At 74.1% G+C, this 57,671-nt stretch carries 40 protein-coding genes, 1 tRNA gene and 1 other RNA gene (2 of these 42 cut by a window edge); 9 read left to right on the plus strand and 33 right to left on the minus strand.

Translation table 11 applies throughout. From position 1 onward, the window contains the following. Both ACIPRD_RS27805 and ACIPRD_RS27810 read right to left on the minus strand, forming a co-directional pair. Positions 1–600: the 5' portion of an RDD family protein gene (locus tag ACIPRD_RS27805; RefSeq protein WP_401566912.1), read on the minus strand. It extends 195 nt beyond the left edge of the window; 600 of the gene's 795 nt are visible here — the first part of the coding sequence; its start codon is at positions 598–600; its stop codon lies beyond the left edge, outside the window. A 93-nt stretch (positions 601–693) separates the two neighbouring features. Continuing rightward, positions 694–2,214, minus strand: coding sequence for an RDD family protein (locus ACIPRD_RS27810; protein WP_401566914.1), 1,521 nt, complete (start codon positions 2,212–2,214; stop codon positions 694–696). Between the two features lie 355 nt (positions 2,215–2,569). Here ACIPRD_RS27810 and ACIPRD_RS27815 point away from each other — a divergent pair, with 355 nt between their 5' ends. Continuing rightward, positions 2,570–2,983 carry an SsgA family sporulation/cell division regulator gene (locus ACIPRD_RS27815; protein WP_356396687.1) on the plus strand — a complete coding sequence of 138 codons (414 nt, stop codon included), beginning with the start codon at positions 2,570–2,572 and terminating at the stop codon, positions 2,981–2,983. A 106-nt stretch (positions 2,984–3,089) separates the two neighbouring features. On the opposite strand, the gene ACIPRD_RS27820 is transcribed toward ACIPRD_RS27815, so the two are convergent. Further along, the gene (locus ACIPRD_RS27820) at positions 3,090–4,496 is read right to left on the minus strand and encodes an FAD-binding oxidoreductase (protein ID WP_401566917.1); all 1,407 of its coding nucleotides are present in this window, start codon (positions 4,494–4,496) and stop codon (positions 3,090–3,092) included. Between the two features lie 92 nt (positions 4,497–4,588). On the opposite strand from ACIPRD_RS27820, the gene ACIPRD_RS27825 reads away from it, so the two are divergent. After that, on the plus strand, positions 4,589–6,088 hold the full coding sequence (locus ACIPRD_RS27825; protein ID WP_401566919.1) for a tetratricopeptide repeat protein: 1,500 nt from the start codon (positions 4,589–4,591) through the stop codon (positions 6,086–6,088). Positions 6,089–6,221: 133 nt separating this feature from the next. On the opposite strand, the gene hppD is transcribed toward ACIPRD_RS27825, so the two are convergent. Next, positions 6,222–7,370 carry a 4-hydroxyphenylpyruvate dioxygenase gene (hppD, locus tag ACIPRD_RS27830; RefSeq protein ID WP_356396678.1) on the minus strand — a complete coding sequence of 383 codons (1,149 nt, stop codon included), beginning with the start codon at positions 7,368–7,370 and terminating at the stop codon, positions 6,222–6,224. A 149-nt stretch (positions 7,371–7,519) separates the two neighbouring features. Between hppD and ACIPRD_RS27835 the strand changes: the two genes are divergently transcribed. Beyond that, positions 7,520–8,011, plus strand: a complete 492-nt coding sequence (locus ACIPRD_RS27835) for an Lrp/AsnC family transcriptional regulator (protein WP_356396675.1) — start codon at positions 7,520–7,522, stop codon at positions 8,009–8,011. A gap of 117 nt (positions 8,012–8,128) precedes the next feature. On the opposite strand, the gene ACIPRD_RS27840 is transcribed toward ACIPRD_RS27835, so the two are convergent. The 3 genes from ACIPRD_RS27840 to ACIPRD_RS27850 all read right to left on the minus strand — a co-directional run bounded on the left by ACIPRD_RS27840 (position 8,129) and on the right by ACIPRD_RS27850 (position 11,971). After that, a complete protein-coding gene (locus tag ACIPRD_RS27840) occupies positions 8,129–8,920 on the minus strand; it encodes a S16 family serine protease (RefSeq protein ID WP_356396672.1) in 792 nt (263 codons plus the stop codon). A 69-nt stretch (positions 8,921–8,989) separates the two neighbouring features. After that, positions 8,990–9,631: a helix-turn-helix domain-containing protein gene (locus ACIPRD_RS27845; RefSeq protein ID WP_356396669.1), complete on the minus strand. Its 642-nt coding sequence runs from the start codon at positions 9,629–9,631 to the stop codon at positions 8,990–8,992. Positions 9,632–10,177: 546 nt separating this feature from the next. Further along, positions 10,178–11,971, minus strand: a complete 1,794-nt coding sequence (locus tag ACIPRD_RS27850) for a DEAD/DEAH box helicase (protein WP_356396666.1) — start codon at positions 11,969–11,971, stop codon at positions 10,178–10,180. Positions 11,972–12,539: 568 nt separating this feature from the next. Between ACIPRD_RS27850 and ACIPRD_RS27855 the strand changes: the two genes are divergently transcribed. After that, a tRNA-Cys gene (locus ACIPRD_RS27855) sits at positions 12,540–12,614 on the plus strand. 70 nt (positions 12,615–12,684) lie between these two features. Here ACIPRD_RS27855 and ACIPRD_RS27860 read toward each other — a convergent pair. The 7 genes from ACIPRD_RS27860 to ACIPRD_RS27890 form a co-directional block, all read right to left on the minus strand. Then, positions 12,685–13,848, minus strand: a complete 1,164-nt coding sequence (locus ACIPRD_RS27860) for an SUKH-4 family immunity protein (RefSeq protein WP_401566924.1) — start codon at positions 13,846–13,848, stop codon at positions 12,685–12,687. A gap of 502 nt (positions 13,849–14,350) precedes the next feature. Next, the gene (locus ACIPRD_RS27865) at positions 14,351–16,669 is read right to left on the minus strand and encodes a molybdopterin cofactor-binding domain-containing protein (RefSeq protein ID WP_356396661.1); all 2,319 of its coding nucleotides are present in this window, start codon (positions 16,667–16,669) and stop codon (positions 14,351–14,353) included. Continuing rightward, positions 16,666–18,702 carry a 2Fe-2S iron-sulfur cluster-binding protein gene (locus tag ACIPRD_RS27870; RefSeq protein WP_401566927.1) on the minus strand — a complete coding sequence of 679 codons (2,037 nt, stop codon included), beginning with the start codon at positions 18,700–18,702 and terminating at the stop codon, positions 16,666–16,668. Before ACIPRD_RS27870 ends, ACIPRD_RS27865 begins: the two co-directional genes overlap by 4 nt. Beyond that, the gene (locus ACIPRD_RS27875) at positions 18,699–19,592 is read right to left on the minus strand and encodes an FAD binding domain-containing protein (protein ID WP_356396655.1); all 894 of its coding nucleotides are present in this window, start codon (positions 19,590–19,592) and stop codon (positions 18,699–18,701) included. The genes ACIPRD_RS27870 and ACIPRD_RS27875 overlap by 4 nt, the downstream gene beginning before the upstream one ends. Positions 19,593–19,825: 233 nt before the next feature. Continuing rightward, positions 19,826–21,445, minus strand: coding sequence for a beta-N-acetylhexosaminidase (locus ACIPRD_RS27880; RefSeq protein WP_401566929.1), 1,620 nt, complete (start codon positions 21,443–21,445; stop codon positions 19,826–19,828). A gap of 252 nt (positions 21,446–21,697) precedes the next feature. Beyond that, entirely contained in the window at positions 21,698–21,979 is a 282-nt protein-coding gene (locus tag ACIPRD_RS27885) for a DUF3039 domain-containing protein (RefSeq protein ID WP_018549697.1), read from the minus strand. A 29-nt stretch (positions 21,980–22,008) separates the two neighbouring features. Further along, positions 22,009–22,581: a YqgE/AlgH family protein gene (locus ACIPRD_RS27890; RefSeq protein ID WP_356398994.1), complete on the minus strand. Its 573-nt coding sequence runs from the start codon at positions 22,579–22,581 to the stop codon at positions 22,009–22,011. Positions 22,582–22,924: 343 nt separating this feature from the next. Here ACIPRD_RS27890 and murA point away from each other — a divergent pair, with 343 nt between their 5' ends. Further along, the gene (murA, locus tag ACIPRD_RS27895) at positions 22,925–24,271 is read left to right on the plus strand and encodes a UDP-N-acetylglucosamine 1-carboxyvinyltransferase (RefSeq protein WP_356396650.1); all 1,347 of its coding nucleotides are present in this window, start codon (positions 22,925–22,927) and stop codon (positions 24,269–24,271) included. A gap of 221 nt (positions 24,272–24,492) precedes the next feature. Here the strand turns inward: murA and ACIPRD_RS27900 are convergent, their stop codons facing one another. The 15 genes from ACIPRD_RS27900 to ftsE form a co-directional block, all read right to left on the minus strand. Then, positions 24,493–24,774, minus strand: coding sequence for an HU family DNA-binding protein (locus ACIPRD_RS27900; protein ID WP_018549700.1), 282 nt, complete (start codon positions 24,772–24,774; stop codon positions 24,493–24,495). A 397-nt stretch (positions 24,775–25,171) separates the two neighbouring features. Continuing rightward, positions 25,172–26,596 (minus strand): NAD-dependent malic enzyme, encoded by a 1,425-nt coding sequence (locus ACIPRD_RS27905; RefSeq protein ID WP_356396646.1) that lies wholly within the window; start codon positions 26,594–26,596, stop codon positions 25,172–25,174. Between the two features lie 525 nt (positions 26,597–27,121). Further along, positions 27,122–29,500: a HelD family protein gene (locus tag ACIPRD_RS27910; RefSeq protein WP_401566931.1), complete on the minus strand. Its 2,379-nt coding sequence runs from the start codon at positions 29,498–29,500 to the stop codon at positions 27,122–27,124. A 69-nt stretch (positions 29,501–29,569) separates the two neighbouring features. Continuing rightward, the gene (locus ACIPRD_RS27915; protein ID WP_356396642.1) at positions 29,570–30,334 is read right to left on the minus strand and encodes a zf-HC2 domain-containing protein; all 765 of its coding nucleotides are present in this window, start codon (positions 30,332–30,334) and stop codon (positions 29,570–29,572) included. A 59-nt stretch (positions 30,335–30,393) separates the two neighbouring features. Beyond that, on the minus strand, positions 30,394–30,978 hold the full coding sequence (locus ACIPRD_RS27920; protein ID WP_037932079.1) for a sigma-70 family RNA polymerase sigma factor: 585 nt from the start codon (positions 30,976–30,978) through the stop codon (positions 30,394–30,396). Positions 30,979–31,357: 379 nt separating this feature from the next. Beyond that, positions 31,358–31,951, minus strand: coding sequence for a CGNR zinc finger domain-containing protein (locus tag ACIPRD_RS27925; RefSeq protein ID WP_401566934.1), 594 nt, complete (start codon positions 31,949–31,951; stop codon positions 31,358–31,360). A gap of 580 nt (positions 31,952–32,531) precedes the next feature. Beyond that, entirely contained in the window at positions 32,532–33,677 is a 1,146-nt protein-coding gene (locus ACIPRD_RS27930) for a uroporphyrinogen-III synthase (protein WP_401567062.1), read from the minus strand. A gap of 472 nt (positions 33,678–34,149) precedes the next feature. Further along, positions 34,150–35,478, minus strand: a complete 1,329-nt coding sequence (locus tag ACIPRD_RS27935) for an acyltransferase family protein (protein ID WP_401566937.1) — start codon at positions 35,476–35,478, stop codon at positions 34,150–34,152. Positions 35,479–35,564: 86 nt separating this feature from the next. Next, a complete protein-coding gene (locus ACIPRD_RS27940) occupies positions 35,565–37,757 on the minus strand; it encodes a glycosyltransferase (protein WP_401566939.1) in 2,193 nt (730 codons plus the stop codon). Positions 37,758–38,432: 675 nt separating this feature from the next. Then, positions 38,433–39,107: a hypothetical protein gene (locus tag ACIPRD_RS27945; RefSeq protein WP_401566941.1), complete on the minus strand. Its 675-nt coding sequence runs from the start codon at positions 39,105–39,107 to the stop codon at positions 38,433–38,435. A 1,149-nt stretch (positions 39,108–40,256) separates the two neighbouring features. Then, positions 40,257–40,625, minus strand: a transfer-messenger RNA (tmRNA) gene (ssrA, locus tag ACIPRD_RS27950). A gap of 116 nt (positions 40,626–40,741) precedes the next feature. Further along, the gene (gene smpB / locus ACIPRD_RS27955) at positions 40,742–41,284 is read right to left on the minus strand and encodes an SsrA-binding protein SmpB (RefSeq protein WP_356398992.1); all 543 of its coding nucleotides are present in this window, start codon (positions 41,282–41,284) and stop codon (positions 40,742–40,744) included. 67 nt (positions 41,285–41,351) lie between these two features. Beyond that, positions 41,352–42,542 (minus strand): S41 family peptidase, encoded by a 1,191-nt coding sequence (locus ACIPRD_RS27960; RefSeq protein WP_401566943.1) that lies wholly within the window; start codon positions 42,540–42,542, stop codon positions 41,352–41,354. 67 nt (positions 42,543–42,609) lie between these two features. Next, on the minus strand, positions 42,610–43,530 hold the full coding sequence (gene ftsX, locus ACIPRD_RS27965; protein ID WP_356396621.1) for a permease-like cell division protein FtsX: 921 nt from the start codon (positions 43,528–43,530) through the stop codon (positions 42,610–42,612). Positions 43,531–43,562: 32 nt separating this feature from the next. Continuing rightward, positions 43,563–44,252 carry a cell division ATP-binding protein FtsE gene (gene ftsE, locus ACIPRD_RS27970; RefSeq protein WP_356396618.1) on the minus strand — a complete coding sequence of 230 codons (690 nt, stop codon included), beginning with the start codon at positions 44,250–44,252 and terminating at the stop codon, positions 43,563–43,565. A gap of 232 nt (positions 44,253–44,484) precedes the next feature. Here ftsE and ACIPRD_RS27975 point away from each other — a divergent pair, with 232 nt between their 5' ends. Next, on the plus strand, positions 44,485–44,676 hold the full coding sequence (locus ACIPRD_RS27975; protein WP_356396615.1) for a hypothetical protein: 192 nt from the start codon (positions 44,485–44,487) through the stop codon (positions 44,674–44,676). Positions 44,677–44,800: 124 nt separating this feature from the next. Here the strand turns inward: ACIPRD_RS27975 and ACIPRD_RS27980 are convergent, their stop codons facing one another. The 4 genes from ACIPRD_RS27980 to ACIPRD_RS27995 all read right to left on the minus strand — a co-directional run bounded on the left by ACIPRD_RS27980 (position 44,801) and on the right by ACIPRD_RS27995 (position 50,641). After that, positions 44,801–45,685, minus strand: coding sequence for a hypothetical protein (locus ACIPRD_RS27980; RefSeq protein WP_401566945.1), 885 nt, complete (start codon positions 45,683–45,685; stop codon positions 44,801–44,803). Positions 45,686–45,977: 292 nt separating this feature from the next. Next, entirely contained in the window at positions 45,978–47,084 is a 1,107-nt protein-coding gene (gene prfB / locus ACIPRD_RS27985; RefSeq protein WP_356396610.1) for a peptide chain release factor 2, read from the minus strand. Between the two features lie 421 nt (positions 47,085–47,505). Further along, positions 47,506–48,732, minus strand: coding sequence for a serine/threonine-protein kinase (locus tag ACIPRD_RS27990; protein WP_356396607.1), 1,227 nt, complete (start codon positions 48,730–48,732; stop codon positions 47,506–47,508). 202 nt (positions 48,733–48,934) lie between these two features. Next, entirely contained in the window at positions 48,935–50,641 is a 1,707-nt protein-coding gene (locus ACIPRD_RS27995) for a serine/threonine-protein kinase (RefSeq protein ID WP_401566948.1), read from the minus strand. A 362-nt stretch (positions 50,642–51,003) separates the two neighbouring features. Between ACIPRD_RS27995 and ACIPRD_RS28000 the strand changes: the two genes are divergently transcribed. The 3 genes from ACIPRD_RS28000 to ACIPRD_RS28010 form a co-directional block, all read left to right on the plus strand. Further along, entirely contained in the window at positions 51,004–54,939 is a 3,936-nt protein-coding gene (locus ACIPRD_RS28000; protein WP_401567064.1) for an FHA domain-containing protein, read from the plus strand. A 167-nt stretch (positions 54,940–55,106) separates the two neighbouring features. Further along, positions 55,107–56,483 carry an ABC transporter substrate-binding protein gene (locus ACIPRD_RS28005; RefSeq protein ID WP_401566950.1) on the plus strand — a complete coding sequence of 459 codons (1,377 nt, stop codon included), beginning with the start codon at positions 55,107–55,109 and terminating at the stop codon, positions 56,481–56,483. Positions 56,484–56,490: 7 nt separating this feature from the next. Then, on the plus strand, positions 56,491–57,671 hold the 5' portion of the coding sequence (locus tag ACIPRD_RS28010) for a carbohydrate ABC transporter permease (RefSeq protein ID WP_401566953.1). Its footprint extends 166 nt past the window's final position; 1,181 of the gene's 1,347 nt are visible here — the first part of the coding sequence; it begins with the start codon at positions 56,491–56,493; the stop codon falls past the right edge of the window.

Genomic DNA, 57,671 nt, shown 5'->3' on the forward strand with positions numbered 1-57,671 from the left:
CACCCGCATGTGGAACCACTTCTTGCCGAGGGTCTGCCCGTGCCGGGCCGTCAGGATCGTGTCGTAGGCGACGTAGAGCACGGCCGCGACGACGGACTGCCCGAGGGACTTGCCGGCGTCGATCGTGTCGCCGTTCACGTCGTACTCGCGGACCCCGAACGCCCAGGTGAGCAGGTAGACGACGATGCCGACGATGATCATGTCGACGATGCGCGCGAGGGTGCGCTTGCCGCTGTCGGCGAGCGGGGGCATGCCGGCGAGCGGGTCGGTGGGGTAACCGCCGCTGTCGTAGGGCCCGCCGCCCCCGTGCGGACCGCCGCCCCCGTAGGGGTTGCCCCCGCCGTGAGGGCCTCCGCCGTAGGGGTCGCCCCCGCCGCTTCCGCCGCCGTAGGGGCCGTTCCCGTACGGGTCGCCGCCGCTTCCGTAGGGGTTGCCGCCGTCGTGCGGGGGTGGCTGCGACCCGCCGGGAGGCGGCGGGGTCCCGCCCTCCGGCGGCGGGTCGTACGGCGAGCCCGCCCCCTGGTCCGACGGTGGCCGCTTCCTCAGCGGGTCGTCGTCCGGGGGGTGCGGTCCGGAGCCGGGGGGCGGTTCGCTGCTCATGGCCCGAGTGGACCGCGAACGCCGGGGTCCCGCATCCGGCGCGCGGCCGTACGGGGGACGGCCGGTGCCGGTCGGCCCGTGGTCGGTCCGCGGTCAGTCCGCGACGAAGGTGTGGGCCGCCTTGTCGTGCCAGCACTGGTGCCAGGGGCGGTCGAACAGGCACCACAGCACGCCGACGGCGCCGATGCCGAGCAGGCCGGGAACGCTGTAGACCAGCCAGCGGCGCAGAGCCGCGCCGAACGCCGGGGGCTCGTGTCCCTCGATGTCCCGCACCTGCAGACCGCACAGCTTCTTGCCCAGGGTGCGGCCCCACCTGGCGGTCGGCAACACCTCGTAGACGACGCCGAAGACGAGGAGGACGGCGAGGACGATGCCGAGGGAGGTGCCCGTCGTACCGTCGAGCAGCCACACCGTGACCGTACGGCCGGACAGCCTGGCCCGGTCGATCTTGTGCTGGATGTGGTCGACGGCCTGAACGCCGAGCGGCACGGCGGCGACGCCCGTCACGGCGCCGATGACCAGGTTGTCGATCAGCCGGGCGATCAGGCGCTTGCCGAGGCCGGCGGGGCGGGCCGCGGCCTGCCGGCGCGCGGCCGCCTGGAACACGTCCTCGACCGGCGGCTTCCACGGGGCGACCGGCTGCTCGTCCGCCCCGCCGGCCAGTTGGTGCACCTGCTGCGCCCAGGACGCCTGTCCGCCGCCGATGCCCGGCGCCATCGGGGCGCCTTGGGCCCCCTGGTGCGGCACCGGGGGGACCACGGCGGTGGGAGCCTGAGGTGCCTGCGCGGCCTGCGGCGCCTGGGCGGCCTGTGGCGCCGCGGGCTGGGGTGCCTGCGCGGCCGCGCGGGCGGCGGCGTCCTTGCCGACCGCGAAACCGGGGCCCGCGGGCGGGGCGGGCCGGGAGGCGGCGGGCGACTGACCGGCGGGCGGCGCCTGGTGGCCCTGCGGTGCCGGGTGCGCCTGTGCGGCGGGGGTCCCGGCGGGGCCCTGGGCGAAACCGCCGGCCGCCGCGGCCGGGTGCTCACCGGCGCCGGGCGCCGCGCCCGCGCCGGAGCCGTGCGGCCCGAAGCCGGGCGTGCCCGCGCCGTCCCGCCCCGGCACCTGACGGAAGGTCATCGTGCCGTCGTCCTGGCGGGGCGTCGCCGCGGGGCCGGGCGTGGGGCGGCGGAAGAGGAACGTGCCGCCGGAGTCGGCGGTGGCGCCCTCCTCCGCCCCCGGGGCCTCGGTGCGGGGGGCCTGCTGGGCCGGGATGTCCGCCGGGATCCGCGGATCGGCGCCCTGCGGGGCGGAGCCGCCCGCGTCGCCTGACGCCCCCGGGTCCCGGCCGGGCCAGGCGGCGTGGCCCGGACCCTCACCGGCACCGGTCCCCCAGGCGGACGGCTGCGGCCGCGGGTCCTCGTCGAAGAAGTGCGGGCCCGTCTCCTCCACCGCGGGCGCCGCGGGCCGGCCTCCCGCGGGCGGGATGAGCGGCTCGCCGTCCCTCGGGGCCGGGCGGCTGGTGCCCGGCACCCATGAGGCGCCGTTCCAGTACCGGACGTAGCCGGGGATGGACGGGTCCGGGTAGTAGCCCTCGCGGGGCCTGTCGTCGCCGGGTGCCGGGGTGGGGGCGCTCATGTCCGTCGTCCCGTATCTGCTCGGGGGTGGGATAGGGGGCTCCACATCTACCAGACCCGGGCACCCCCCACGGCCACTCCCGCCGTACCCACCCCTTTCCGGGCTACCCCGTGCACGGTTCCCGCGCGTACGGCCCTCGGCGCGCCCCGCCGCTCGCGGCCGCGTCCGGCGGCCGTATCCGGCGCCGCGCCACCGCCGCGCCGCCACCACGTCGCTGTCACGACGGCAGCCGTGGCGGCCTCACGGGTGCCGGAAAAAAACTTTCCCGAACCCGCGTAATGCTCCGGCCCCATCCCCCTCTCCTCCCGTGCGGGCCCATTCGCGGCGGCCCCGGTGAGAGAAGGAGACGCAGGTCATGGAGCACACGGTGGTGGAGCGGGAGCTGGAACTGAAGCTCATCCTGTCGCCCGAGCGCAGCGTGCCCGTCCCGGCGAGGCTCATGTACCGCTCGGACGACCCCTACGCGGTCCACGTCACGTTCCACATCAACTCCGAGTCGCCCGTCAACTGGACGTTCGCCCGCGAGCTGCTGGTGGAGGGGGTGTTCCGGCCGTGCGGGCAGGGGGACGTGCGGGTCTGGCCGACCAAGTCCGAGGGGCGCAGCGTGGTGCTGATGGCGCTGAGTTCGCCGGACGGCGACGCCTTGCTGGAGGCCCCGACCCCGCAGGTCTCGGCGTGGCTGGAGCGCACGCTGCGGGTGGTGCCGCCGGGGACGGAGGGCGGGCAGCTGGGCCTCGACGACGCGCTCGACCAGCTGCTCGCCCGGTGAGCCCCGGGCGCGGGACGGGAACCGGGCGCGGGACGGGAACCGGGACCGGGACCGGGACGGGAACCGGGACCGGGCGCGGGACCGGACACGCGACCGGGCGCCGGGTTCAGAACAGCTTGCCGGGGTTGAGGATGCCGAGCGGGTCGAAGACCTGCTTCACGGCCCGCTGCATCTCCAGCCCGACCGGTCCGATCTCCCTGGCCAGCCACTCCTTCTTCAGCACGCCCACCCCGTGCTCGCCGGTGATGGTGCCGCCGAGTTCGAGCCCGAGGGCCATGATCTCGTCGAAGGACTCGCGGGCCCGGCGGGCCTCGTCGGGGTCGAGGGCGTCGAAGCAGACGGTGGGGTGCGTGTTGCCGTCGCCGGCGTGCGCGCACAGGCCGATGGTGAGGTCGTACTTCCCGGCGATCCGCTCGACGCCCTCCAGCATCGCGCCGAGCTTCGAGCGGGGCACGCACACGTCGTCGATCATCGTGGTGCCCTTGACCGCCTCCAGCGCGGTCAGCGACATGCGCCGCGCCTGGAGGAGGAGTTCGGACTCGGCGGCGTCGTCGGCGGGGACCACCTGGGTGGCGCCGGCGGCCTCGCACAGGACGCCGACGGCCGCGAGGTCCGCGCGGGGGTCGGGGGTGTCGAAGGCGGCGAGCAGCAGCGCCTCGGTGGTCTCGGGCAGTCCCATCCGGGCGAGGTCGTTGACCGCCTTGACGGTCGTACGGTCCATCAGTTCGAGGAGGGAGGGCACATGACCGCCCTCCATGATCCGGCAGACGGCGTCGCAGGCGGCGGCCGCGGAGGCGAACTCGGCGGCGAGGACGAGCTGCTGCGGCGGTTTCGGCCGCAGCGCGAGCACGGCCCGCACGACGACGCCGAGCGAGCCCTCGGAGCCGACGAAGAGACGGGTGAGGTCGTAGCCGGCCACGCCCTTCGCGGTGCGGCGGCCGGTGGACATCAGGCGGCCGTCGGCGAGGACGACGTCGAGGCCGAGGACGTACTCGGCGGTCACGCCGTACTTCACGCAGCACAGCCCGCCGGAGGCGGTGCCGATGTTGCCGCCGATGGTGCACGTCTCCCAGCTGGAGGGGTCCGGCGGGTAGTACAGGCCGTGTTCGCCGACCGCGCGGGACAGGACGGCGTTGACGACGCCCGGTTCGACGACGGCGATACGGTCGACGGGGCTGATCTCGAGGATGCGGTCCATCTTCGTCAGGGACAGCACGACGCAGCCGTCGGTGGCGTTGGCGCCGCCGGACAGGCCGGTGCGGGCGCCCTGCGGGACGACGGGCACGCGCAGTTCGGTGGCGGTGCGCATGACGTGCTGGACCTGCTCGACCGTGCGCGGCAGGACGACCACGGCCGGGGCGCCGGCCGGGCAGAAGCTCGCCATGTCGTTGGCGTAGGAGGCGGTGACGTCGGGGTCGGTCAGGACGGCCTCGGCGGGCAGACCCGCCAGGAGCCGGTCGGTGAGGTTGCCGGTCACTTCGTCGCGGGGCGCTTCGATGCGGCTCATGATCACAGCGTCGCACCCGGGGCCATCGGTGTGAACCCCGTCCGTGCCTTCCCTGGGCCACCCGGATGTGTTCCCCGTGCTGGAGCACAGTGAGCGGTATGGAGAACCGACAGTATGACCACCGCTCCCCCGGTACGTCCCTGGTGGCCGAACCGCCGCCGGGCCGTTCCCGGCGCCGGCTGCGGCGGGTGCTGATCGCGACGCTGGTGACGGGTGCCGCGGCGGGCGCGGTGCTGGTGCTGCTGCCGCTGGAAGGGACCCCCGGCGGGCCGCACCCGCGCCGGCCGGCGGCCGGGGCGGGGTCCGCGGCCCCCGCGGCCGGTCCTCCCGCGCAGGTGCTGACGGCGGTGGTCTCGGGGGTGCCGGCCGCGCTGCCCGACCTGACCTCGCTCATCGGCCGCCAGGAGAGCACGGTGCGCGCGCGGCCCCGGGACGCGCGGGCCTGGGCCGTGCTGGGGGCGGCGTACGTGCAGCGGGGCCGGCTGACCGCCGACGCGGCGGACTACCCGAAGGCGGAGACGGCGCTGCGCACCTCGCTGGAGGTGCGCGGCACGGGCAACGCGGAGGCGCTGGCCGGGATGACCGCGCTGGCGAACGCCCGCCGCGACTTCCCCTCGGCCGAGCGGTACGGGGAGCAGGCGCTGAAGCTGACGCCGAAGCAGTGGGCGGCGTACCCGCCGCTGATCGACGCCTACACCGGGCTCGGCGACTACGAGAAGGCCCGGAGCACCCTGGACAAGCTGATGGGGCTGCGCACCGCGGCGGCGGACCGGCCCGCGGTGATGGCGCGCGCCTCGGCGGTGTACCGGGACCGGGGCTGGCGGGAGGACGCGGTGGCCCAGCTGACGGACGCGGCGGCCGCCGCCGGCACCCCCGCCGAGCAGGCCGCCTATCTGACCGGTCTCGGGCAGCTGGCCTGGGAGCGCGGCGACCTCGACGACGCGCTGCGGCACTTCGAGGGTGCCGTACGGCTCGATCCGGGCCGGCGGGAGGCGCTGGCCGGGAAGGGGAGGACGCTGGCCGCGCTGGGCCGCACCCCGCAGGCGCTGGACGCGTACCGGGCGGCCCTCGCCGGGCAGCCGGACGCCCGGGGCACGCTGGAGCTGGGCGAGCTGTACGAGTCACTGGGGATGACACGGGAGGCGCAGGCCCAGTACGAACTGCTCCAGACGCGGTTGCGGCAGGCCGCGGCGGGCGGGGTCGACGAGGAGCTGGTGGCCGGACGCTTCGAGGCGGACCACGGGGACCCGGGTGAGGCGGTGGCGCGCCTGGAGGAGGAGTACGAGCGCCAGCCGGGCATCGAGGTGACCGACGCGCTCGGCTGGGCGCTGCACCGCGCGGGCGACGACCAGGAGGCGCTGGCCCACGCCGTGGCGGCGACGGACAGGACGAAGGGCGGCGGGGTGCGCAGCGCGCTGTACGCCTTCCACCGCGGCGTCATCGAGCAGGAACTGGGGCTCGACGCACCGGCCCGGCGGCACCTCCAGGAGGCGCTGCGCGTCAACCCCTACTTCTCCCCGCTGTACGCGCCCGCGGCGCGGGCGGCGCTGCGGGAACTGGGGGACGTACCGGAGGAACCGCTGCCCGCCGGCGCCTAGCGGGTGTGCCGGGTGTCGCGGCCCGGGCCGGCCCAGGACGCCGGGGCCGGCCCAGGACGCCGGGTACGGACCAGGGCGCCGGGGCCGGAGGGGACCGCTCTCCCCCTCCGGCACCCTCACCGGGCCGGAGGGATCAGAGGTTGCCGCGCTTGGCCTGCTCGCGCTCGATCGCCTCGAACAGCGCCTTGAAGTTGCCCTTGCCGAAGCCCATCGAGCCGTGGCGCTCGATGAGTTCGAAGAAGACGGTCGGACGGTCCTGGACCGGCTTGGTGAAGATCTGCAGCAGATAGCCGTCCTCGTCGCGGTCGACGAGGATCTTCAGCTCGCGCAGGGTCTCGACCGGCACACGGGTGTCGCCGGCCCACTCGCCGAGGGTGTCGTAGTAGGAGTCCGGGGTGTCGAGGAACTGGACCCCGGCGGCGCGCATGGTGCGCACGGTCCGGACGATGTCGTTGGTGTTCAGCGCGATGTGCTGGACGCCGGCGCCGCCGTAGAACTCCAGGTACTCGTCGATCTGGGACTTCTTCTTGGCGATCGCGGGCTCGTTGATCGGGAACTTGACCTTGAGGGTGCCGTCCGCGACCACCTTCGACATCAGCGCGCTGTACTCGGTGGCGATGTCGTCGCCCACGAACTCCTTCATGTTCGTGAAGCCCATGACCTTGTTGTAGAAGCCGACCCACTCGTTCATCCGGCCGAGTTCGACGTTGCCGACGCAGTGGTCGACGGCCTGGAAGGTGCGGTGGGCGGGGGGCTCGACGATCGGGGCGGCGGCCTCGAACCCGGGGAGGTAGGGGCCGTCGTAGCCACTGCGGTCGACGAGGGTGTGCCGGGTCTCGCCGTAGGTGGCGATCGCGGCGAGGACGACCGTGCCGTGCTCGTCCTTGACCTCGTACGGCTCGGTCACCGGGCGGGCGCCGTGCCCGACGGCGTAGGCGAAGGCCGCGCGGGCGTCCGGGACCTCGATGGCGAGGTCGACGACACCGTCGCCGTGCTCGGCGACGTGCCGGGCGAGGAACTCGCCCCAGGGGGTGGCGGGCTTGATGACCGAGGTGAACACGAACCGTGCGGAGCCGTTCTCCAGCACGTAACTCGCGGTCTCGCGGCTGCCGTTCTCCGGTCCGGAGTACGCGACCAGCCGCATGCCGAAGGCGGTGGAGTAGTAGTGCGCCGCCTGCTTGGCGTTGCCCACGGCGAAGACGACCGCGTCCATGCCCTTGACCGGGAAGGGGTCGGCCTGCCGGGCGGTCGCGTCGGGAGCGTGGTCTGTGGTCTGCGTCATAGCGGAAGGGTGGCCCCGCTCTGCAAGGTGCGCAATAGTTCCGGTATCCACTGGACATTCTGTTCAGCCGGACGGCCGTCCGCCCGGCCTGTCTGTACAGGATGACCATCGTGTGGACGCCGGACGGACCGGAAGAAGGAGCAGGGGCTGTGGCGATCGACCGTCTCGACGGCCGGATCATCGTGCTTCTCGCACGGGAGCCGCGCATCGGAGTGCTGGAGATGTCCCGGCGGCTGGGGGTCGCGCGGGGCACCGTGCAGGCACGGCTGGACCGGCTGCAGTCCCAGGGCGTCATCCGCGGCTTCGGCCCGCAGGTGGACCCGGCCGCGCTGGGCTACCCGGTGACCGCCTTCGCCACCCTCCAGATCCGGCAGGGCCAGGGCCCCGACGTGCGGGCCCATCTGGCCACCGTGCCGGAGGTCCTGGAACTGCTCACCACCACGGGCAGCGGCGACATGCTCTGCCGGCTGGTGGCCCGCTCCAACGCCGATCTCCAGCGCGTGATCGACAAGGTGGTCGGCTACGAGGGCATCGTGCGCGCCTCGACCGCCATCGTCATGGAGAACCCGGTCCCGCTGCGGATCATCCCGCTGGTGCAGCAGGCGTCGGGCGCCGAGGGGGACGACACCCCGGCACACTGACCGCCGCCGGGGCCGCGTCCCGGCCGTGACCGCGGACCGACCCTGCCGGCGTCCCCGGCCGTGACCGCGCCCCCTGCCCTGCCGGCGTCCTCGGCCGTGACCGCGGACGCCGTCCGGCTAGCAGCTCGGCAGCGGGCCCTTGCCCTTCTCCAGCGTGCGCAGGGAGTCGACCGCGCCCGTCAGGGTGGTGACCGGGACCAGCTTCAGGCCCTTGGGCAGCTCGGCCTTCGCGTCGGCGCACTCCGCCTTCGGGACCAGGAAGACGGTCGCGCCGTCCCGGCTCGCGGCCCGCGTCTTCAGGGACACCCCGCCGACCGCGCCGACCTTGCCGGCCGCGTCGATCGTGCCCGTACCGGCGATGGTCCGGCCGCCGGTGAGGTCGCCGCCGCTGCCGTCGCCGTCCAGCTTGTCGATGATCCCCAGCGTGAACAGCAGCCCGGCGCTCGGGCCGCCCACGTCCGCGAGGCTCAGCCTGACCTTCACCTTGCCGGGGCTGAGGCGCAGGTACTTCAGCGCGGCCTCGGTCGCGGCGTCCTGGGACTGCCGCATCTGCTCCGAGTTGTGCTTCTCGATCTCCTTCACGTCACCGCCGGTCGGATAGACCGAGTCGCGGGGCATGACGGCCCGGTCGGTGCGGAACCAGCTGTCGAGCACGTCCCCGAGGCTCACCTTCGCGTCGGGGCCGGTCGCCTCGATGGTCGTCATCCGCAGCTGCCCGCCGGTCGGGCGGGTCTTCGCGCCCGAGACGGTGATCACCTGCGTGCCCTGGTACTTGCCGAGCACGTTCGCGGTCATGCCCGGCTGCGCCAGCGCGAACGGCAGCGGCGCGAACACCGCCGTGGCGATCAGGGCCACGACGGGCAGGGCACAGACGGCGACGGCCCGGGGGCGCGTGAGACGAGAGAGCACGGAATCAATCTAACGCGAGCCCCGTGCGCCCCCTGTGGCACGTACACGTCCAGCGGCGCGGCCGCCGGATCAGCGCAGGGCCTCCGCGACCTCCCGGGCCGCGTCCACCACGCGCGGGCCCACCCGCTCCGGCACGGAGTCGGCGAGCATCACCACGCCCACGCTGCCCTCGACGCCGGTGACGCCGATGAGGGGCGCTGCGGCCCCGCTCGCGCCCGCCTCCAGCTCACCGTGGGTCAGGATGTAGCCGGGGTCGGCGGCGGGTGTCCTGCGGGCGGAGAGGATGGCCTTTCCGGCCGCGCCGCGGTCCAGCGGGTGGCGGAAACCGGCCCGGTAGGCCACGTGGTAGTCGGTCCACGAGGGCTCGACGACCGCGACGGCGAGGGCCTCGGTGCCGTCGACCAGTGTCAGGTGGGCGGTGGCCCCGATGTCCTCGGCGAGCGACCGCAGCGCGGGCAGCGCCGCCTCGCGTACCAGGGGGTGCACCTGGCGGCCGAGGCGCAGCACCCCGAGGCCGACCCTGGCCCGCCCGCCCAGATCGCGCCGGACCAGCGCGTGCTGCTCCAGCGTGGCGAGCAGCCGGTACACGACGGTCCGGTTCACGCCCAGCCTCTGGGAGAGTTCGGTGACCGTCAGCCCGTGGTCCGTGTCGGCCAGCAGTTTGAGGACACGCAGTCCCCGGTCGAGCGTCTGGGATGTCTCCGCGGTCACGACGCCCACTCCTTCGGCGTGAGGCCGGCGCCCCTGATCGGCGGATGCGCGACCGAGTCCCGTCGGCGACGCGTGTCAGAGGCCGCCGGTCGGCAGAACGGCCCGGCGGCGTCCGGGCCCATGGCGCTTCACGGCTGCGCTCCGCGGCGGCGCTGCCACGGGGCGTATGCGTAGCGGGACAGTAGCGAAGCCGGTTCGCTGAGCGGAAGCCTCGGTCCAGAATCCGGTCAACACCGGTCCCGGCCTGCCACCATTGCTCCCCATATCCACCCCCACCACACGACGCCGAAACCGGACCGCGGACCGGGTCGGACGGGCCCCCTCGCGGGCGTCCGGACCGGGGCCGGGGCGGGGGTCCGGACCGCGGAGGGCCGGACCGCGGGGTCCGGACCGCGGAAGGCCGGATCGCGGAAGGCCGGATCGCGGAAGGCCGGATCGCGGAAGGCCGGATCGCAGGGGTCCGGGGCGGAGCCCCGCGACGGCCACTCTCCGGCGGACCGAGACGGGCGGGCGGGTGGGAAAAGAAATTCCCCACCCAGCAGAGCGTCACCGCATACGCGTAGCCCACTCCTGCATCTTCTCGATCCGCTGCCGCAACTGCCCCGCCGTCGCCTCCGCGCTCGGCGGCCCCCCGCACACCCGCCGCAGCTCGGTGTGGATCACCCCGTGCGGCTTCCCGCTCTGATGGACGTACGCGCTCACCATGGTGTTGAGCTTCTTGCGCAGCTCCATCATCTCCTTGTGGCTGACCACCGGCCGCCGCTCGGCGGGCAGCTCCAGCAGGTCCGCCTCGGAGTCCGGCTTCTTGCGGCTGTGCGCGATCTGCCGGGCCTGCCGCTTCTGGAGCAGCATCTGCACCTGGTCCGGCTCCAGCAGCCCGGGGATGCCGAGGTAGTCCTGCTCCTCCTCGCTGCCCGGGTGGGCCTGCATGCCGAACTCGGCGCCGTCGAACAGCACCCGGTCGAAGACGGCCTCGGACTCCAGCGCCTCGAAGGAGAACTGCTCCTGCTCGCCGGTGTCCTCGTCCTGCTCCTTGTTCGCCTCCTCCATCTCCTTCTCGGACTCGGCGTACGGGTCCTCCTCGCCCTCCTTGCGCGGCTTGTCGAGGGCGTGGTCGCGTTCCTTCTCCATCTCGTTGGCGAAGGTCAGCAGGTCGGGCACGGTCGGCAGGAAGACGGACGCGGTCTCGCCGCGCCGCCGGGACCGCACGAAACGGCCGACGGCCTGCGCGAAGAACAGCGGGGTCGAGATGGTGGTGGCGTACACGCCCACCGCGAGCCGGGGCACGTCGACGCCCTCGGACACCATGCGGACCGCGACCATCCAGCGGTCGTTGCCGCCGCTGAACTCGTCGATCCTGCTGGACGCCCCGGTGTCGTCGGACAGCACCAGCGTGGCCTTGGTGCCGGTGATCTCCCGGATGAGCTTGGCGTAGGCGCGGGCGGAGTCCTGGTCGGAGGCGATGACGAGGGCGCCGGCGTCCGGGATGGCCTTGCGGACCTCGGTGAGCCGCTGGTCGGCGGCGCGCAGCACGCTGGGCATCCACTCGCCGCGCGGGTCGAGGGCGGTGCGCCAGGCCTGGCTGACCGCGTCCTTGGTCATCGGCTCGCCGAGCCGGGCGGAGATCTCGTCGCCGGCCTTCGTGCGCCAGCGCATGTTGCCGCTGTAGGAGAGGAAGATGACGGGCCGGACGACGTGGTCGGCGAGGGCGTTGCCGTAGCCGTACGTGTAGTCGGCGGAGGACCGCCGGATCCCGTCCTGCCCCTCCTCGTACGTCACGAAGGGGATCGGGTTGGTGTCCGACCGGAACGGCGTACCGGTGAGCGCGAGCCGCCGGGTGGCCGGCTCGAACGCCTCCAGGCACGCCTCGCCCCAGGACTTGGAGTCGCCGGCGTGGTGGATCTCGTCGAGGATCACCAGTGTCTTGCGCTGCTCGGAGCGGTTGCGGTGCAGCATCGGGCGCACGCCGACACCGGCGTAGGTGACGGCGACACCGTCGTACTCGCGGCCCAGCGGACCGGCGCTGTACTCGGGGTCGAGCTTGATCCCGATCCGGGCCGCGGCCTCGGCCCACTGCTTCTTCAGGTGTTCGGTCGGTGCGACCACGGTCACCTGCTGCACGACGTGGTGGTGCAGCAGCCAGGACGCGAGGGTCAGCGCGAAGGTCGTCTTGCCGGCGCCGGGCGTGGCGACGGCGAGGAAGTCACGCGGCTGCTCCTGGATGTACTTGTCCATCGCCCCCTGCTGCCAGGCACGCAGTCTGCTGGCGGTGCCCCAGGGCGCGCGGCCCGGGAAGGCGGGGGAAAGGCTGTGGGAGGAGGAAGCGGCGGTGGTAGTCACGGTCTCCGTGGTCTTGTGGTCGAGTCGAAGGGGGCCGTGCGACCGGGGTTCCCGCCAGGCTTTCGGGCGCTGGGGGATCGTCGCTCAGCAGCGGTGACGGGCGACGGGGACGGACGGCTCGGCACGTATGACAACCGGGCCACCCTACCGGCGCGAGGCCCCCGGCAGCGCTCGGACGAGCCCGGCTCGCCCGCCGGTGGGACCCACGTCACAGCGCCCCCGGACCCCCCGCGATCACCCCGACCGGGCCCTCCTTCCCGACGGTCACCCGTGATGACCAGGCACGATGCAGCACCCTTGCCGGCGCCGACGGGGGCCACCGGGACCGGCCCCGGCCGACACGCCCCCGCGGACGCGTGGCCACCCCCACACCCGGCCCGCACCGCGCCTCCCGCGCACCCGGCCCGCGCCGCGCCGCCGCGACGCGCGACGGGAGCCCGCGGTTCATGGACGCCGGGAGCGCCGGAGGTCCGGCCCGTTCATGAACGCCGTATGGCAGTCGCGTTGCGGCACCGCGCTCTGTCTTGAGCCCGCCGCCCCGCGCCCCCTACGGTCGTTCCACGTACACGGCCGTGTGCCCGAGTGGCCCAGGGACTCGCCTGCAAAGCGAGGTACGCGGGTTCAATTCCCGCCACGGCCTCCACGCCTCACCGGGCGGAACGGGAAGGGGCGGCACCGAGGGGTGCCGCCCCTTCCTGCGTCCGCGGGGGCGCTCAGAGCGCTCCGCCCGCCTCGTCCTGGAGCAGGCGCGTCCAGTAGTGCCAGTGGGCGTCCGGGGACAGGCCCGTGGGGTCGAGGGTCGTCAGGGTGTGGAGCATGGCGGCGGCGAGCTGGTCGTAGGCCGCGGTCGTCAGCTCGTTGGCCAGGTGTTCGTCGATGGTGCGCTCGTGGTGGAGGAGCCAGAGCGTGAAAGCCAGCGTGGAGACGTCCGTGTTGAGCGGGTGGAGCGTCGCCCCGGACTCGCTGAAGGTGAGGACCGCGCCGGTCCTGCCGTCGACCACCAGGCTGGTGTCCTCGATCAGGCGGCCCAGGCGGATCAGGTGGTCCGCGTGCGCGGGGAGCTCCGGGAGCGGGCGGGTCCCGGCGCAGTCGCCGGTGACGTACTCGGTGAGGGTGGGCAGCGGCGCGTCCGCGTCCGCGTGGAAGAGGACCGCCTCCTCCGGCAGGCCGGTGTCCCGCAGGAAGCGGCGGGTCGGCTCGTGGGTGAGCGTGGCCGGGAAGTCGACGTCCTCGAAGCGGGCCACGCGGCCCTGGCCGAACTCCTGGTCCAGGAGGCGGGCCGGGACCTCCAGCGCGAGACCGCCCGACGCGGTGCCGGGGCCCGCGACGAGGGACAGCGGGCGGATGAGGGCGGCCGCCTTCCAGTACGCGGGCACGCGGCCGTCGGTGCCCTCCTCGAAGAGGGTGAGCAGCCGGCGGGAGGCCTCGGTGGCGGCCCGCGGGCCGTACTGCCCGGCGAGGGAGGCGAACCGGCCGCGCAGGCCGGTCAGCTCCTCCGTGACGGCGGCGAAGCGCAGCAGGGTGGTCAGGGAGGGGGCGAAGGGGCGCGGCGCGGCGGGGGCGGCGAGGTACGTCGTGGTGATCTCCCCCGTGGCGCCGTCGAGCAGGATCGACTCGCGCGCCATGCCGGCCGGGTTGAGCAGTTCGCCGATCACCAGGCGGTCCCGCAGTTCCTCCGCGAGGTGCAGCGGTCCGTCCGTGGCGTCGGCCAGTCTGCGCAGCCCGTAGGTGCGCAGGGTGGAGAAGGTCAGCAGTCCGGTGTCCGCGGGCAGACCGGGGCCGGTGAGCAGGCCGCGCGTCGGCGCGTGCGTGACGTACCGGCCCAGTTCGGCCTCGGTCAGCGTGATCGCCGGAATCCCGGCGTCGGTCGTGCTCATCGCTCCCCCGCGATCTTCTTCAGTTCTTCGGTTCCTCGGCTCCGCGGTCCCCGTCCCCGCGGCTGTCGGCGCTCCGCCGGTGCTCCGGGAATCACTGCTCCCGGCTCCCGGGCAGGGGTGGTCCGCCGCTCCGGGCACCCGGCGCGCGCGGCGCTCCCCCACTGATGAGGACAGTACGCCGCCCCACTGACAACGCCGGACCGGCGGCGCCCCACGGAACAAGACGCGCGGAACCCCGCGAACGTTGCCCTGCCGCACGAAACCCGTCGCATGAGAACCGTCACGCCCGACCCGCCTCACGCGGGTCACCCCACGCAAGTCACCCCACGCGGGCCGGCTCACCCGGGCCGCTCACGTGAAGCGGCCGGGCGCACGCCGGGCAGCCGGGCTCACGTGAAGTAGATGCCCCCCAGCACCACCGCCAGCGCCGCGACCACGAACAGCAGGATCCAGAAGAACAGCTTGCCCATGCTGGGCGGAGGCTCGTAGCGGGGTTCGTCGGTCACTGGGGTGTCACCACTGCTGCTTGGGGTCGGATGGGGAGGCGGTTGACCGGGCGGCCGGTCGCCGCGCGCACGGCGGAGGCGATCGCGGCCGGCGAGGTCACCACCGGGACCGCGCTGGCGGACTTGGCGCCGAACGGGGCGACCACGTCCCGCTCCTCGACGAGCTTGACGATGCGGATGTCCGGCGCGTCCAGCGCGGTCGGCAGAGCGTAACCGGTCAGGTCGGGGTGACGGACCAGACCCCGCGGCGTACGGAGGTTCTCGGTGAGCGCGATGCCCACGCCCTGGGTGACGCCCGCCTCGATCCGGGCCGCCAGCTGGGCGGGGTTGAGCACCCGGCCGACGTCCTGGGCGACCGCCAGCTCGACCACGCGGACCGCGCCGAGCTCCACGTCGACGTCCACGACCGCGCGGATCGCGCAGAAGGCGAGGCCCACGAACGCGTCGCCCTGGCCGGCGCCGTCGAGCGGCTCGGTCGGATGCGGGCGGCACTGGGCCGTGGCCCACAGCTCCTTGCCCTCCATCGTCTCCGCGACGGTCGTCGAGAGCACCCCGTCGTACGAGGTGATCTTGCCGTCGGTGATCTGGAGCAGCTCGGTGGACATGCCGAACTTGTGCGCCAGGGGCTGGAGCAGCTGGGTGCGGACCATCTTGGCCGCCCGTTCCACCGCGCCGCCGGAGACCCAGGTGTGCCGGCCGCGGCAGCCCGGGCCGGCCGGGGGCTGGTCGGTGTCGACCGGCGCCACGTGCACCTCGTCGATGCCGAGCGTCTCCTGGACGATCTGCCGGGCGAGCGTGGTGAAGCCCTGGCCGGTCTCCACCGCGGCGCACAGCACGGTCGCGATCCCGTCGTGCACCCGGACCGTCGCCGTGGACACCTCGTCCGCGCCCTCGGCGCCGAGCATGTGGACCATGCCGAGGCCGTAGCCGACGCCCCGGCGCACCGCGCCCGGCTCGCCCGCGCCCTCGGGGCCGCCCGGCAGCAGCCAGTCCTCCTCGGGGGTGTCCTTGGGCAGCGCCGGGAGCGGGAAGTCCCGCACGGCCTGGAGGAGTTCGGCGACCGGTGCCGGGCAGGTGACCGTCTGGCCGATCGGCAGGACGTCGCCGGTGGCGAGCGCGTTGCGCAGCCGCACCTCGGCCGGGTCCAGGCCGAGCTTCTTGGCCAGCTTGTCCATCTGCGCCTCGTAGGCGGCGCACACCTGCATCGCGCCCTCGCCGCGCACATGGCCGGAGGGCGGGTTGTTGGTGCGGACGGCCCAGCCCTCGATGAAGGCGTTCGGGACGACGTACGGGCCGCAGGCGAAGGAGACGGCGGCGGCGAGGGCGTCGGCGGAGGTGTCGGCGTAGGCGCCGCCGTCGAGGAGGATCTGCGCCTCGACCTTCACCAGCCGGCCCTCGGCGTCCGCGTGGTGGCGGTAGCGCAGCAGGGTCGGGTGGCGGTGCGTGTGGCCGAGGAAGGACTCCTCGCGGGTCGCGGTCAGCTTCACCGGGCAGCCGGTGCGCAGGGCGAGCAGGCCGAGCGGGAGCTGGAAGCCCTGGTCCTCGCGGTCGGCGGTGGCGCCGGGCACCCCGGTGACGACGATCTTGACCTGGTCGGGCGGCAGGCCGTAGCAGGCGGCGGCCGTGTTGCGGTCGGTGTGCGGGTCGGTGGAGGCCAGGTACAGCTCCACGCCGCCGTCGGGGCGCGGCACCGCGAGGCCGGCCTCGGCGCCGATGGGGGCCGGGTCCTGGCGGCCGATGCGGTACTGGCCCTCGACGACCACCTCGCCGGCCGCGTCCGGGTCGCCGTGGTGCAGCGGGATGTGCCGGATCAGATTGCCGTCGGGGTGCAACGGCTCGGCCTCGAAGGACAGTTCGGGGTCGGTGACGGGTTCGAGCACCTCGTACTCGACGATGACGGCGGCGGCCGCCATCCGCGCGGTGTCCGGGTGGTCGGCGGCCACGGCGGCGATGGGCTCGCCGTGGTGGCGCACGACCTCGGAGGCGAACACCGGCCGGTCGGGGGTGCCCCGGCCGTGGCGGGAGGTGCCGGGCACGTCCTCGTGGGTGATGACGGCCCGCACGCCGGGCATCTCGCGCGCGTGGGTGGTGTCGATGGACACGATGCGGGCGTGCGCGTGCGGGGAGCGCAGCACGGCCGCCCACAGCAGGCCCTCGGCCCACAGGTCGGCCGCGTACGGGAAGGTGCCCTCGGTCTTGGCGCGGGCGTCGGCGTGCGGCAGGGAGGCGCCGAGGCCGTGCGGCAGCGCCTCCGCGGCGGGTGCCGGTTCCGCCGCGAGGGGCGCGGGGGTCGCCGTGGCGGCGTCGTTGCTCACGCCTGGCCTCCGTCCTGGCCGTAGTGCGGGTCGTGCGGCCCGGGCGTGCCGTAGGTGCCGGGGCTGTCGAAGACGCCGGGCGTGTCGAACGCCGAGGCGTTGACGCCGCCGGCGCCGGGGCCCGCCTGGTGCGGGATGCGTGCCTCGTCGCCGTCCGCCTCGGCGTCGGCGGCGTGCTGCGCCTCGCGCTCGGCGACGACCTCCTGGACCGCGTCCAGGACGCCCCGGTAGCCCGAGCAGCGGCACAGGTTGCCGCACAGGGCCTGCCTGGTCTCCATCTCGGTGGGGGCGGGGTTGCCCTCCAGCAGGTCGTGCAGGGTCATCGCCATGCCGGGCACGCAGAAACCGCACTGCACGGCCCCGCACCGGGCGAGCGCCCGCTGCACGTCGGAGGGGTGCCCGTCGGTGGCCAGGCCCTCGACCGTGCGGACCTCGCTGCCGGCCGAGGTGACGGCCGGGACGAGGCAGGAGGCCACGAGGCGGCCGTCGACCTGCACGTTGCACGCCCCGCACTCGCCCTGCGAGCAGCCGTCCTTGGCGCCGGCCAGTCCGAGCCGCTCCCGCAGGACGTAGAGCAGGGACTCGCCGATCCAGGCGTCGGTGACGGGGCGGTCGGCGCCGTTGACCCGCAGGACGTAGGAGGCGAGGGGGTGGTCGTCGTGCGGGGGGACCGGGGCGGTGTCCTCGGCGGGGAGCTCCTGGGCCGCGTCCTCCGCAGCGCCCTCGGCTCCGGCGGCCTCCGGGTCCCCGGCGCCGGGCGCGTCCGCGTCCGCGTCGGAGGCCTCGGCGGCGTCCGGGGCGCCGGGGGTCTCCCCCGCGTCCGGTCCGCCGGCGGGCGCCTGGGCCGTGCCGAACGGTGCCGCCGGGGCGGCCTCTTCGCCCGGCTCGCCCGGGCCGTGGGGGCCGCTCTCCGCGGGCAGCCCGGGGGCGCCGAAGGGGTGCGGTCCGCCGTCCGGTCCGGCGGCGGCCGGCGCGCCGGCCGTGGCGGGCTCCTCCGGGGCCTGCGGGGCGGGTCCGGCCTCCGTGGCCGCGCCCTGGGCCGCGGGGCCGCCAGCGGGGCCTCCAGGGCCCTGCGCGGGAGCGTCGCCGTGCGACGCGATGTCCTCGGCGCCCTCGTCCGGCCCGGCCGCGTCGCCGGCGTACTCGTCGGCGTAGTCCGGGTATCCGAGGGCGGGTTGGGGCGGCGGGGCCTGGCCGGCCGGACCCTGGGCGTACGCCCCCTGGGGCGCGAACCCGCCGGGTGCGAATCCCTCGGCCCCGTGCGCGCCGGGCGCCGCGGCGGTGCCGTCCTGGTGGGCCTCGCCGTGCGCGCCGTGCCCGTCGTGCGCGGCGGGCTCGAAGTGCTGGGCGTGCCCGTCGTGTTCGAAGCCTCCGGGGTGCCCGTCGTGCCCGTCGTGTTCGAAGCCTCCGGGATGCCCGTCGTGCGGGCCGTCCTGGCCGTGTCCGGGCTGGACGGTGTGCTGCGGCGCCGCCTCCGGCTGTCCCCAGGGCTGCCCCGCGCCCTCGGTCGCCCAGGGCGCGGGCGCGCCGCCGGGGAGCGTGGCCGGCGGGACGCCGCCCCACTGCTCGACCAGCGCGGAGGTGGTGAACTCCCCCGACTCGTCGGGAAGATCGCCGCCCGCGACGGGGACGGACCAGTGTCCGGTGACGTCGTGCCCGGGGGCGGGCTGCGGGGCGGCCGGCTCCTCGTAGGTCCAGTGCTGGGTGGCGCCGGAGGGGTAGGTGAACCGGTCGCCCTGGGCCTGCTCCCGCGGCACGGCGTTCGGGTCGGGCCACTCCTGGCCGTCGGCGGCCGCGCCCCAGGCGTCGGCGTGGGCCGGCTCGCCCGCACCGGGGTGCGCCGTTATCGGCGGCGGCACATAGCCGTGACCGGGCGCGGCCAGCGGGCTGTCGCCGGCCAGGAGGGCCTCGATGCCGCCCTCGGGCAGCTTGACGAAGGCGGTGGCGCCGTCGTCGTAGTCGCCCTGGGGCAGCGGGTCCCAGCGGCTGCCGCCGCTCGGCGGCGCGCCCTCTCCGTACGGGTCGTCGGTCACGACAGCGCCCTCCCCAGTGCTCGTCGGGCCAGCGCGGCGACGGTGCGCCGCAGGTGCAGTACGGCGGGCGGAAGCGGGACGACGGTGCCGTCCGGCTCCGGGGCCGGGTCGGGGATGCAGGCCGCGGCGACGTACTCCCCGAAGGCGCTGAGGGCCTCGGGGACGAGCGCGCGGTCGTTGTCCCAGTCGATGAGCTGCGCGACCCACTGCTCGGCCTCCAGGGGCCGCAGCGGCATCGGCGCTATGGCGCCGACGGCGCACCGCACCCCGCGCCGGGCGGGGTCCAGGACCAGCGCGACGGAGGCCGCCGCGCGGCCGGGGCCGGTGCGGCCGGTCGCCTTCAGGAAGACCTGGGGGGCGTGCAGCAGCGGTACGCGGACGAAGCCGATGAGTTCGCCGCCGCGCAGCATCTCCACGCCGGCCAGCAGGTGCGAGACCGGGATCTCCCGGCCGGCTCCGTCCGGGCCCGCGATGATCAGGGTCGCCTCCAGGGCGGCCAGCACCGGCAGCGCGTCCCCGGTGGGGGCGGCCGAGGCGATGTTGCCGCCCAGGGTGCCGGCGTTGCGGATGTGCGGCGGGCCCGCGGCGCGCGCGGCGGCGGCGAGCGCCGGGATCAGGGCCGCGAAGTCCGGGCGGCCCATGCGCGCGTGGGTGAGGCCGGCGCCGAGCAGCGCGTGACCGTCCTGGTACTGCCAGCCGCGGATCTCGCTGATGCGGCCGAGGCCGACGAGCGCGGCGGGCCTGAGCTGGCCGGAGTTGACGGCGGCCATGAGGTCGGTGCCACCGGCCACGGGGACCGCGGTGGGCATGGCGGTCAGTGCCGCCACGGCCTCGTCCAGTGTCGTGGGCAGCGTGACGGCCTGCCCCGCCTGCGGCGCGTGCGTGGTCAAACCGGCTGCCCCTTCCCGCTGCCCCACCTGGTCCCACCTGTGTGGCCGTACGGTACGTGCTCACAGGGCGGACGTGGCAACTCTGGCACATCTTCGCAAGGCTCGAACGCGGGGGTCCGCGGTGCGGGATTCGGCCACCCCATCGGGGAGATGACCCGTTTTCGTCCGGCATGGCCGCTGCGGTCCGATTGACTCTCCCCGGTGATCCCCGGTGATCCCCTGGACGTTCGCCGTCACCTGTCCGGGGGCGGCCCCGGGAGCGGGCGGCCGGGGACACCGGGGCGCCGCTGCCAGGGCCGGGGCCCGGAGGGCGGCCGGTAGGCCACGCCGAGGGCGTCGAGCCGCCGGTAGTGGACGGCCATCCGGCGTTCGAAGCCGGCGAAGTCCCGCTCGGCCGGGGCGGGGAGCGTGCTCCAGGCGACCTCGGCGAACGCGGCGAGCCGGGGAAAGGCCTGGTAGTCCACGCGCGCGCTGTCCTCCAGCACCTCGGTCCACAGATTGGCCTGGGTGCCGAGCACGCGCCCGGCCGCCTCCCCGGTCAGCCCGGCCGGCACGGGCTCGAACCGGTAGACGTCCTCCAGCGTCCGGACGAAGCCGACCGGCACCGGCTCGTCCTCGCCGGGCGCCTGCCGGTGGTCCAGGTAGACATGCTGCTCGGGGCACATGACGACGTCGTGCCCGGCCCGCGCGGCGGCGGCGCCGCGGGCGTGGCCGCGCCAGGCGCAGACCGCGGTCCCCTCGGGCAGCGCGCCGTCCAGGATCTCGTCCCAGCCGATCGGCCTGCGTCCGCGCGCGGTGAGCCACCGGCCGAGGTGCCCGGTGAACCAGGACCGCAGCCCGTCCACGTCCGCGAGCCCGAGTTCGCGGGCGCGGGCCCGCGCGGTGGCCGACCGGCGCCACTGGTCCGTGGGGCACTCGTCGCCCCCGATGTGCACGAATTCCGACGGAAAGAGCTCCAGGACCTCCTCCAGGACCCCCTCGCAGAACCGCAGGGCCGCGTCGGTGGGGGCCAGCACGTTCGGGGAGATCCCCCAGTCGTCCCAGACGGAGACGGCCCGGGTGTCGACGGCGTCGGTGTTGCCGAGTTCCGGACGGGCGGCGACGGCCGCCTGCGCATGGCCGGGCACGTCGATTTCGGGGACGACGGTGATATGCCGTTCGGCGGCGTAGGCGACGATCTCCCGGATGTCGTCCCGGGTGTAGCAGCCGCCGTGCGGCCTCTCGTCCCACAGAGGCGAGGCGCGGTGCCCGAATTTCGTCCGCGGCCGCCAGGAAGCGATACCGGCCAGTTCCGGGTACCGCTCGATCTCGATCCGCCAGCCCTGATCATCCGTCAAGTGGAAGTGAAAGACGTTGAGTTTGTGCGCGGCCATCAGATCCAGATAGCGCAGGACGCCTTCCTTGGGCATGAAGTGCCGTGCGACATCGAGCATCAGACCGCGCCAGCGAAAACGCGGGGCGTCCTCGACGGTGATCTCCGGCACCTCCCAGACCCGGTCCGGCCGCACCGGCGCCCGGCGGAACGCGTCGGGTCCGAGCAGTTGGCGGAGGGTCTGCGCGCCCCGGAAGACGCCCGCCGCGCTGCCGCCCGCGAGGCCGACCGTCCCGCCGCCGGCGGTGAGGCGGTAGCCCTCGTCGGGAAGGCCGGACTCGATGCCCAGCTCGATACGGCACGCACCGCCGCCGCTCTCCGGGAACGGCAGCCCGGTCGCCGCGCCGACGGTGGCGCGCAGCCAGCGCGCGACGCCCTCCGTCCCCGGGCCCGCCCGCAGGACCGTGTCCCGGCCGATCTCCGTGCGGCGCCCCGCGGGGTCGCGCCGGAGCCGCGCGGGTGCCGGAATCACCTCGGTCATGCCGGTCCTTTACCCATCACGGGGCAAGAGGAGACGGAGAAGATCGGCGGGGCCGTGCGCGGGGCATCACGGAGGAGTAAAGGAACCGCCCGCGATCAGGTCCCGCGGCGCGGTCCGGACAAGAAACCGGAATCCGGAGCCGGAATCGGTGGCCCGAATCGGGAACCGGAAGAAACAAAGGCCCCCGGGACGCGTCGTCACGCGTCCGGGGACCTCCTCGCGTCCGGGCGGGCCGGGAGCCGGGAAGCTCCCTTACTTCTTGTCGCCGCCCTTGTCGTCGCCGCCGCTGCTCATGGACTCGTAGATCTCCTTGCACATGGGGCACACGGGGTACTTCTTCGGGTCACGGCCCGGCACCCACACCTTGCCGCACAGCGCCACGACGGGAGTGCCGTCGAGGGCACTCGCCATGATCTTGTCCTTCTGGACGTAGTGGGCGAAGCGCTCGTGATCGCCGTCGCCGTGGGACACCTGCGGCGTCGGCTCTACGAGGGTTCCCGTACCAGTCCCGCGCTCGGGCTCAAGAGTGCTCATACCAGCAAGGGTACTGAAACTCACCCTCGTCAGTTGAGCGACGGGTCGTCCGGATACGTGGCCACCATCGCCAGTTCGTTGCGCTGGCGGCGCAGCACCTCGCGCCACAGGCGCTGGGGCGCCGGGGAGGAGACGTCACCGGGTTCGGACTCGACGACGTACCAGGCGCCCTCGACCAGCTCGGCCTCCAGCTGGCCGGGCCCCCAGCCGGCGTACCCGGCGAAGATCCGCAGGGAGCCGAGGGCGGAGGCGAGCAGTTCGGGCGGGGCCTCCAGGTCGACCAGGCCGATGGCGCCGTGCACCCGGCGCCAGCCCAGCGGGGCGCTGTCGCCGTCGGCGTCGCCGGGGATGACCGCGACGCCGAGGGCCGAGTCCAGCGAGACGGGGCCGCCCTGGAAGACGACACCGGGCTCACCGGCGAGATCGGCCCAGGCCTCCAGGATGTCGCCCACGTCCACCGGGGTGGGACGGTTGAGGACGACACCGAGGGAGCCCTCCTCGTCGTGGTCGAGGAGGAGCACCACCGCACGGTCGAAGTTCGGGTCCGCCAGGGCGGGGGTCGCCACGAGCAGCCGCCCTGTGAGCGAGGACACCTCGGTCATGCCAGACATGATCCCGCATCTTGCCCCCGGATGGGGAGCCGATCGGGGTCCGCGTCGGCCGCGGCACGGAGTGCGGAGGCGGCCGGCGGGGCGCCCTCACCCGCGAGCGCGGGGTGCGGCGGGCGGGCGCCGGGGGCGCGCACCCGGTACCGGCCCGCCGCACCGCCGTTCCGGTGACCCCTTGTGCCCGGCAGGGAACCGTTCGTGTTGTGACAGAGCCATGACGCGGCTGGCCGACCGTTGGGCTTACTGGAGGGGGGCGATCGGCGATTACCCTGTCACTCCCGGCCTCCGCTGCAAGTGATCGGCCGGCCCCTGCCCGACTCATCGGAACGCGAGATTCATGACCGTCAACGGCTCTGACGACGTACTGCTTGTCCATGGCGGAACCCCGCTGGAGGGCGAGATCCGTGTCCGCGGCGCGAAGAACCTCGTGCCGAAGGCCATGGTCGCCGCCCTGCTGGGCAGCGAGCCGAGCCGCCTGCGCAATGTCCCGGACATCCGTGACGTGCGCGTCGTGCGCGGCCTGCTCCAGCTGCACGGCGTGACGGTCCGCCCGGGCGAGGAGCCCGGCGAGCTGGTCCTCGACCCGTCGCACGTCGAGAGCGCCAACGTCGCCGACATCGATGCCCACGCCGGATCCAGCCGCATCCCGATCCTGTTCTGCGGTCCGCTGCTGCACCGGCTGGGGCACGCGTTCATCCCGGGGCTGGGCGGCTGCGACATCGGCGGCCGGCCCATCGACTTCCACTTCGAGGTGCTGCGGCAGTTCGGCGCGGTCATCGAGAAGCGGGCCGACGGACAGTACCTGGAGGCGCCGCAGCGCCTGCGCGGCACGAAGATCCGGCTGCCCTACCCGTCCGTCGGCGCGACCGAGCAGGTCCTGCTGACGGCCGTGCTCGCCGAGGGCGTCACGGAGCTGTCCAACGCGGCCGTCGAGCCGGAGATCGAGGACCTCATCTGCGTGCTGCAGAAGATGGGCGCGATCATCGCGATGGACACCGACCGCACGATCCGCATCACCGGTGTGGACAAGCTCGGCGGCTACACCCACCGCGCCCTCTCGGACCGCCTGGAGGCCGCGTCCTGGGCGTCGGCGGCGCTGGCGACCGGCGGCAACATCTACGTCCGCGGCGCCCAGCAGCGCTCGATGATGACGTTCCTGAACACCTACCGGAAGGTGGGCGGTGCCTTCGAGATCGACGACGAGGGCATCCGTTTCTGGCACCCGGGCGGCCAGCTGAAGTCCATCGCGCTGGAGACGGACGTGCACCCCGGTTTCCAGACCGACTGGCAGCAGCCCCTGGTGGTGGCCCTGACGCAGGCCACGGGCCTGTCCATCGTCCACGAGACGGTGTACGAGTCCCGGCTCGGCTTCACCTCCGCGCTGAACCAGATGGGCGCGCACATCCAGCTCTACCGCGAGTGCCTGGGCGGCTCGGACTGCCGCTTCGGCCAGCGCAACTTCCTGCACTCGGCGGTCGTCTCCGGCCCGACCAAGCTGCAGGGCGCCGACCTGGTCATCCCCGACCTGCGCGGCGGCTTCTCGTACCTCATCGCGGCCCTGGCCGCCGAGGGCACCTCCCGGGTCCACGGCATCGACCTGATCAACCGCGGCTACGAGAACTTCATGGAGAAGCTCGTGGAACTCGGCGCCAAGGTGGAGCTCCCGGGCAAGGCCCTGGGCTAGTCACAGGAACCCGGAAGGGGCCGTCTCTCCGCCGCACGCGGAGAGACGGCCCCTTTTCGTGCGCGCGCGGCGACGGCCCCTTCTCGGCCCCGCCCGGGGGCAGACGAATGGGCGGCCCCCCTTCGCAGGAGAGCCGCCCATACGGCGTCGTCGGCCGAGCTCCGGCCCCGAGCCCGTGGTCACCCACGAGCCTCAGCGGACCGGCACCACCGGCGGAGCGCTTACTTGCCCTTGGCCGCTTCCTTGAGCTTCGAGCCCGCGGAGACCTTCACGCTGAAGCCGGCCGGGATGTTGATGGGCTCACCGGTCTGCGGGTTGCGCGCGGTACGAGCGGCACGGTGGGTGCGCTCGAAGGTCAGGAAGCCGGGGATGGTGACCTTCTCGTCGCCCTTGGAGACGATGTCGCCGACGACCTCGGCGAACGCGGCCAGAACGGCGTCGGCGTCCTTGCGGGTCACCTCGGCGCGGTCGGCCAGCGCGGCCACCAGCTCACTGCGGTTCATGTTGTTACTCCCGTGTTCTTCTTGCCATTGAGGCGTGAGGTGAGATCGATGCCGATGCGCTCGCGCCCAGGGACGCATCCTGCCCCTACCAGCGGCGGGAAAGCCAATCCGGCACCCGTAGGAGTCGTGAGAACACCCTAGGGAGTCACACGAAGAGAGCCTGCTCGGCCGTCACCCTAGAGGGCGCCCGGTGGTCGGGGGTTCCGCGACGCGCCGGTACGAAGGGCGCTGCCGCATCGATCCTCACGACCACGACACAGTACAGGGCGGCGAAATCAAGCCGTTCGGCGCTCGCCGACACGGCCGTACGGACCCACCCGTACGGGCGGTACCGGCCCCACCCGTACGGGCGGTGCCGGACCCCGGCCGGGCGGGTCCGGCGCCCGGCCGGCACGTCCTACTCGGCCGAGACGGCCGCTCCCGCGGCCCGGGCGGCGTCGCGCACCGCCCCGGCCACCGCGCCCGCGACGCGGTCGTTGAAGACGCTCGGGATGATGTAGTTCGCGTTGAGCTCGTCCTCGCTCACCACGCTGGCCAGGGCCTGCGCGGCGGCGAGCATCATGTCGGTGTTGACCGTGCGGGACTGGGCGTCGAGCAGGCCGCGGAAGACACCCGGGAAGACCAGCACGTTGTTGATCTGGTTGGGGAAGTCGGAGCGGCCGGTGGCCACAACTGCCGCCGTCTGACGGGCGATTGCCGGGTCGACCTCGGGGTCCGGGTTCGCGAGCGCGAACACGATCGCGTCGTCCGCCATGGCGGCCACGTCGTCGCCGTCGAGGACGTTCGGGGCGGAGACGCCGATGAAGACGTCGGCGCCGCGCACGGCCTCCTTGAGGGTGCCGGTCAGGCCCTCGGGGTTGGTGTTGTCGGCGATCCAGCGCAGCGGGGAGTCGGCCGGGGCGTCCACCAGGTCCCCGCGGCCGGAGTGCACGACACCCTGGATGTCGGCGACGACGGCGTTCTTCACACCGGCCGCGAGCAGCAGCTTGAGGATGGCCGTGCCGGCGGCGCCGGCGCCCGACATGACGACGCGGATGTTCTCGATCGCCTTGCCCGTGACGCGCAGCGCGTTGGTGAGGGCGGCGAGGACGACGATCGCGGTGCCGTGCTGGTCGTCGTGGAAGACCGGGATGTCGAGGGCCTCGCGCAGGCGGGCCTCGATCTCGAAGCAGCGGGGCGCGGAGATGTCCTCGAGGTTGATGCCGGCGAACCCGGGGGCGATCGCCTTGACGATCTCGACGATCGCGTCGGTGTCCTGGGTGTCCAGGCAGATCGGCCAGGCGTCGATGCCGGCGAAGCGCTTGAAGAGGGCCGCCTTGCCCTCCATGACGGGCAGCGCGGCCTTGGGGCCGATGTTGCCGAGGCCGAGCACCGCGGAGCCGTCCGTCACGACCGCAACGGAGTTGCGCTTGATGGTGAGGCGGCGGGCGTCCTCGGGGTTCTCGGCGATCGCCATGCAGACGCGGGCCACACCCGGCGTGTAGATCATGGAGAGATCGTCACGGTTGCGGATGGGGTGCTTGGACTGCATCTCGATCTTGCCGCCGAGGTGCATCAGGAAGGTGCGATCCGAGACCTTGCCGAGGGTCACGCCGTCGATGCCGCGCAGACCCTGCACGATCTCGTCGGCGTGCGCGGTGGAGGTGGCCGCGATGGTGACGTCGATGCGGAGCTTCTCGTGACCGGAGGCGGTCACGTCGAGGCCGGTCACCGAGCCTCCGGAGGACTCCACAGCGGTGGTGAGCTGCGAGACGGCCGTTCCGCTCGCGGGCACCTCCAGCCGGATCGTCATCGAGTAGGAGACGCTGGGCGCCGTTGCCATGGCCGACTTCCTCTTTCACCGTGTCGCGAGTTGTGCCGTCCGATCGTCGCACCTACCCCCGAGTACGTGTTAGTCGTCCGGGGTTGCGGACGTTTTGTTCACACCGGGCGCGTGGTTCCGGAACGGCCCTTCCACCATACGAGAGACGGCGCGCGGGCCGGCGGGCGGTGCGGACGGCACCGGCGGCGGGGCCCGCGGAGGAGGCGCACGTCACAGAGGACCGGCCGTCACAGACCGGCCGGGAGCGGCGGGGCGAGGCGGGGCGGGGCGGGGCGGCCAGGGAGAACGAAGAGGCCCACGCCACCGAAGTGACGTGGGCCTCTCGTACGTTCATGACACCGACCCGCCATGCTCGCCTCGCGGCAAGTGGTCCCTCGTAGGGACGAAGGTTGGGCCCGGGGGCTTGGATCGAGCCGGTGCCACGTCAAGGCTAACAAACGGATGCCGGCCTTCATTCCTGTTGTACGGAGTTCGGGGGAACGGGCCGTGGCGCGCGGGCGCGGTCCCACGGCCGTTCCCGGCGGCTCAGTCCCTGAGCAGGTCGGGCATCCCGGCCGCGTCGGGCTCGTCCCGTTCGCCGGAGACCACGGTCAGCTGCTGGGTGGCGCGGGTCAGCGCGACGTACAGCACGCGCAGGCCGGCCGGGGACTCGTCGGCGATCTCCGCCGGGGAGACGACCACCGTCGCGTCGTACTCCAGCCCCTTGGCCTCCAGGCTGCCGAGGGCCACCACCCGGTCGCCGAGCCCGGCCAGCCAGCGCCGGGCCTCCTCGCGCCGGTTCATGGCGACGACGACGCCGACGGTGCCGTCGACCAGGTCGAGCAGCCGCGCGGCCTCGGCGCGGACGGTCCGTTCCAGGGAGCCCTCCACGACCGCGAAGCGCGGCTGGACGCCGGTGGAGCGTACGGCGGAGGGCGACGTGGAGCCGGGCATGGCCAGGGCGAGGACCTTGGCGGCCAGCTCGGCGATCTCCGCGGGGTTGCGGTAGTTCACGGTGAGCTCGAAGCGGCGCCGGGGGCGGGTGCCGAGGGCCTCGTCGCGGGCCTCGGCGGCCTCGTCCGGGTCGGACCAGGAGGACTGGGCGGGGTCGCCGACGACCGTCCAGGTGGCGTGCCGGCCGCGGCGGCCGACCATGCGCCACTGCATGGGCGTGAGGTCCTGCGCCTCGTCGACGATGACGTGGGCGTACTCGGTGCGTTCCTGCGCGAGCCGTTCGGCCCGCTCGCGCTGGGTCTCCTCGCGCACCGGCATCAGCTCCTCCAGGCCGGTGAGCTGGTCCAGCGGGTCGAGTTCGCGCTTCCTGCGGGGGCGCGCCGGGACACCGAGGATCGCCTGGAGCTCGTCCAGCATGGCGATGTCGTGCACGGAGTGGCCCTCGCGCCGGAGCGAGCGGGCGACCTTGCGGACCTCGCCGGGGTTGAGGATCCGCCGGGCCCAGCGGCCGAGCCGCCTCTCGTCGGCCATGGCGGTGAGGACGGCCTTCGGGGTCAGTTCGGGCCACCAGGTGTCGAGGAAGCCGGTGAAGGAGTCCTCGCTGGTGACGTCCTCGTCGAAGGAGGAGCGCAGCTCGGCGGCCAGTTCCGGGTCGGAGTGCCGGCCGGAGGCGCCGGACTTCGCCCACAGGGCGTCCAGCAGCAGCTTGCGGGCACGCGGGCGCAGCAGGTTCACGGGCGCGGTGCCGCCGAGGGCGTTGCGGCGGATGCGTTCCAGCTCGTCGGCCTCGACTTCGAGGCGGCGGCCGAAGGCGACCACGCGGAGCCGGTCCGGCGGCCCCGCGGGGGTACCGGGGGCGACGGCGTCCTCGTCGTCGTCCAGGGCGAGCTGTCCGGCCGGCGCGCCGCCGCCCCGGCCCAGCTCCAGCGCGCCGCGGGCGGCCTTCCGCAGCACCTTCAGCATGCGGTACGAGCCCTTGGCGCGGGCCACCGCGGGAGAGTCGTACAGCGTGGCCTCCACGCCGTCGACGAGGGAGCCGATGGCGCGGATGGCGACCTGGCCCTCCTCGCCCAGGGAGGGCAGCACGCCCTCGGTGTAGGCGACCAGCAGCGGCGTCGGCGAGACGATCAGGATCCCGCCGGAGTACCGTCTGCGGTCCTGGTAGAGCAGGTAGGCGGCGCGGTGCAGGGCGACGGCGGTCTTGCCGGTGCCGGGGCCGCCCTCGACGTAGGTGACGGAGGCGGCGGGGGCGCGGATCACCAGGTCCTGCTCGGCCTGGATGGAGGAGACGATGTCCCGCATGGTGTGGCTGCGGGCCTGGCCGAGGGCGGCCATGAGGGCGCCGTCCCCGATGACGGCCAGTTCGCGGCCGTCGAGGGAGGCCTTCAGCTCGGGGCGCATCAGGTCGTCCTCGACGCCGAGGACCTTGCGGCCCTTGGAGCGGATGACACGGCGGCGTACGACCCGGCCGGGGTCGACCGGGGTGGAGCGGTAGAACGGCGCGGCGGCCGGGGCCCGCCAGTCGATGACCAGCGGGGAGAAGTCCTCGTCGAGGACGCCGATCCGGCCGATGTGCAGGGTCTCGGCGATGTCGGCGGTGCTGTCGGGCCGGACGGCGCCCTCCACGGGCTCGACGGCCGTGTAGGCGCCGTCGGGGCCCTTCTTGCCGTCCTTGCCGAGGAGCAGGTCGATGCGGCCGAAGAGGAAGTCCTCGAACTCGTTGTTGAGCCGGTTCAGGTGGACACCGGCGCGGAAGACCTGCGCGTCGCGCTCGGCCAGCGCGCCGGGTGTGCCCACCTGGCCGCGCTGGGCAGCGTCGTGCATCAGGAACTCGGCCTCGTGGATCTTCTCCTCGAGGCGCCGGTACACCCGGTCCAGATGTTCCTGCTCGACGCTGATCTCTCGGTCGCGCACGGAGTCCTGTGCGCCGTGTACCGAGCCGACCGCGGACTGCTGAACCTGAGCGGCCACCGGGCCCCCTTCTGACGTGCTGGGCAGCCGTCAACCGTACGCGAAGGGGACCCGGCAAAGCTACGGCGGCTACGCGTCCACCTGGACGAGCTTCTTCCCTTCGAAGGTCATCACCTCGAAGTGGTCGATCTCGCCGGGCTTCAGAGCGGTGCCGCCGCCGACGTACAGCGGGTTCTTGGCCTCCTGGGTCGGCGCGTCGGGCATGCCGTAGCCCCACTTGCCGACGGACCAGGAACCGAGCGTCTGGCGTTCGCCGTTCTTGGCGACCGCGACCAGGGAGCACTTGAGCGGTCCCTTGACGCCCTTGAGCTGGAGAACGGTGTCGGTGCCCCAGTTCTTCTCGTCCATGGCGACGGTGGCGGACACGCCGGTGGCGGTGTCCGAGCCGGAGACCTTGTCGGTCATCTTGGCGAACGTCTGCGCGGGGCCGGCCGCCAGCGGTGTGGCCGTCTGACCCGAGTCCCCGCCACTGCCGACCGCCATGACGCCGACCGGGCCGGCGATGATCAGCGCGGCAGCGGCCGCGATCATGTAGAAGCTCTTGCGCCGCTTCTGCGCCCGGCGCTCGGAGACGTCGTCGACCAGCCGCTCCACCAGCCGCGGGCTGGGCCGCGCGGACAGCGACTCGCCTAGCGCGGGCGTGCTCCCGGTCTCCGGGAGGTCCGCGAGGGCGGCGAGCATCGGTTCCATCCCGGCCAGCTCGTCGAGCTGCTGGGCGCACCACTCGCAGCCGGCGAGGTGGGCCTCGAAGGCGGTCGCCTCGGCATCGTCGAGGATCCCGAGCGCGTAGGCGCCGACGGTCTCGTGTTCGTTCGGCGCTGGAGATCCCTGCATGCGGCCAGACATACCCGTACCACCCGTGCCGAATCCTTGCATTCCCCCGTATCCGCTCATCACGCCGTCACCCCCCGCTCCTCCAGTGCCAGCTTCATCGAACGCAGGGCGTAGAACACCCGTGAGCGGACGGTGCCGCTGGGTATGCCCAGGGTCTGGGCCGCCTCGTTGACGGTACGCCCCTTGAAATAGGTCTCGACGAGGACCTCCCGGTGGGCCGGGGTCAGGTCGTCGAGCGCGTCCGACAGCGTCATCAGCCACAGCGCCTTGTCGATCTCGTCCTCCGCGGGGATGACCTCCAGCGGCGACGGATCGACCTCCTGCGGCCGGGCCTGCCGGCTGCGGTGGCCGTCGATGACGATGCGGCGCGCGACCGTCACCAGCCAGGGGCGTACCGAACCGGTCGCCCGATTGAGCTGACCGGCGTTCTTCCAGGCACGGATGAGGGTTTCCTGTACGACGTCCTCGGCGCGCTGCCGGTCTCCGGCCACCAGCCTGAGGACATACGCGAGGAGAGGTCCGGCGTGCTCGCGGTACAGAGCACGCATCAGCTCCTCATCAGGTTCCGAGGGCTGTGAAGACATGCGATGTCGGGCCCTCGATCCACGTTCATTGGCCACGGCCGCATCCTTGCGCACGCCCACCTCCGGTGTCCGGGGGTTCCCCCAGTCGGTCGCTCGCCCATCCGTACGGAACAGGGACGTGTGTTGTTCAAACCTGTGGAGCATTTTTCTTGGGGGTGGTGTGACGAGCGGGACATGCGTACACATTCTCCGCGCCCGATCTTTACATTTACGACACATCGTCAGCAGTGTTGTGGTCCGACGGACATGAGCGCGGGAAACCCCTGGCCGGATGCGGTGTTACCTAAATCACGCACGTCACGGGGCACTTGGCGGGGCCGAGCGGGCCGCGTCGGCCCCTCTCGCTCCCTCCTCGGTCCCTGCTCGGTCCTGCCCTCGGCCCTCTTCGGTCCCGTTCGGGTTCCCGTCCTCGGTCCTGCCCTCGGCCCGCTTCGGCGCCTCAGGCGCGCGCGAGGGCGGCGCGCCGCCGGTGCCGTGCCACCCGCTCCCGGTTCCCGCAGACCTCGCTGGAGCACCAGCGCCGTCTGCGCCCACGGGACGTGTCGAGGTACACGAGGGGGCAGTTGTCCCCCTCGCACTGCCGCACCGCGGCCCGCGCCACGGGGTCGGTGAGCAGCTCCACTGCGTCCCGTGCGACGACGGCGAGCAGCGCGGCGCACGCGGGAGCCCCGGCCAGCTCCCGCACCAGGGTGCCGTCCCGCTCGCGGACCGCGCGCGGCACCGGTGGCGCGGCGTACGCGGTCTCGTTGACCCGGCCGAGCGCGCTCGCGCACGGCACCGGATCGGCCGCGGCGGAATCACGGACCAACCGTCCGATGTCGTCGCGGAGTTCCCGGAAGCGGACGGGCCAGGAGGCGTCCGCGTGGCCCAGCGGGGTGCGTGCGGGCACGAGACCGGCACCGGTGATCCACGCGCGCAACGGGTCGACGCCGTCGAGGCGTTCCGAGGGGTACGCGGTCGCGAGCAGGTCCAGGCAGATCCGTCCGGCGTCGAACCGCAGCTCGTACGGGTCCGTGGCCGCAGCCAGTGCCATGTGTCCGTCACCGCCCAGGGTCACTCGGCGTGGAGTCCGCTTGCCCTCCCACAGTGCCCGCCCGCACCCGGCACCGGAACCCCTCGTACCGCGGTTCCCGACACCGATCCGCCACCGGGCGCCGCGGAAGGCGACGGGCGGGTGCGGTGGGCGGGGGCGGCTGGCGGCTCCGTGTGCGGCGTGCGGCGAGCGGCGGCGGGGGCGGCGGGCTGCCGGGGAGCGTGCGGCCACGGGGGCGGCGGGCGGCTGCGGGGGCGCCGGGCTGCCGGGGAGCGTGCGGCCACGGGGGGCGGCGACGCCGGACGGCCGGACCACCGGCCACCGGCCACCGGCCACCGGCCACCGGCCACCGGCCACCGGCCACCGGCCACCGGCCACCGGCCACCGGCCACCGGGAAGCATGCGGCCCCGGGCGCCGGGCTGCCGGGCTGCCGGGCTGCCGGGCCGCCGGGCCGCCGGGCCGCCGGGCTGCCGGGCTGCCGGGCTGCCGGGCTGCCGGGCTGCCGGGCTGCCGGGGAGCGTGCGGCCGCGCGCGGGGGTGGCGGGCCGTGTGCGGCTGCGGCGGCCCGGTGGGGGCAGCTCAGCCGCCGGCGTGTTCCGCTTCCGCCCGGGGGTCCACCGCCAGCCGGTACCCGCGCTTCACCACCGTCCGGATCAGCTCCGGCGCCCCGAGTGCCGTACGCAGCCGGGCCACCGCCGTCTCCACCGCGTGCTCGTCGCGCCCGGTGCCCGGCAGCGCCCGGAGCAGCTCGGTGCGGGGCACGACCCAGCCCGGCCGCCGGGACAGCGCGCGCAGCAGGGCCATCCCGGCGGGTGGCACCGGCCTCGGCTCGCCGTCGACGAGCACCGCGTGCCCCCTGATCTCGACCGTGCGCCCGGCGACCGGCAGCACCGTCGCCCGTGCGGGCAGTTCGCGGCAGAGCAGCTGGACCAGCGGACCGAGCCGGAACCGCTCGGGCTGCACGGCCTGGAGGCCCCGTGCCCGCAGGGGCCGCGCGGTGACGGGTCCGACGCAGGCGGGCAGCACGTCGTGGCCGAGGGCGGCCAGGAGGCCGTCCAGGAGCCCGCGTTCACCGGCGCGGGACAGCAGGGAGGCCACGGCGGGGGCACTCGTGAAGGTGATCGCGTCCAGACCGTGCGAGACGGCCGCGTCCAGCAGCAGGTCCAGGGGCCCGATGTCCTCGGGCGGCAGCCACCGGTACACGGGCACCGGCACCACCTCGGCGCCGGCGGAGCGCAGCGCCTCGGTGAACTCCGGCAGCGACTCCCCGTGCAGCTGGACGGCGATCCGGCGGCCGTCCACGCCCTGCTCCAGGAGCCTGTCGAGCACCTCGGCCATGGACTCGCCGGACGGCGACCAGTCCTCGGTCAGACCGGCGGCCCGGACGGCGCCCTTGACCTTGGGGCCGCGCGCCAGCAGTTCGGTCTCCCCCAGCCGCGCCAGCAGCCGTTCGCCGAGGCCCCAGCCGTCGGCGGCCTCGGTCCAGCCCCGGAAGCCGACGGCGGTGGTCACCACGACCACGTCCGGGGCCCGGCCGGCGATCTCCTCGGTGGCGGCCCGCAGTTCGCTGTCGTCGGCGAGCGGCACGGTGCGCAGCGCGGGCGCGTGCAGCACGGTGGCGCCGCGCCGCCGGAGCAGCGCGATCAGCTCGTCGGCGCGGCGCGCGGCGGTGACCCCGACCGTGAACCCGGTGAGGGGCCCGGGCGCCGGCGGCCCGGACTCCAGGGGACCGGTTTCGGGCGGCCCCGACTCCGGGGGCCCGGGCTGGGGCTCGGGCGCGGGCTCGGGCTCGGGGCGACGGTGCTCCGGGAGTTCCCTCGCCGGCGCTACGTGGTCCGGGGTTACGTGGTCCGGCGCTCCATGACCCGGAGTTTCGCGGTCCGGGGTTACGTGGTCCGGTAGGCCGTGATCCGAGGCTCCGTGGTCCGGTGGGCCGTGCTCCGGTCCGGATCGCGGCTGTTCGTCGTCCATGGCCCTCCTGCCTGGCCCGTGTGCCGGACCGGGCGGCCCGACGGCTGCCGGCAGGCCCGGTCCGACGGCATGTCGCCGGTGTCGCCTCAGACTTGCACACGGCCCGGCCCGGCCTCACCCACGCCCACGGACACGGGCACTGGCCGGACGCGGGCGGCCTGTACGGGACGAAGATCCGGGCGCGAGCGCGAGCGCGGGCGCGGGCACTGGGCCCGGGACGAGGCGTTCAGGCGGGGAGGGAGCCCCGCCGGGGCCCGGCCGGACCCGCGGGCCACAGCCGCGGCCTCCGCTTCGCCGCGAGGTCCTCCACCCAGCCGAACAGGACGACGCAGCCGCAGACGAGGGCCCAGACGAGCGCCAGTTCGGGCCAGGAGCTGTTCAGCAGCCAGGCGAAGTGCTCGTCCAGCACGTCGAACCGCCACAGGTCGTCCCACAGCGTGGCGGCGGCCAGGATGCACAGGTTGTGCCAGAGGTAGATCGTCACCGCCCGCGAGTTGAGCAGGGTGACGGCCCGCCGGAAGGGCCGCAGCCGGCGCGGCCACTCGCTCCAGGACGGGCTGATGTGCAGGAGCAGCAGGACGGCGCCGAGGGACCACAGGCACTGCGCGAACGGCATGTCGTTGAGGTCGTGGTCCGTCCGGAAGCCATGGGTCAGCGCGTACCAGAGCCCCACCGCCGCGACGAGGGGCGCGACCGAGGGGACGACGTAGCGCGGGACGCGCTTCAGGATGCCCTCCTGGTGCGCCATGCCGAGGACCCAGCACGCGCCGAAGACGCCGAAGTCGCTCGCGGCGTCGGGCAGCCGCTCCCCCGGCAGGCGCAGGAAGTGGAACTCCATGGCCGCGCACAGCGCGACGGGCGACAGGACGGTCGCCCACGGCAGCGCCCTGAGCGCCCTGAGCAGGAACGGCGACAGCAGGACGAACCAGAGGTAGGCACGGATGTACCAGAGCGGGATGGCCATCTCCGACCCCCAGTCCGCGCCGAGGACGCCGTGGACGCCGGACAGCCCCTCGGCGTACGGCGGATCGCTCAGCGGCAGGATCCAGTACCCGAGGTGCAGCCACCACCACACGGGGTGTCCGTCGTCGTGCGGGCTCCAGCCCCGCAGCACCATGCCGGTCACGCCGAGGGCGCCGAGCAGCCAGAGCGGGGGCAGCAGCCGTCGCATCCGGCCGCGGACCACCTGGAGCGCGGGACGCTTGAGCGAGCGGGCCATCAGAGTGCCGGCCAGCGCGAACATCACGCCCATGGACGGGAACACGACGGTCAGCCAGGGCCAGCCCATCAGGTGGTAGAAGACGACGCGGAAGAGGGCGACCGCGCGCAGCAGGTCGAAGTACCGGTCCCGCGCGGGCGCCGGAGGCCGCGGGTTCTCCTGGGCGGCCGCGGCCGTCGGAGCCTCCCGAGTGGCGGGGGTCGCGGGCATCGCAGGGGTCGCAGGGGTCGCAGGGGTCTCCTGGTTCTCCTGGTTCTCCTGGTTCTTCTGGTTCTCCTGGTTCTCCTGGGAGCGGGTGGGCTCGTCCGTGCCGGACGGGTGGGTGGGGACGGTCACGTGCGGGTTTTCCTGGGTCGAGGTCGGAAGGGGCGCGGGTACGGCTCCGGCGGGAGGCGCGGGGATCGCGCCGGAGGAGGGCGCGGTCACCGGGCGGAGCCCGCGCCCATGACCGGCGCGCCCTGGCGGGGGTCGGCCGGCGGGGCCGACACCCCGCCGCTGCGCCGCAGCTTCTGCCAGCGCAGGCGGCCGCCGGTCAGCGCGGTGATCCAGGACTGGAGCAGCACGATGTACATGAGCTGGCGGTACAGGATCTGCTGCAGGGGCAGCGAGAGCAGATGGGTCATGCGTTCCTTGTCCAGACGGAACGCGTAGGCCGCGCAGACCGCCTGGAGGGCGAGCACGCCGAGCCAGGCCACGATCGTCTTCTGCGTGGGGCCGAACACGACGCCGTAGAGCAGGAACACGTCGATCAGCGGGGCCAGCAGCGGGGCGACGACCATGAACAGGGAGACCAGCGGCAGGCCGACGCGGCCGAAGCGGCCCGAGGGGCCCCGCTCCACGACGGCGCGGCGGTGCTTCCAGATCGCCTGCATGGTGCCGTACGACCAGCGGTAGCGCTGGGACCACAGCTGCTGGACCGACTCCGGTGCCTCGGTCCAGGCGCGGGCCTTCTCGGCGTACACCACGCGCCGGCCGTCGCGGTGCAGCGCCATGGTGATGTCGGTGTCCTCGGCGAGGGTGTCGTCGCTCATGCCGCCGACCCGCTCCAGGGCGGAGCGCCGGAACGCGCCGACGGCGCCGGGGATGGTCGGCATGCAGCGCAGCAGGTCGTACATGCGGCGGTCGAGGTTGAAGCCCATCACGTACTCGATGTGCTGCCAGGCGCCGATGAGCGTGTCCCGGTTGCCGACCTTGGCGTTGCCGGCCACCGCGCCGACCTCGGGGTCGCCGAAGGGCTGGACGAGTTCGCGGACCGTGGACGGCTCGAAGACGGTGTCGCCGTCCATCATGACGATCAGTTCGTGACGGGCGTGCGCCAGGCCCCGGTTGAGAGCGGCCGGCTTGCCCGCGTTCGCCTGGCGCACGACCCGGACGCCCGGCAGGTTCAACGACTCCACGATCTCGGCGGTGCCGTCCGAGGAGCCGTCGTCGATGACGAGGATCTCGATGGGGTGCTCGCTGGCCATCAGCGAACGGACGGTGTTCTCGATGCACTTGGCCTCGTTGTAGGCCGGCACGAGCACGGAGACGGGCTCGGTGACGGGCGGTCCCCAGGCGAAGTCCCTCCGGCGCACCCGGCGGGCGTGCGCGCCGGAGAGCAGCAGCATCAGCACGAAGCGGGAGATGACGAGGACGCCGATCACGGCGAGGCCGACGACCAGGACGCCGGTGATGCCGTCCGAGGCGGAGACCAGGAAGATCCACGCCTTGCCCTTCCACAGCTCGGGGCCGGTGACCCGGGTGCTCGCGCTGGGCGCGTCCAGGGCCTCGGTGAGGTTGTCGAAGGCGTAGCCGCGGCGCTGGAGTTCCGGCAGCAGCGTGCCGAGGGCCCGCACCGTCTGGTGGCGGTCGCCGCCGGAGTCGTGCATCAGGACGATCGCGCCCTTGCCGCCGTGCGGGGTGGCCCGCTGGACGATCTGCGCGACGCCGGGCCTCTTCCAGTCCTCGCTGTCGATGCTGTCGAGGACCGTGAGGTAGCCGCGCTTGCCGACGTACCGGACCACCGGCCACGACCTGTCGTCCATGGCGTCGGCGAAGGAGGAGTACGGCGGCCGGAAGAGGGAGGTGCGGATGCCCGCGGCGCCGGTGACGGCGAGCTGGTCGGTGGACAGCTCCCAGTCGATGCGGCGGTGGCTGTGGTACGAGAGGTCGGGGTGGCTGAAGGTGTGCACGCCGACCTCGTGGCCCTCGTCGACCATGCGCCTGACCAGCTCCGGATGCTGGGAGGCCATCGTGCCGGTGACGAAGAAGACGGCGTGCGCGTGGTGCGCCTTCAGCATGTCGAGCACCTTCGGCGTCCAGGCGGGGTCCGGTCCGTCGTCGAAGGTGAGGACGACGCGGTGGTCCGGGATGCGCAGGCTGGTGGTCCGGCCGCCGCGCGTGTCGATCACCGGCCCGCCGTCGAGGATCTTCTGCGGCACCTTGTCCGTGGCCGCCTCGGGCCGGATGCGGTGGTCGGCGAGGATCTCGCTGTGGACGTAGCCGCGCAGCATCAGCATCGCGACCAGCGCGAGGAGGACGAGCAGCGGCAGCAGCAGGCGCATGGGCAGACGCCGGCGCGGGGATCCGCCGCGGGCTCCTGGTGAGGAGCCGCGACGGCTGGTGCGGGAGACCATCAGGGGGTGTGCTCCGGGGACGGTACGAACGGTACGGGGGACGGCGGGTGCGGTAGGCGGTGAACGGCGGACGGGCCACACGCGGCGGCGACACCGGCCGGACGGCCGACCGGGGTGGCGGCGGGCGGGTGGCCGACGGGGTGACGGCGGGCAGGTCACCCGCGCGGCGGCGGGCGGGGTGCCCGGGGCGGTGGCACCGGGCGGACGGGGGACGGGGGGACGCGGGGGTGTCGGGCCGACGACGATGACGCGCCGGTGGCGGACGGGACCGCCGGGCGGCCTGCTGGTGGTCCTGGGGCGGGCGGGGCCGTCCCGTGCGACACCGGCGGGCGGGACCGCCGGACCGCCTCCGGCTGGGCCGACGCCGGACGGCCCGCCGAGGACGCGGCGACGGTGAGGACGAGCGGGACCGCCCGTGCCGCGGCGGAGACGAGCACTGCCGCCGGCCTCGCGTCAGCGGCGAGCGGTACCGCTAGTCCCGCGTCGGCGGCGAGCGGGACCCGTCCGTGTCGCGGCGGAAGCGAGCGGTACCGCCGGCCTCGCGTCGGCGGCGAGCGTGGCCGCCGGTGCCGCGTCGGAGGGGCGCGGCAGTGGCCGTGCCTCGGCTATGGCGTGCGGGGCGACCCGGCGCGCGGCGGTTGCGCACCGCGCGGCGGATCTCCCGCGGGCCGGGCCCTACGCGCCGGGTGCGACGTGGTGACCGGGACGGTGGTGGCGTCGCGGGCGGGTCGGGACGGTGGCGGTCGGCGGGGCCGGGACGGTGGGCGCGGCGGTGGGCGCGGCCGGAACGCCCGGGGACGTCGTGGCGGGAGCGGGCGGCGCCGAGGTACCGGCGCCGGGGGACGCCGCTCCGCCGGCCGTGCCGGAGGCGGGCCCGGTGGCCGTCCGGGACGGGGTGGCCGACGCGCCGGGCGGCGCGGTCGCGGCCTTCGACCCGGTGCCGGACGCCGTGGCGGCGGGCGACGAGGCCATGACGCCGCTCACGGTCGTGCCGGGAGCCGGGACGCCACCGCCGGTGCCGGACGCCGGGCCGGACTCCTCCGGCGTCGGTGAGGACTCCACCTTGCCGGCCTGCTTGTCCTTGCCCTGCGGGTGCTGCGACACCGGCAGCCACGGGGCGTCCGAGCTGCCGGACATGAGGGTGGCGACGATGACGACGGCGTAGACGGCACAGGCCACGGCGACGGCCATGCCGAGACGCCGGAAGGTACGGCTGCGACGGCCGGACTCGTCGACGAACACCGGCCCGTCGGCCGCGTCCCGGCCGGCCTTGCGCAGCGGACCGGCGGCCGGGCTCATCCGCACGTCGCCGAGCTGGACGGCGCCGGGCCGGACCTCCGGAGGCAGCACCCCCGTCTCCTGCGCCCCGGCAGAGGCGGCCCCCGCCGGCCCGGCCCCGGCCGGAGCCGGCACAGCGGCCTCCCCGGCCTCACCGGCGGGCCCCGCATGCACGGCCTCGGCCGGAGACAGAACCGCCGTCTCCCCGGCCGCTGCCGCAAGCACCGCAGGGGGCAGCACAGCAGTCTCCCCAGCCGCCTCCGCAGGCAGCACAGCAGTCTGCTCGGCCGCCGCCGCAGGCGCCGCAGGAGGCAGCACAACGGTCTCCCCGGCCGCCGCCCCGAGCACCGCAGGAGGCAGCACAGCAGTCTGCTCAGCCGCTGCCGCAGTCTCCGCAGGAGGCAGCACAGCAGTCTCCTCGGCAGCCGCCGCAGGCAGTTGAGTGCCGGTCACGGCCGGACGTCCCGCCGCGGTCCGCCGGGCGTCCGCGGCCTTGCGGAACTCGGCCGCACGACGCGCCTTGGGCGCCTGCGGAAGTACGGCGGTCTCGTCGTCGGTCCCGGACGAGGGCGTGGCCCCGGGCTCGGTCACGGAGTTGCTCCCAGGGTCGGGCACCGGCAGAACGGCCGGTTCGGTCGGGGCGGCGGGTCCGCCCCCGGGTATCTCGGCTCCCGGACGGGCCTCGGGGCGTCCGCCGGGGTCCTGGGGCGCATCGCCCCGCCGCACCGGCGTACCGGCGGCATCCGGAACCGGAACTGGAACCGGAACCGTGCCGGTCTCCGGAGCGGTCCCGGTCTCTCCGGCAGAAGGTTCCTGGGCCTCGGACGCGGCTTCGGGCCGGTCCGGTCGGGCGTCTTCTCGCCACTGTTTCACGCGCGCACATCCCCCCACGGGACAATTCGGGGTGCGCCTCGACCCTGAGCACCCGCCGGCCGGAACCGGGTCCCCGCCCGGCCCGAGCGCCCCCTACCACACCGTGCTCAGGCGAAGAATGTAGCGCACGTGGAGATCGTCTCCTCCAGGTGTCCCCGCTGTGAAGGCCCGCCCCTTCCGGACCAGGAGGAACCGGTTCCGCGCCACCCGCCCCGCGCCCCGGCGCATGACGAAGCGCCGACGAAGCGCAAGGCGGAGCGCTTGGCTGAGCGCAAGACAAAGGCCCCGCCGCTCGAAGCGACGGGGCCTTTGCCCACATGGGGTACGAAAGACCCGGGGGTCTTCCGATCGTGGAGATGGCGGGAATCGAACCCGCGTCCAACGGTGCGGAATCAGGGCTTCTCCGTGTGCAGTTCGCTGCGATTTTCTCAGCCCCGGAGATCACGCGAACAAGTCTCCGACGGGCTCAGTCACTGTTAGATTTCCCTCTTCACCCCGTGACCGGGATCAAGGTTTAGTTCCCTAGCTGATGCCAGGATCCGGGTCGGGAACAGCCCCGGGCTGACACTTCGCAAGTCGCTACTTAGGCAGCGAGGGCGAAGGAATCGCGCTTGGTGTTGGCGATTATTTTTTGCGACATATGGTTTACGAGATCATTGCCGCTTCCTCGACACGCTTCCCCTGCTTCGACATCCGCTGTCGAAACCGATCATCCCCATGTTGATTTTTCAATGCCCCCGTGAGGGGCGCGCACCCTCGCTGGGGTGCAGTGCCATCGTACGTGACCAACGCACGACAGTGCCAGCGTATTCCCGCGTGCCCGGCCGGAGCCGTCAGACGCCGCGCTGCCTGCGCTTGGCCGCCGCGATCGCGCGGTCCGACTCCCGGCGGTCCTGCTGCTCGCGCAGGGTCTGCCGCTTGTCGTACTCCTTCTTGCCCCGGGCGAGCGCGATCTCGGCCTTGGCCCGGCCGTCCTTGAAGTAGATCGCGAGGGGCACGATGGTGTGACCCGTCTCCTGGGACTTCGACTCCAGCTTGTCGATCTCCTCGCGGTGCAGGAGCAGCTTGCGCTTGCGGCGCACGGAGTGGTTGGTCCAGGTGCCCTGGTGGTACTCGGGGATGTGGGCGTTGTGCAGCCATGCCTCGCCCCGGTCGATCTGGACGAAGCCGTCGGTCAGCGACGTCCGCCCCTCGCGCAGCGACTTGACCTCGGTGCCGGAGAGCACGATCCCGGCCTCGAAGGTGTCGACGATCGCGTAGTCGTGCCGGGCCTTCTTGTTCTGGGCGACGATCTTGCGCTTGCCGCCCTTCTCACCGTCCCTGGCCTTCGCGGCCGCTCCGCCCTGCTTGGGCTGGGACTCCTTCGGTACGTACATTCCCTTGCTCATAGTGCCGCCCATTTTCTCACCACACGGGGGGTGCGAGGGAAGTGCTTTAAGCGGTCTACGACCGGTCGCCGAGTCCGGTGAGCACGGTCTCGGCACGCGCCAGCGCCCCGGAGCCCGCCTCCAGGTCCGGTGTGATGCCCCGGCCGTCGACGGCGTGGCCCAGCGGGGTGCGGTAGTGGCCCACGGTCAGTTCGGCCACCGAGCCGTCGGGCAGCGTGGTCGGCATCTGCACGGAACCCTTGCCGAAGGTGCGGGAGCCGATCACGACCGCGCGGCCGCGGTCCTGGAGGGCGCCGGTGAGCATCTCGGCCGCGCTCATGGTGCCGCCGTCGACGAGGGTCACCAGAGGCCGGGCGGTGTCGCCGCCGCGCGCGGCGTGCAGGGCGCGCTGGGCGCCGTCGACGTCGTAGGTGGCGACCAGGCCGCCGTCGAGGAAGGCGGAGGCCGCGCCGACCGCCTCGGTGACCAGGCCGCCGGAGTTCCCCCGCAGGTCGAGGACGATCCCCGCGGCCGCCGGGGCCTGCCGCACGGCGGTCCGCACGGCGTCCGCGGAGCCCTTGGTGAAGGCGTCGACCCGGACGACGGTGACCGCCCCGTCGTCGAGCGTGCGGGCCGTGACGGAGTCGGTGGACAGGCGCGCCCGGCGCAGGGTCCGCGTCCACGCGCGCGTGCCGCGCTCCAGGCCGAGCGTCACCGTCGTACCGGCGGGCGCGTCGTCGGCGTCGCCGCGCAGTAAGGAGACGACCTCGGTCACCGGCCGGCCGTCGACCTCGCCGCCGTCGACGGTGCGCAGCCGGTCACCCCGCCGGATCCCCGCGTCCGCGGCCGGCGAGCCGGGCCGCACCCGGGTCACCTCGATACGGCCGTCCCGCTCGCGGCGCGCCCACAGGCCCACGCCGGTGTACTCGCCGTCCAGGGCCTCCTGGAACTCCTCGTACTCGCCCTCGGAGTAGACGGCGCCCCAGCGGTCCCCGCTGCGGCTGACGGCCCGTTCCGCGGCCTCCATAGGCGACTTGCCGTCGGCCATCGCCTCGGCGGCGGCCCGGCGTACGTCGTCGTGGTGGGCGCCCACGCCCGGCGCGACCGCGGTGCTCCCGCGGCCGGACGGGCCGTTCCGGCCGCTCTGGCCGCTCTCCGGGAAGGAACCGGTGGCGGCGCCGGCGACCAGGACGCCGGCGAAGACGAATGTCAGGGCGGCCCCGCGGCACTTGCGGCGGGGCTGGCAGAACAGGTCACGGCCTGACATGGCGGTGAGTCTAGGACAACGCGAAGGGCCGCACGGGCGGATGCCCGTACGGCCCTCTTGGTATGCGTCACACCTTCAGGTACTTGCGCAACGCGAAGAACGCCGCCAGGGAGGGCATCAGCACGCTCGTGGCGAGGATCAGCGGCAGCTTGGTGAACACCGCGTCCCAGCCGACGAAGTTGATGAGCGTGAGCTTGCTGGACAGGCCCATGCCGTGGTCGATGGTGAAGTACCGGCCGACGACCAGGAACACGCAGGCGAGGCCGCCGCCGATGAGTCCGGCGACCGCGGCCTCCATGATGAACGGTGCCTGGATGTAGAAGCCGGAGGCGCCGACCAGACGCATGATCCCGGTCTCGCGGCGGCGGCTGAACGCCGACACGCGCACGGTGTTGACGATCAGCAGCAGCGCGACGACCAGCATCATCGCCATCACGCCGAGCGCGGCCCGGTTCATCAGGTTGAGCAGCTGGAAGAGGTTGTCCAGGATGCCCTTCTGGTCCTGCACCGACTGCACGCCGTCCCGCCCGTTGAAGGCGGTCGCGATGACCTGGTACTTCTGCGGGTCCTTGAGCTTGATGCGGTACGACTCCTGCATCTGGTCCGGCGTGAGGGAGCTGGCCAGCGGGGAGTTGCCGAACTGCTCCTTGTAGTGCTTGTACGCCTGGTCCTGGGACTCGTAGGTGACCTTCTCCACGAGCGAGGTCATCTTCGTCAGGTCCGCCCGGATCTGCTTCTTCTGGTCCTCGGTGACCGCGCCCTTGGCGCAGTTCACGTCCGACTGCGCGTCACTCTTGTTGCACAGGAAGATCGAGACGTTGACCTTGTCGTACCAGTAGCCCTTCATGGTGCTCACCTGGTCGCTCATCAGCAGCGAGCCGCCGAAGAGGGCCAGGGACAGGGCGACGGAGACGATGACGGCGAAGGTCATCGTCAGGTTGCGGCGGAGACCGACACCGATCTCCGACAGAACGAACTGGGCCTGCATGGCGTCTGGTTATGCCTTTCCGTCGTGGAACGTCAGTGCTGGTAGCCGTAGACGCCGCGGGCCTGGTCGCGGACGAGGCGGCCCTTCTCCAGCTCGATGACGCGCTTGCGCATCTGGTCCACGATGTTCTGGTCGTGCGTCGCCATCACCACGGTCGTACCGGTCCTGTTGATCCGGTCGAGCAGCTTCATGATGCCGACGGAGGTCTGCGGGTCGAGGTTGCCTGTGGGCTCGTCGCAGATGAGCAGCTTGGGCCGGTTGACGAAGGCGCGCGCGATGGCGACGCGCTGCTGCTCACCGCCGGACAGCTCGCCCGGCATGCGGTCCTCCTTGCCGCCGAGCCCGACGAGGTCGAGCACCTGGGGCACGGACTTGCGGGTCTCGCCGCGGGACTTGCCGATGACCTCCTGGGCGAAGGCCACGTTCTCCGCGACCGTCTTGTTGGGCAGGAGACGGAAGTCCTGGAACACCGTCCCGAGCTGGCGCCGGATCTGCGGCACCTTCCAGTTGGAGACGCGCGCGAGGTCCTTGCCCAGCACGTGCACCTGCCCGTGACTGCACCGCTCCTCGCGGAGGATCAGCCGCAGAAAGGTGGACTTTCCGGAGCCCGAGGACCCCACCAGGAAGACGAACTCGCCCTTTTCCACCTCCAGGGAGACCTCCCTCAGGGCTGGGCGGGTCTGCTTGGGGTAGACCTTGGAGACATTGTCGAATCGGATCACGGATGCACCACGGGTCGCCGGGGGTAGATGAGCGTGACCATACGCGAACCGGGTGTGCACGCGCAGGGCCCGGTTGCGGTTGGGCGACACTTGTGCGTTTTTGTACGGCCCCGGATCCGGGGTTCTCCCGGCGCCCGCGCTTCTTCCGGGGGAACCTGGCAGAGTGGAGGGGGAACGTTCTCGTTCCCGGATGCGTTGTAGCTGTGATGGCCGGAGCAAGGAGGGCGACCGCATGACGTACGACCGTCTGGTGTGCGCGAACTGCGCGGCGCCCGTGAACGAGGGCCGGTGCCCGGTGTGCCGCGCCAGCCGCGAGCGCCTTCAGCAGGAGCGCCTCTTCGCGGGGATGAACCCGGTGGCGCTGATCGCCCTGCTGGCGGTGCTGGTCGCCGCGGTGGTGCTGCTGGCGCACCAGACCGTGTGAGACCGGGCGAGAGGTCCGCACGGAACTCCTGAGAAGAACGCCGGAAGGGCCCGGAGCGCGAAGCTCCGGGCCCTTCCGTTCATCCGTGGTGCGTCCCCGGGGGGACGCGGCCGTGCGGCTGCGCTCAGGCGGCCGCGCCGCCCCGGCCGCCGGCCAGGCGCGGCAGGACGCGGAAGGCGATGCCGCCCGCGATCATCGTCGCGGCGCCGACGAGCAGGAACGCGGTCTGACCGGCACCGGTCTCGGCGAGCTGCTTGTCGCCGCCCTGGGCCACGGTGTCCGAGCCGGTGTCGGTGAGGGCCGAGGAGCCCTCCTCCTGGGACACGTTGTCGTTGCCGCCGCCGTTGGGGGTGTTGTTGTTGCCGGTGCTGCCGGAACCACCGGTGCCGCTGTTGCCGCCGGCACCGCCGTGGCCACCGTTGCCGCCGTTGCCGTTGCCGCCACCGCCGTTGCCACCGTCGGTGCCGTTGCCGCCACCGGTCGTGGTGGTGCCGCCGTCGCCGGTGCCGCCACCGGTCGTGGTGTCGCCACCGTTGCCGTTGCCGCCACCGGTCGTGGTCGTGTCACCGCCGTTGTCACCACCGGTCGTGGTGGTGTCGCCGCCGTTGTCACCGCCGGTGGTGGTCGTGTCGCCACCGGTCGTGGTGGTGTCGCCGCCGTCGTCGCCACCGGTCGTGGTGGTGGTGTCGCCGCCGTCGTCGCCGCCGGTCGTGGTGGTGTCACCACCGGTGGTCGTGTCGCCGCCGGTCGTCGTGGTCTCGCCGCCGGTCGTGGTCGTGTCACCACCGTTGCCGCCGCCGTCGGTGGTGCAGACGCCGACGGGGTCACAGCCGCCGCCGTCGGTGCCACCGTCGTCCTCGCCGCCCGTGTTCACGCTCACGCTGAGCGGACCGGCCTGGACACCGAGGTCCAGGGCGGAGGCCGCACCGGCGGCCGTCAGCGAGGCCCCGGCCGCGATCACGGCGCCGGCGGCTATCCGCGCGACGCGCATCCGCGTCTTCTTCGTCATGTGGTTGCTACCCCCAGTAGCTGATCGTCAATGAGGCGGCGTACGGGGTGTGCCGTGATCGACGGGGGCAGGCGCAATTGGGACAAGCGTCCGTTCCCCCGGTTCACATGCGCCCCGGAGATACGCATGCCACGCTTCACCTTTCCCATTTTCCAAAGCAGCGTCAAGGCCGTTGCAGGAGCGATGTCCGATGGGGTGGCGTTTGCGGGGAATTGAAGCCTGTGAGTGTGACGTAAAACCCAGACATACGGCAACTGCCGCCACATGGGCGGCAGTTGTCATATCGACAAAATTACTTCTCTTGCTGCTTGCGCCAGCGAATACCGGCCTCCAGGAACCCGTCGATCTCACCGTCGAGCACGGCCTGGGGGTTGCCGACCTCGAACTCGGTGCGCAGGTCCTTGACCATCTGGTACGGGTGCAGCACGTAGGAACGCATCTGGTTGCCCCAGGAGCTTCCGCCGTCGCCCTTGAGGGCGTCCATCCTGGCCCGCTCCTCCTGGCGCTGCCGCTCCAGCAGCTTGGCCTGGAGGACGTTCATGGCCGTGGCCTTGTTCTGGATCTGGGAGCGCTCGTTCTGGCAGGAGACCACGATGCCGGTGGGCAGGTGGGTGAGGCGGACCGCGGAGTCCGTCGTGTTCACGCCCTGGCCGCCGGGGCCCGAGGAACGGTAGACGTCGATGCGCAGGTCCGACTCGTCGATCTCGACGTGGTCGGTCTGCTCCACGACCGGGAGCACCTCGACGCCCGCGAAGGACGTCTGGCGGCGGCCCTGGTTGTCGAAGGGCGAGATGCGCACCAGGCGGTGCGTGCCCTGCTCGACCGAGAGCGTGCCGTAGGCGTAGGGGATCTGGACGGCGAAGGTGGTCGACTTGATGCCGGCCTCTTCCGCGTACGACGTCTCGTAGATCTCGGTCTTGTAGCCGTGCCGCTCGGCCCAGCGCAGGTACATGCGCTGCAGCTGCTCGGCGAAGTCGGCGGCGTCGACGCCGCCGGCCTCGGCGCGGATGTTGACGAGCGCCTCACGGGCGTCGTACTCGCCGGAGAGGAGGGTACGGACCTCCATCTCGTCCAGCGCCTTCTTCACGGCGACCAGTTCGGACTCGGCCTCGGCACGGGTGTCCGGGTCGTCCTCCTCCTCGGCCATCTCGAAGAGCACGGAGAGATCGTCGATCCGTCCGCGCAGCGCCTCCGCCTTCCTGACCTCGGCCTGGAGGTGGGAGAGCTTGCTGGTGATCTTCTGCGCCTCGTCCGGGTTGTCCCAGAGGGACGGCGCGGCCGCCTGCTCCTCGAGCACGGCGATGTCTGCCCTCAGCTTGTCGAGGTCCAGGACGGCCTCGATCGACTCCATGGTCGAGGAGAGGGACTTCAGCTCTTCGGATACATCGACGACTGCCACGCCTCCAGCGTAACGGCTCCGCCGGGTGCCGAGGTCCGGTGCCGGGCGCCGGCCCCCGCCCGCGGGCCCGCGCTCCCGGGGCCCGCGCTCCCGCCGCCGGCCGCCCACCGGCCCCTTCGCCGCCCTCGCGGCACCCCCGGAGGGACCGACGGACGGCCCGGCGGACGGGCCGTGGAGCAGACCGGCGGACGGCCCGGCCGGGGGCCCGGCGGAGGGGGCGGCGGACGCAGGCGGGGCGGGGTCCCGCGGAGGGCCGGCGGACGGGCCGTGGGGCAGACCGGCGAACGGCCCGGCCGGGGGCCAGGCGGAGGGGGCGGCGGACGCAGGCGGGGCGGGGGTCCCGCGGAGGGCCGGCGGACACAGACAGGGCGGGGGCCCGCGGAGGGGCGGCGGACGCGGGCCGGGCGGGGGGTGGGGGCGGTCAGGGGGCCGACGTGCTGGTGTGCGCGGGGCGGGGCGGCTCGTCGTCGCCGGAGGCGGCCCACGCCCCGAGTCCCACCGCGGCGAGCAGCAGCGCGCCCGCGACGCTCAGCGTGATCCTGCGGCGGCGGGCGGCGGCGCGGTGCCGGGCGGAACCGGCGCGGGGCGCCCCGGAGGGCCGCGGCACCCGGGCCGTGCCGTGGGCCCCGCCGGCCAGTTCGTCGGGCGCGGGAACCCGCATCGACGTGTGGGTGTCCCGGTTGGAGTCCGGCTTGGCGCCGGGCACCAGGGACACCGCGCCGCGCCGGCGCACCGGTTCCGCGGCGGGCGGCCGGGGCTCCTGGGGCGCGGGCGCCGGGTCGGCGCCCTCGGCCTCCGGCTCGTCCACGTCCAGCGGCGGCATCCCGGCCAGCAGGGGCAGCTGCTCCCGCAGCCGGGCCGCGAGTTCGGTGGCCCGCAGCCGGGAGGCCGGAGCCTTCGCCAGGCACTGCACGAGCAGCTGCCACAGCTCCTCGGGGATGCCGGGCAGCGGTACGACGGTCTCGGTGACGTGCCGCCGCAGCACCGCGCCCGGGTGGCCGCCGCCGAAGGGCGTGAAGCCGGCGAGCAGCTCGTACAGGACGGTGGCCAGCGCGTAGATGTCCACGGCGGCCCGCGGGGGCAGCCCCTCGACGATCTCGGGGGCGAGGTAGTCGGGAGTGCCGATGATCTTCGTGGCCCGGGTCCGCTTCGGCGCGTCGATCAGCTTGGCGACACCGAAGTCGGTGAGCAGCGCGGGATGGGCGCCGCCGGGGCCGAGCGGGCCCTGCATGTCGAGCAGGATGTTCTCGGGCTTGACGTCCCGGTGCACCACTCCGGCCGCGTGCGCGGCGGCGAGCGCGTCGGCGATGTGGGCGGCGACCGCCACGGCAGCCTCGGGCGCGAGGCGCCGCTCGCGCTCCAGCCGGGTGCGCAGGTCGGTACCGCGGACGAGGTCCATGACCAGCGCCAGGTCGTTGCCGTCGACGACCAGGTCGCGCACGGTGACGATGTGCGGGTGCTCCAGGCCGAGCAGCGCGGTGCGCTCCTGGACGAAGCGTCCGACGAGCTCCTGGTCGGACGCGAGGTCCTCCCGCAGGATCTTGATCGCGACGGGGCCGTCCGGCCCCTCGCCCAGCCACACCGTGCCGGCGCTGCCCCGCCCCAGGATCTGGTTCGCGGTGTACCGGCTGCCGATATTCCGTGCCAAGACTGCTCCTACAGACGCGTGTTGCCGATGCTGCGCCGCTGCCGGGGCGCAGACGTCGGCGGCTGTCGCCGCGGGCCCCCCGGGCCCCCGGCCGACGACCGACCAGGACTCCCGGTCGACAAAACTACGCGCCCTGCGGGCCAACCTTCACCGCGGAACGGCAAATCACCCGCGGGATGTCGACAAGTCGCCTGCCCGGTGGTCAGTTGGAGGCGTCGGAGGACTTGTTCAGGTTCTTGACCCAGTCACTCAACTGACCCGCCCAGTCGCTCAGCTGCTGCCAGTAGCCCTCGCCCTTGCCGACCCAGGTGTGCAGCGGGGTCAGGTCCCAGATCAGCCAGCTCGCGACGACCAGGATGACGATCGTGAACAGGCAGCCCTTCAGGCAGCCGAGTCCGGGGATCTTCATCGGGTTGGCGCTGCGCGGACGCGGCTCGCGGGGCGCGCGCGGCTCACGCGCGGGCCGCTGCGGCTGCTGGGGCGGCGCGTACTGCTCGGGCTGCGGCGTGGAGTAGCGCTGCGGCTGCTGCTGCTGCTGGGGGCGGCGGGCCTGGGGCTGCTGCGGGCGGGCCTGCGGGGCCGGCTGGGCCTGCCGCTGCGGGCGGGCGACCTGCCGCTGGGGCCGGTGGCGCAGCGGGTCCTCGCCCGGGTCGAGGTACTGGACCTGCGTCTGCTCGTTGCGGTCGCGGGCGGCGCGCAGCTGGGTCTGCCAGGGGTGCGGCTGGTCGGGCTGCTGCCCCGGCCACTCCTGGTCCTGGCCCGGCCGGCCCTGCACCGGCGGCATGACGGCGGTCGGGTCCGCGGCACCGGCACCGGCACCGGGGCCGGTGTGCGGCAGCACGCTGGTCGGGTCGCCGGCGCCGGAGGGTCCCGCGGTGTGCGGCAGGAAGCTGGTCGCCGCGTTCGGGTCGTGGTTGCCCCAGGACCCCTGCGGGCCGCCCGTGGGAAGCACCTGGGTGGGGTCGGCGGCACCGGGGACGCCCGGGACGGCGGCCGGGTCCGGGTCGGGCGCGAGCAGGGCGCCGACGCCCTCGGCCGCGGCGATCTGGGCGGCGTTCGCGTGCACGCCGACACCCTCGGCGACCACGCGCAGGGCGCGCGCGAGGCTCTCCGCGCCGGGCCGCTGCTCCGGGTTCTTGCGCAGGCAGCGCTCTATGACCGTCCACAGCGGGTCCGGGACGGTGGAGGGGCGGCGCGGCTCGGCGCTGAGGTGCTGGTGCAGCACCTCGAGGGCGGTGGCGCCGGCGAACGGCGGATGCCCGGTGACCAGCTCGTACAGCAGGATGCCGGCGCCGTAGATGTCGACGGCGGAGGTCTGCGGGCGGCCCTCGGCGGACTCGGGCGCGACGTAGGCGGGGGTGCCCACGAACTCCTGGGTGCGCGTCAGGCCCGGGGAGTCGGCGAGGCGGGCGATGCCGAAGTCGGTCAGCAGCGGGTGCATCCGGCCGTCGTACTGGGTCAGCAGCACGTTGGCGGGCTTCAGGTCGCGGTGGACGACGCCGTCGGCGTGGCTCGCGGCGAGCGCGTCGGCGACCTGCGCGGTGAGCAGCGCGGCGGCGACGGGCGAGAAGGGGCCGTTCTCGCGCAGGTAGCGGTGCAGGTCGGGGCCCTCGACGAGGTCCATGACCAGGGCCAGCAGATCGCCCTCGACGACCAGGTCGCGGACCCGGACGATGTTGGGGTGGGTGAGCCGGAGCAGGACGGAGCGCTCGCGCAGGAAGCGCATCACGATGTCCGGGTCGCTCGCCAGCTCCTCCTTGAGGACCTTGATCGCGACCGTCTCGCCCGGCTGGCCGGGCACGGCCGCCTCGGCGCCCGCGGTCTCCCTCTGGCGGGCACGCCAGACGGTGCCCGTGGCGCCGCGTCCGAGCGGCTCCTCGAGCAGGTACTTGCTGCCGACTGGCCGCACACGTGCTCCCTGCTGCTTCGTGGCTGCTTGCTTGGCTGCTCGCTCGCCTGTCTCCGGGTGTTCCGACCCACTGTAGTGCCGCCCCCCGGAGCACCACGTGGACGTTCCCGTCCATGTTCGAAGGAAAGACGCTCGCCTCGGTCTCCTGGTTGCCGGTTCCCGGACGTGACCGATCTCAACCGATCACCGTCGCGGCACCGGTCAGGCATTTTTGGGGGCAGAGCCGACCAATCAAGATCACTTGGTGCCCGGACCGGGGCGGACCGCCGGTGACAGGTGCAAGGATGCGTGCAGTACTGGCCGACGTGCTCGGGGCGGACCGGGGCAAGTCCGCGCCCGCGCAGAAGGGACCGCTGACGGCGATGCAGATCCGGCTGACCGTCGTAGACCCGCTGGGACCTTCCCCGCAGCGGAGCCGCGCCGTGAGCCGTGACGTGCTGGTCACGGCGCCCGTGGGCACGGACCTGGCCGCGGTGGCGCCGGCGCTGGCCGCGGCGGTCACCGCGGAGGGCGGCGCGGGCCGGGATCCCGGCGGCGCGCCGGTCGTCCTGTACGCGGGCACGGAGCGGCTCGACGGCCGGCACCGGACGCTGGGCGAGCCCCCGCTGGTCGACGGCGCCGTGCTGGCGCTGGGCGCCCCGGCGGCCCTCGAACCGCATCCCGAGCTGGACGACGCCCCGACCCAGCTGCACGTGGTCGCCGGCCCGGACGCCGGCGGCGTCCACCTGCTGCACGGCGGCCGCATCACCGTCGGCCGCTCCGCCGACGCCGACGTGCCGCTGGACGACCTCGACGTCTCCCGCCTGCACTGCGCCGTCACCGTCGAGCCCGACGGCCAGGTCACCGTCACCGATCTCGGTTCCACCAACGGCACGACCCTCGACGGCACCCGCGTCACCGGCCGGCCGCTCCGCTTCCCCGCGGGCGCCCTGCTGAGGATCGGCGAGTCCGCCCTGCGCGTGACGCCGTCCGGGGGACCCGCGGCCCGGGTGCGGACGGTGCCGGACGGCGAGGGACACGTCCGGGTGCCGCTCGGCGGCGGGAGCGCCGGTGCGCCCGGCGCGGGCGGCTCCGCCCGGGACGCCCACGCGCGCGGCGGGCACACGGATCAGGACACGGCGTACGGCCTGCGCGCCGAACCGGTCGCGGGCGCGGCCCACGGCGGCCCCGAAGGACCGACGCACCACGCGTACGGCACCTCGCCCTACGCCGCCTCCGGCGCGGGCGCCCAGGAGCACCGGCGCGAGGAGCGGGGGGCGGTGCCCGGACAGGCGGGGGCGCCGCGGATCGAGAGCCGTGAGCCGGACCCGCGGACGGCCTTCGCCGACCGGACCACGGGCGGCCGCGCCGGATGGCCGGCGGAGGTGCCCGCTCCCGCCGCGACCGCCCGGGTCTACGACCGGAACGCACCGGGTTCCGCGTCCCGCCGCGCGGACACGGACCGCCCGGGCACTTCCCGGGACGGCGGACGGCCGCAGACCGCCGCCAACGGCGGCGGCGGGTACCCGGGAGCGGGCCTCCCCCGCCCGGCGGCGGCACCGGCCGCCGAGACCTGGGGCCCCGGAGCCCCCGGCCCGGCCTACGGCAGGAAGCACGCGGACCACGCAGACCCCGCGGAAGCGGCCCCGTACACCCCGGGCGCGTCCGGCGGCCCGGCCCGGACCCCGGAGGCTCCCGGCCACGGCGCCGCACCCCGGGGAACCGGCCACCACGGCCCCTCCGGCGGCGACACCCACACGGGACTGCGGGGACCGGGGGACGCGGCCGGCGCGGCGGACGGCGGAGCCGCCGGTACGGCGGCGTACGGCGCGGTGCCGGACGGCGGCCCGCGCGCGGGCGGCCGCAAGGGCACGCCCGTCCGGGGCACCGACGCCCCCACGGGCACCCGGCGCCGGGGCGGCCTCGGCGCGTGGGCGCGCAGGCTGACCGGCGGACGCGCCGAGCAGGCTCCCGCCGGGCCGGACGCGTACGACGACATCACCGAGGCACCCGCGGCCCCGGTCACCGGCCTGCCCCCGCGGCCGGACACCTGGCCGGACCCCGCCGCCCTGCTGCTCACGGCGCTCGGCCCCGGGCCGCGTCTGTGGGAGCGCGGTCCGGGCCACCCGGAGGCGCTGACCGTACGGCTCGGCACGGCCGACCGGACCGCGCCGGACGGCTCCGGCCCGCTGCCCGCCGTACCGGTGACCGCCGCGCTGCGCGAGACCGGGGCCCTGGGCCTCGCCGGTCCGCGCCCCCGGCTGTCCGGGCTGGCCCGCGCGGTGCTGGCCCAGCTCGCCGCGCTGCACTCCCCCGACCTGCTGGAGATCGTGCTGATCAGCGCGGACGGTTCCCGTCCGGTCGAGGAGCGCACGGCCGAGTGGTCCTGGCTCGGCTGGCTGCCGCACGTCCGGCCGGCCCGCGGCCAGGACTGCCGCCTGCTGCTGGCCTACGACCGCGAACAGGCGGCGGCCCGCGTGGAGGAACTCCTGCGCCGGGTCGAGGACCACGCGACGGCGGGCCTCGGCACGGCCCGCCAGGCCCCGGCGCGGACCACCCCGGGTGCCCCTTCCCCCTCCCCTTCCGGCTACTCCTCCTCCTGGTCCCCCGGCTCCGCCGAACCGGCCGGCACCGGCGGCTGCCCGGGGCCGTACACCGTCGTGGTCCTGGACGGCGACCCCGGCGGGGCCGCGCTGCGGGAGTCCCTGGCGCGGCTGGCCGTCGCGGGACCGCGGGCCGGCGTGCACGTCGTGTGCCTCGCGGAGACAGCGGACGGTGCGCCCGGCACGGCCTCCGCCGGTTTCCCGGGCGCTCCGGTGCCGTCCGGCGCCGCGGCCTCCTCGGCCTCCTCGGCCTCCTCGGCCTCCTCTGATTTCCCCGCTTTCCCCATCTCCTCCGGTCCGTCGGTGGCGGAGGCGTACGAGGCGGCCTGCGCGGTCACGCCGACGTTCCGGCACTGCGGGGCGGTGGCGCTGCTCGGCGGCGACGTGGCGAGCGTGCTGCACCTGCTGCGGGTGGCGCCGACCGGCCCCGTCGGCACGGGCGCGCTCGCCGCCGTGGACGCGGTCTCCGCCGCGTGGGCGGAGCGGTTCGCGCGGGCGCTGGCGCCGCTGCGTCCCGACGGCCCCGGTGACCGGCACGCGCGCGCGGCCGTGCCGCTGCCCCGGTCGGCGCGTCTGCTGGACGAGCTGGGGCTGGCGCGGGCCACCCCGGCATCGCTGATGGCCCGCTGGGCGGACGCCGCCGACGACACGGAGTCGCTGGGCGGCCGGGCGCGGGCGGTGCTCGGCGCCGGACCGCGCGGCGCGCTCGGTGTGGACCTGGTGGCCGACGGCCCGCATCTGCTGATCGAGGGGCCGGCCGGCAGCGGCCGTACCGAACTGCTGCGGGCGGTGGTCGCCTCGCTGGCCGCCGCCGAACGGCCCGACCGGCTGGGCGTCGTCCTGATCGACGGCCGGGACGGCACCGGCACGGGGCGCGCCGACGGCCTGCGCGTGTGCACGGACATCCCCCATGTGACGACGCATCTCCTCGCCAACGACCCCGTGCGCATGCGGGAGTTCGCACAGGCGCTGAGCGCCGAGCTGAAGCGGCGCGGCGAGCTGGTGGGCCTCACGGACTTCACCCAGTGGCACACCGGGCGCGAGGTGTCGGGCCGTGTCGTCGCGCAGCGCACCCCCGGCGGGCGCGCGGCCGTTCCCGGGGCGGTCCCGGGGGCGGGCGACGGCGACATAGACACGCCGCCCAGTTCCACCCTGCGGCTGCGTCCGCGGGCCGCCGCCCGGCAGCGCACCGAGGCGGCGCCGCCGCTGCCCCGGCTCGTGGTGGTCGTGGACGACCTGGACGCGCTGGTCTCGCCCGCGCTGGGCTCGACGGGCCGGCCCGCCGCCGGTTCGGTGATGCGCGCGCTGGAGGCCGTGGCCCGGGAGGGCGAGCGGCTCGGCGTGCACCTGGTCGGGGCCTGCGGGCCGGGCGGCCGTACGGCGGAGACCGAACCGGCCCGGCAGGCCACCCTGCGGGTGACGCTGGACGCGCCGGTGCCGGGTCCGGAGGAACCGGCGCCCGGGCGGGGCACGCTGGTGTACCCGGACGGGCGGACCGCCGGGTTCCAGGGCGGCCGGGTGACGGGCCGTATCCCGCGCACCGCGACCCAGCGGCCCACCGTGCTGCCGCTGGAGTGGGAGCGCACGGGCGACCCGCCGGCCCGCCGGCCGGTGCGCGAGCTGGGCAACGGCCCCACCGACCTGGCACTGCTGGCGAGCGCGGTGCAGCGGGCGGCCCGGGAGGTGTCGGCGGCCGAGGTGCCCTCCCTGCTCTGACGGACACGCTGTCCGGACCCGTTACGCATACCGCCCCGATCACGAGCCGGTCACGATGACCCGTGGGACGGGGCAGGCGCTCTTGCCGCCCTCGCGGTGCCCGCGTAGACCGGAGCGCACGGAAGCAGTGTTCCGGCGTTCAACGGGCAACGACGAACGGGGAAGTGATGCGCAGCAGGAGCAGCACCATCCGGACAGACAGGGCCGTCGCGGCACTCGCCGCTCTGCTCGCGGGAGCCCTCGCGCTCACCGCCTGCTCCAGCGGCGACGACAAGAAGGCGAGCGGGGAGAGGAGCGACGGGAGCGGCGGTTCCTCCGTCACCCTGCCGAAGCTGGACGGCGCGAAGCTGGAGGTGGCCGCCGTCTGGACCGGCACCGAGCAGAAGAACTTCAAGCGGGTCCTCGCCGAGTTCGAGAAGCGCACCGGTGCGAAGGTGACGTTCGTGCCCGCGCAGGACCCGATCATCAACTTCCTGGGCTCGAAGGTCGCGGGCGGCCGGCCGCCGGACGTGGCGCTGCTGCCGCAGCCGGGCGCGATCAAGCAGGCCGTGGAGAAGAAGTGGGCCAAGCCGCTCGGCCCCGAGGCGCTGAAGGAGCTGGCGGAGAACTACTCCCAGGGCTGGCAGGACATCGGCAAGGTCGACGGCAAGAGCTACGGCGTCTACTACAAGGCCGCCAACAAGTCGCTGGTCTGGTACAACGCCAAGGTCTTCGAGAACGCGGGCGCCAAGGAACCGAAGACCTGGACGGAGCTGCTGAGCACCGCGCGGGCGGTGTACGACTCCGGGGTCACCCCGTTCTCGGTGGGCGGCGCCGACGGCTGGACGCTCACGGACTGGTTCGAGAACGTCTACCTCTCCCAGGCCGGCCCGGACAAGTACGACCAGCTCGCGCAGCACAAGCTCAAGTGGACCGACCCGTCGGTGAAGCAGGCGCTCACCACGCTGGCGCAGGTCTGGGGCCCGAAGGACTACGTGGCGGGCGGCGCGGACGGCGCGCTGCAGACCGAGTTCCCGGCCTCCGTCACCCAGACCTTCACCGGAGGCGACCAGCCGAAGGCGGGCATGGTCTACGAGGGCGACTTCGCGCAGGTCAACATCGGCGACACCAAGGCGCGGGTGGGCACGGACGCGAAGGTCTTCCCGTTCCCGGCGGTGGGCACGGCCGCGCCCGTGGTGTCCGGCGGTGACGCGGCGGTGATCCTGAAGGACTCCAAGGCGGCGCAGGCGCTGGTCACCTTCCTCGCCTCCCCCGACGCGGCGTCCGTCCAGGCGAAGCTGGGCGGCTATCTCTCGCCGAACAAGAACGTGCCGGTCTCGGCCTATCCGAACGAGGTGCAGCGGACGATCGCCAGGGCGCTGATCTCCTCCGGCGACGACTTCCGCTTCGACATGTCCGACCAGGCCCCGCAGGCCTTCGGCGGCACCCCGGGCAAGGGCGAGTGGAAGGATCTCCAGGACTTCCTGAAGAACCCGAAGGACGTGGCGGGCGCCCAGCGGCAGCTGGAGAAGGACGCGGCGGCCGCGTACGGAAGCGGGAGCTGATCCGGCGATGGCGTCGGCAGCGGCGGCCGGGCCCGCACCGGGCCCCGCCGCACCCCGCAAGCGCCGCGGGAGCGTGACCGGCACGCGCGGGACGGCGGCAGTCCTCTTCCTGCTGCCGGCCCTGGTCCTGCTCGGCGCGCTCGTGGTCTACCCGATCGGGTACTCGCTGGTCCGCAGCTTCACCGGCGACTCCGGCCACGGGTTCGCCGGACTCGGCAACTACCGGGCGCTGTTCGAGGACGACGGCATCCGCACCGCCCTCAAGAACAACGTCATCTGGGTGGTGTTCGCCCCGACGGTCTCCACCGCGCTCGGCCTGGTCTTCGCGGTGCTGACCGAACGAGTGCGCTGGGGAACGGCGTTCAAGCTGATCGTCTTCATGCCGATGGCGATCTCGATGCTGGCGGCCGGGATCATCTTCCGGCTGGTGTACGACCAGGACCCGGACAAGGGGGTCGCCAACGCGGTGTGGGTGGGCGTGCACGACACGTTCGCGCAGGCGTCGGCGTTCCCGAAGGCGCACCCCGGCCGCGAGTCGCCGCTCGCACCCGACCGGGGCGGCTTCCTCACCAAGGACGCCGTCCACGCCGGGCGCCCCGTCGCCCTGCCGCTCGTCGGCGTGGCCCCCGGCCAGCTGCCGGACGGAGCGCGGAGGGCGGTGGCCGCCCGGCCGGAGCCGGGGAAGGTCACCGGCACGGCCTGGCAGGACTTCACCCGCGGCAAGGGCGTCGGCAGGCTCGGCGCGCCCGACCCCGCCGAGCTGGGCTATGCCGGGATGCGGATCGAGGCGGTGAAGGACGGCCGGGTGGTGGCCTCCACGAAGGCGGCGGGCGACGGCACCTTCACCCTGCCCGCCGCCGCCGACGGGGCCAGACTGCGCCTGCCGGCGGGCAACTTCACCGAGCCGTACAACGGCGTGGACTGGCTCGGCCCGGCACTGATCACCCCGGCGGTCATCGGGTCGTACGTGTGGATGTGGGCGGGCTTCGCCATGGTGCTGATCGCGGCCGGGCTCGCGGGCGTGCCCCGGGAGCTGCTGGAGGCCGCGCGGGTGGACGGGGCGACCGAGTGGCAGGTGTTCCGCAAGATCACCGTGCCGCTGCTGGCGCCGGTCCTCGCGGTCGTCACCGTCACGCTGATGATCAACGTGCTGAAGGTGTTCGACCTCGTCTACATCATCGCCCCGGG

The organism is Streptomyces sp. NPDC090108 (genome assembly GCF_044747185.1).
Lineage (GTDB): Bacteria > Actinomycetota > Actinomycetes > Streptomycetales > Streptomycetaceae > Streptomyces.

Excerpts from the sequence above, each read along its gene's own strand:
- ACIPRD_RS27880 (WP_401566929.1), bottom strand. The coding sequence starts at position 21,445 with ATGACCGAGGTGATTCCGGCACCCGCGCGGCTCCGGCGCGACCCCGCG.
- ACIPRD_RS27815 (WP_356396687.1), top strand. The coding sequence starts at position 2,570 with ATGGAGCACACGGTGGTGGAGCGGGAGCTGGAACTGAAGCTCATCCTG.
- hppD (WP_356396678.1), bottom strand. The coding sequence starts at position 7,370 with ATGACGCAGACCACAGACCACGCTCCCGACGCGACCGCCCGGCAGGCC.
- ACIPRD_RS27860 (WP_401566924.1), bottom strand. The coding sequence starts at position 13,848 with ATGAGCACGACCGACGCCGGGATTCCGGCGATCACGCTGACCGAGGCC.
- ACIPRD_RS27810 (WP_401566914.1), bottom strand. The coding sequence starts at position 2,214 with ATGAGCGCCCCCACCCCGGCACCCGGCGACGACAGGCCCCGCGAGGGC.
- ftsX (WP_356396621.1), bottom strand. The coding sequence starts at position 43,530 with ATGCAGGCCCAGTTCGTTCTGTCGGAGATCGGTGTCGGTCTCCGCCGC.
- ACIPRD_RS27980 (WP_401566945.1), bottom strand. The coding sequence starts at position 45,685 with ATGACGAAGAAGACGCGGATGCGCGTCGCGCGGATAGCCGCCGGCGCC.
- ACIPRD_RS27960 (WP_401566943.1), bottom strand. The coding sequence starts at position 42,542 with ATGTCAGGCCGTGACCTGTTCTGCCAGCCCCGCCGCAAGTGCCGCGGG.
- ACIPRD_RS27975 (WP_356396615.1), top strand. The coding sequence starts at position 44,485 with ATGACGTACGACCGTCTGGTGTGCGCGAACTGCGCGGCGCCCGTGAAC.
- smpB (WP_356398992.1), bottom strand. The coding sequence starts at position 41,284 with ATGTACGTACCGAAGGAGTCCCAGCCCAAGCAGGGCGGAGCGGCCGCG.
- ACIPRD_RS28005 (WP_401566950.1), top strand. The coding sequence starts at position 55,107 with ATGCGCAGCAGGAGCAGCACCATCCGGACAGACAGGGCCGTCGCGGCA.
- ACIPRD_RS27825 (WP_401566919.1), top strand. The coding sequence starts at position 4,589 with ATGGAGAACCGACAGTATGACCACCGCTCCCCCGGTACGTCCCTGGTG.
- ACIPRD_RS27890 (WP_356398994.1), bottom strand. The coding sequence starts at position 22,581 with ATGACCGAGGTGTCCTCGCTCACAGGGCGGCTGCTCGTGGCGACCCCC.
- ACIPRD_RS27905 (WP_356396646.1), bottom strand. The coding sequence starts at position 26,596 with ATGGCAACGGCGCCCAGCGTCTCCTACTCGATGACGATCCGGCTGGAG.
- murA (WP_356396650.1), top strand. The coding sequence starts at position 22,925 with ATGACCGTCAACGGCTCTGACGACGTACTGCTTGTCCATGGCGGAACC.
- ACIPRD_RS27885 (WP_018549697.1), bottom strand. The coding sequence starts at position 21,979 with ATGAGCACTCTTGAGCCCGAGCGCGGGACTGGTACGGGAACCCTCGTA.
- ACIPRD_RS28000 (WP_401567064.1), top strand. The coding sequence starts at position 51,004 with ATGCAGATCCGGCTGACCGTCGTAGACCCGCTGGGACCTTCCCCGCAG.
- ACIPRD_RS27940 (WP_401566939.1), bottom strand. The coding sequence starts at position 37,757 with ATGGTCTCCCGCACCAGCCGTCGCGGCTCCTCACCAGGAGCCCGCGGC.
- ACIPRD_RS27915 (WP_356396642.1), bottom strand. The coding sequence starts at position 30,334 with ATGCAGGGATCTCCAGCGCCGAACGAACACGAGACCGTCGGCGCCTAC.
- ACIPRD_RS27925 (WP_401566934.1), bottom strand. The coding sequence starts at position 31,951 with ATGGCACTGGCTGCGGCCACGGACCCGTACGAGCTGCGGTTCGACGCC.
- ACIPRD_RS27900 (WP_018549700.1), bottom strand. The coding sequence starts at position 24,774 with ATGAACCGCAGTGAGCTGGTGGCCGCGCTGGCCGACCGCGCCGAGGTG.